General features: G+C 67.0%; 38 protein-coding genes. 23 read left to right on the top strand and 15 right to left on the bottom strand.

The annotated features are described in order from the left end of the window. Positions 1-2,562 (top strand): metallophosphoesterase family protein (locus tag HCX50_RS18435; RefSeq protein WP_337750187.1); only part of this gene is annotated, 2,562 nt, incomplete at its 5' end. An 87-nt stretch (positions 2,563-2,649) separates the two neighbouring features. On the opposite strand, the gene HCX50_RS18430 is transcribed toward HCX50_RS18435, so the two are convergent. Continuing rightward, positions 2,650-2,979, bottom strand: a complete 330-nt coding sequence (locus tag HCX50_RS18430) for a DHCW motif cupin fold protein (protein WP_091027940.1) — start codon at positions 2,977-2,979, stop codon at positions 2,650-2,652. Positions 2,980-3,100: 121 nt separating this feature from the next. Here HCX50_RS18430 and HCX50_RS18425 point away from each other — a divergent pair, with 121 nt between their 5' ends. The 9 genes from HCX50_RS18425 to HCX50_RS18385 all read left to right on the top strand — a co-directional run bounded on the left by HCX50_RS18425 (position 3,101) and on the right by HCX50_RS18385 (position 12,607). Next, the gene (locus HCX50_RS18425; protein WP_167635312.1) at positions 3,101-4,126 is read left to right on the top strand and encodes an Lrp/AsnC family transcriptional regulator; all 1,026 of its coding nucleotides are present in this window, start codon (positions 3,101-3,103) and stop codon (positions 4,124-4,126) included. A 115-nt stretch (positions 4,127-4,241) separates the two neighbouring features. Then, on the top strand, positions 4,242-5,732 hold the full coding sequence (locus HCX50_RS18420; RefSeq protein WP_091027946.1) for an aldehyde dehydrogenase family protein: 1,491 nt from the start codon (positions 4,242-4,244) through the stop codon (positions 5,730-5,732). Then, positions 5,729-6,487 (top strand): gamma-glutamyl-gamma-aminobutyrate hydrolase family protein, encoded by a 759-nt coding sequence (locus HCX50_RS18415; protein WP_036304401.1) that lies wholly within the window; start codon positions 5,729-5,731, stop codon positions 6,485-6,487. Before HCX50_RS18420 ends, HCX50_RS18415 begins: the two co-directional genes overlap by 4 nt. Then, complete coding sequence (locus HCX50_RS18410) at positions 6,484-6,954, top strand: DUF3830 family protein (RefSeq protein ID WP_017829890.1); 471 nt, start codon at positions 6,484-6,486, stop codon at positions 6,952-6,954. The genes HCX50_RS18415 and HCX50_RS18410 overlap by 4 nt, the downstream gene beginning before the upstream one ends. A gap of 41 nt (positions 6,955-6,995) precedes the next feature. Beyond that, on the top strand, positions 6,996-8,075 hold the full coding sequence (locus tag HCX50_RS18405; RefSeq protein WP_091027949.1) for an ABC transporter substrate-binding protein: 1,080 nt from the start codon (positions 6,996-6,998) through the stop codon (positions 8,073-8,075). Further along, complete coding sequence (locus tag HCX50_RS18400; protein WP_029264225.1) at positions 8,072-8,899, top strand: ABC transporter permease; 828 nt, start codon at positions 8,072-8,074, stop codon at positions 8,897-8,899. Before HCX50_RS18405 ends, HCX50_RS18400 begins: the two co-directional genes overlap by 4 nt. A 2-nt stretch (positions 8,900-8,901) precedes the next feature. After that, positions 8,902-9,702, top strand: coding sequence for an ABC transporter permease (locus HCX50_RS18395; RefSeq protein WP_205829381.1), 801 nt, complete (start codon positions 8,902-8,904; stop codon positions 9,700-9,702). Further along, complete coding sequence (locus HCX50_RS18390) at positions 9,702-10,745, top strand: ABC transporter ATP-binding protein (protein ID WP_167635311.1); 1,044 nt, start codon at positions 9,702-9,704, stop codon at positions 10,743-10,745. The genes HCX50_RS18395 and HCX50_RS18390 overlap by 1 nt, the downstream gene beginning before the upstream one ends. A 98-nt stretch (positions 10,746-10,843) precedes the next feature. After that, the gene (locus HCX50_RS18385; RefSeq protein WP_167635310.1) at positions 10,844-12,607 is read left to right on the top strand and encodes an alkaline phosphatase family protein; all 1,764 of its coding nucleotides are present in this window, start codon (positions 10,844-10,846) and stop codon (positions 12,605-12,607) included. Between the two features lie 76 nt (positions 12,608-12,683). Here the strand turns inward: HCX50_RS18385 and HCX50_RS18380 are convergent, their stop codons facing one another. From HCX50_RS18380 to HCX50_RS18370, 3 genes are all read right to left on the bottom strand, one after another. Further along, a complete protein-coding gene (locus HCX50_RS18380; protein WP_167635309.1) occupies positions 12,684-14,630 on the bottom strand; it encodes an MSCRAMM family protein in 1,947 nt (648 codons plus the stop codon). Positions 14,631-14,711: 81 nt separating this feature from the next. Beyond that, positions 14,712-15,767 carry an LLM class flavin-dependent oxidoreductase gene (locus HCX50_RS18375; protein ID WP_167635308.1) on the bottom strand — a complete coding sequence of 352 codons (1,056 nt, stop codon included), beginning with the start codon at positions 15,765-15,767 and terminating at the stop codon, positions 14,712-14,714. Positions 15,768-15,795: 28 nt separating this feature from the next. Next, positions 15,796-17,307 (bottom strand): DUF7059 domain-containing protein, encoded by a 1,512-nt coding sequence (locus HCX50_RS18370; protein WP_167635307.1) that lies wholly within the window; start codon positions 17,305-17,307, stop codon positions 15,796-15,798. A gap of 97 nt (positions 17,308-17,404) precedes the next feature. Between HCX50_RS18370 and HCX50_RS18365 the strand changes: the two genes are divergently transcribed. The 4 genes from HCX50_RS18365 (at position 17,405) to trxA (ending at position 22,675) form a co-directional block, all read left to right on the top strand. Then, a complete protein-coding gene (locus tag HCX50_RS18365; protein WP_167635306.1) occupies positions 17,405-19,582 on the top strand; it encodes a DUF6049 family protein in 2,178 nt (725 codons plus the stop codon). Continuing rightward, positions 19,575-21,191 (top strand): murein biosynthesis integral membrane protein MurJ, encoded by a 1,617-nt coding sequence (murJ, locus tag HCX50_RS18360; protein WP_167635305.1) that lies wholly within the window; start codon positions 19,575-19,577, stop codon positions 21,189-21,191. The genes HCX50_RS18365 and murJ overlap by 8 nt, the downstream gene beginning before the upstream one ends. A 119-nt stretch (positions 21,192-21,310) precedes the next feature. Then, positions 21,311-22,285 (top strand): thioredoxin-disulfide reductase, encoded by a 975-nt coding sequence (gene trxB, locus HCX50_RS18355; protein ID WP_091028028.1) that lies wholly within the window; start codon positions 21,311-21,313, stop codon positions 22,283-22,285. Between the two features lie 66 nt (positions 22,286-22,351). Beyond that, a complete protein-coding gene (trxA, locus tag HCX50_RS18350; protein WP_021201395.1) occupies positions 22,352-22,675 on the top strand; it encodes a thioredoxin in 324 nt (107 codons plus the stop codon). A 61-nt stretch (positions 22,676-22,736) separates the two neighbouring features. On the opposite strand, the gene HCX50_RS18345 is transcribed toward trxA, so the two are convergent. From HCX50_RS18345 to rpmH, 10 genes are all read right to left on the bottom strand, one after another. Continuing rightward, positions 22,737-23,072 carry a hypothetical protein gene (locus HCX50_RS18345; RefSeq protein ID WP_017829903.1) on the bottom strand — a complete coding sequence of 112 codons (336 nt, stop codon included), beginning with the start codon at positions 23,070-23,072 and terminating at the stop codon, positions 22,737-22,739. Positions 23,073-23,081: 9 nt separating this feature from the next. Further along, on the bottom strand, positions 23,082-24,530 hold the full coding sequence (locus tag HCX50_RS18340; protein WP_205829379.1) for a sugar porter family MFS transporter: 1,449 nt from the start codon (positions 24,528-24,530) through the stop codon (positions 23,082-23,084). Positions 24,531-24,593: 63 nt separating this feature from the next. Then, a complete protein-coding gene (locus tag HCX50_RS18335) occupies positions 24,594-25,565 on the bottom strand; it encodes a ParB/RepB/Spo0J family partition protein (RefSeq protein WP_205829378.1) in 972 nt (323 codons plus the stop codon). Beyond that, positions 25,565-26,440, bottom strand: coding sequence for a ParA family protein (locus HCX50_RS18330; RefSeq protein WP_237682582.1), 876 nt, complete (start codon positions 26,438-26,440; stop codon positions 25,565-25,567). The genes HCX50_RS18335 and HCX50_RS18330 overlap by 1 nt, the downstream gene beginning before the upstream one ends. A 1,238-nt stretch (positions 26,441-27,678) precedes the next feature. Beyond that, on the bottom strand, positions 27,679-28,299 hold the full coding sequence (rsmG, locus tag HCX50_RS18325) for a 16S rRNA (guanine(527)-N(7))-methyltransferase RsmG (protein WP_167635303.1): 621 nt from the start codon (positions 28,297-28,299) through the stop codon (positions 27,679-27,681). 36 nt (positions 28,300-28,335) lie between these two features. Next, positions 28,336-28,827, bottom strand: coding sequence for a Jag family protein (locus HCX50_RS18320; protein WP_091028043.1), 492 nt, complete (start codon positions 28,825-28,827; stop codon positions 28,336-28,338). Continuing rightward, positions 28,824-29,894 (bottom strand): membrane protein insertase YidC, encoded by a 1,071-nt coding sequence (yidC, locus tag HCX50_RS18315; RefSeq protein WP_091028046.1) that lies wholly within the window; start codon positions 29,892-29,894, stop codon positions 28,824-28,826. The genes HCX50_RS18320 and yidC overlap by 4 nt, the downstream gene beginning before the upstream one ends. Positions 29,895-29,897: 3 nt before the next feature. Then, on the bottom strand, positions 29,898-30,248 hold the full coding sequence (gene yidD / locus HCX50_RS18310) for a membrane protein insertion efficiency factor YidD (RefSeq protein WP_167635302.1): 351 nt from the start codon (positions 30,246-30,248) through the stop codon (positions 29,898-29,900). Further along, positions 30,245-30,601: a ribonuclease P protein component gene (gene rnpA, locus HCX50_RS18305; RefSeq protein ID WP_091028051.1), complete on the bottom strand. Its 357-nt coding sequence runs from the start codon at positions 30,599-30,601 to the stop codon at positions 30,245-30,247. Before rnpA ends, yidD begins: the two co-directional genes overlap by 4 nt. 6 nt (positions 30,602-30,607) lie before the next feature. Further along, complete coding sequence (rpmH, locus tag HCX50_RS18300; protein ID WP_013584598.1) at positions 30,608-30,745, bottom strand: 50S ribosomal protein L34; 138 nt, start codon at positions 30,743-30,745, stop codon at positions 30,608-30,610. 315 nt (positions 30,746-31,060) lie between these two features. Here rpmH and dnaA point away from each other — a divergent pair, with 315 nt between their 5' ends. The 7 genes from dnaA (at position 31,061) to HCX50_RS18265 (ending at position 41,200) form a co-directional block, all read left to right on the top strand. Continuing rightward, positions 31,061-32,452 carry a chromosomal replication initiator protein DnaA gene (gene dnaA / locus HCX50_RS18295; RefSeq protein WP_091028054.1) on the top strand — a complete coding sequence of 464 codons (1,392 nt, stop codon included), beginning with the start codon at positions 31,061-31,063 and terminating at the stop codon, positions 32,450-32,452. Positions 32,453-32,946: 494 nt separating this feature from the next. Beyond that, positions 32,947-34,089 (top strand): DNA polymerase III subunit beta, encoded by a 1,143-nt coding sequence (dnaN, locus tag HCX50_RS18290; RefSeq protein ID WP_091028059.1) that lies wholly within the window; start codon positions 32,947-32,949, stop codon positions 34,087-34,089. Positions 34,090-34,301: 212 nt separating this feature from the next. Further along, positions 34,302-35,495 carry a DNA replication/repair protein RecF gene (gene recF / locus HCX50_RS18285; RefSeq protein ID WP_167635301.1) on the top strand — a complete coding sequence of 398 codons (1,194 nt, stop codon included), beginning with the start codon at positions 34,302-34,304 and terminating at the stop codon, positions 35,493-35,495. Next, positions 35,488-35,991: a DUF721 domain-containing protein gene (locus HCX50_RS18280; protein ID WP_029264204.1), complete on the top strand. Its 504-nt coding sequence runs from the start codon at positions 35,488-35,490 to the stop codon at positions 35,989-35,991. The genes recF and HCX50_RS18280 overlap by 8 nt, the downstream gene beginning before the upstream one ends. A 118-nt stretch (positions 35,992-36,109) precedes the next feature. Continuing rightward, on the top strand, positions 36,110-38,200 hold the full coding sequence (gene gyrB, locus HCX50_RS18275; protein WP_205829377.1) for a DNA topoisomerase (ATP-hydrolyzing) subunit B: 2,091 nt from the start codon (positions 36,110-36,112) through the stop codon (positions 38,198-38,200). Positions 38,201-38,243: 43 nt separating this feature from the next. Further along, positions 38,244-40,799, top strand: coding sequence for a DNA gyrase subunit A (gene gyrA, locus HCX50_RS18270; protein WP_167635300.1), 2,556 nt, complete (start codon positions 38,244-38,246; stop codon positions 40,797-40,799). Beyond that, entirely contained in the window at positions 40,796-41,200 is a 405-nt protein-coding gene (locus HCX50_RS18265) for a DUF3566 domain-containing protein (protein WP_091028070.1), read from the top strand. The genes gyrA and HCX50_RS18265 overlap by 4 nt, the downstream gene beginning before the upstream one ends. A 79-nt stretch (positions 41,201-41,279) precedes the next feature. Here HCX50_RS18265 and HCX50_RS18260 read toward each other — a convergent pair whose 3' ends face one another. Next, entirely contained in the window at positions 41,280-41,990 is a 711-nt protein-coding gene (locus HCX50_RS18260) for a VIT1/CCC1 transporter family protein (RefSeq protein WP_167635299.1), read from the bottom strand. 127 nt (positions 41,991-42,117) lie between these two features. On the opposite strand from HCX50_RS18260, the gene HCX50_RS18255 reads away from it, so the two are divergent. Continuing rightward, the gene (locus HCX50_RS18255; protein ID WP_167635298.1) at positions 42,118-43,386 is read left to right on the top strand and encodes a sensor histidine kinase; all 1,269 of its coding nucleotides are present in this window, start codon (positions 42,118-42,120) and stop codon (positions 43,384-43,386) included. Further along, on the top strand, positions 43,374-44,063 hold the full coding sequence (locus tag HCX50_RS18250) for a LuxR C-terminal-related transcriptional regulator (protein WP_091028082.1): 690 nt from the start codon (positions 43,374-43,376) through the stop codon (positions 44,061-44,063). The genes HCX50_RS18255 and HCX50_RS18250 overlap by 13 nt, the downstream gene beginning before the upstream one ends. Positions 44,064-44,121 lie beyond the last annotated feature (58 nt).

The raw sequence follows: 44,121 nt of genomic DNA, 5'->3' as shown, positions 1-44,121 counted from the left end.
GACATGACCTCCCCCACCCCTGCGGTGCGCTGGCGGCGTCACGGACTGACGTCCGTCGCGCTCCTCGCCTTGCTCGGCGGCGCTGTCGTCGCCCCCGCGGCCCTCGCCGCCCCCGAGCCCGAGGTGCCGACCGGCTCGCTGGTCACCGGCGACACCGCCTGGCACTACCTCGACGACGGATCCGACCCGTCGCCCGCACCGGCCGCGCTCCGTGACTGGACGCTCCCGGCGTTCGACGACGGCAGCTGGAAGACCGCTCCCGGCTCGTTCGGCGCGAAGAACGGCAAGCTCGGATCGGTGGGCCCGCAGACGCCGAGGACGCTCCTGAACCACTACCTCGACGGGGCTGCGGCGCCGACCGTGCCGACGTACTTCTTCCGCACGACGTTCGAGCTCGAGGCCGGAGTCGCCGAGCAGGTCGCGGCGCTGCAGAGCACCATCACCTACGACGACGCCGTGATCGTGTGGATCAACGGCGAAGAGGTCGCCCGCTACGTCGACGGCCGCATCACCGACACGAAGAACGTCGAGTACGCCGGCGACTCCAACGGCGACCCGCTCACGACCACGTTCAGCGCCGAGGGCGACCTGCTGCACGACGGCACCAACACGATCGCCGTCTCGCTGTTCCAGGACCGCGAGACCAGCTCCGACATCTACTTCGACATGTCGTCGCTGACCCTGGTGAAGGCATCCGACCCCGGTACGCCTGTGATCGCCCCGCCGACCCGCGTCATCCTGACTCCGACCGAGCAGCCGGCCATCTCGCAGGCGTTCTCGTGGCTCGCGGGCGACGCGTCGCACACGGTCGGACAGGTCGAGATCGCACCGACTGCCGGTGGCGACGTCCGAACCGTCGACGCGTACGACGCCGGTGTGGTCAACGGCAACCCGAACAAGCATTTCTCGGCGACAGTCACCGGCCTCACCGCCGCGACCGAGTACCGCTACCGCGTCGGCCTGCCCGGCAGCTGGAGCGACTGGTACGAGTTCCGCACGGCTGACGGGAAAGCCACCGACTTCCAGTTCATCTACTACGGCGACGCGCAGATCGGACTCGACACCACGTGGCCGAGCGTCGTGAAGCAGGCCGAGGCCAACGCTCCGCGCTCCATCGGCTCCGTGCACGCGGGCGACCTGATCAACACGTCCAGCAACGAGAACGAGTGGGTCAACTGGTTCAAGGGCATGAAGGACTCGGCCGTGCGCACCAACGTGATGGCCGCTCCCGGCAACCACGAGTACTCGGGCGACAAGCTGCTCACCGCGTGGAAGGCCGCTTTCGAGTACCCGCACAACAACCCGTCGATGAGCTCCATCGGCGAACTGGCCGATCTCGCCAAGGGCGACTCGGCCGTCGCGCAGCAGTACCGCGCGTTCTTCGACCACTGGAGCTCCTTCGCCGCGGAGACCGCGTACTACACGGACTACCAGGGCGTGCGCTTCATCACGCTGAACGCGACGCGCGACACCACGTTCCTCACGCCGGCCGGGCTCCCGTCCTGCACGGGCGCGGAGTGCCCCTCCTCGCAGATCGGCCTCCTCTGGACCCGCTTCCAGGGCGCCTGGCTCGACCTGCTGCTGCAGAACAGCCCGTCGAAGTGGAACGTCGTCACCTTCCACCAGCCGGTCTTCTCGGCATCCGAGGGTCGCGACGAGCCGAAGCTCCGCGCCGACTGGGTCCCCGTGTTCCAGCGCAACGACATCGACCTGGTGCTCATGGGCCACGATCACACCTATGCTCGCGGCTACGTGAACACCGACGCGACCGAGACGCCCGGCATCACCACCGGCCCGGTCTACGTGGTGTCGAACTCCGGCGCGAAGCACTACGAGCTCGAGACGCCCGAGAAGAACGTCTGGACCAACAACGGCGCCACCCAGGTGCTGCGCGGCCAGGGCGTCACCACCTACCAGGTGATCGACGTCTCGAAGAATCAGCTCGTCTACCGCTCGTACCTGGCGGAGAAGCAGCCGGATGCCACCACCGACCTCCCCGTCGGCGCCGTGTACGACACGTTCACGGTGACGAAGTCGGATGCCGGCGAGAAGTGGGTCACCGAGAAGGGCGTCACGCCTCCGGTCACGCCGGAGCCCGAGGTTCCCGCCGAGATCGAGCTGGGCGCAGCATCCGTCACGGCCGGCGGCACCCTCGCGGTCTCGGGCAGTGGCTTCGCGGAAGGCGCCGAGCTGCGACTCGAGCTGCGCTCCGACCCGGTGCAGCTGGGCACGGCCACCGCCGGTGCGGACGGCTCGTTCCAGCGCACGGTGACGATCCCGGCCAACACTCCGGCCGGGGCGCACACGCTCGCCGCGATCCTGCCGGACGGCACCGAGGTCACGGCCTCCGTCACCGTCACCGCGGTGTCCGGCGGCGGAGCGGTCACTCCGGGCGACGGCTCGGGCGGTTCCGGTGGCCCGGACGGCGACCTCGCCACCACGGGTGCCGACAGCGTGCCGTACATCGTCGCGGCCGTCGTGCTCCTCGCGGCGGGCCTCGGCCTGTTCGCGATGCGCCGCCGTCGGCAGCACGCCACGGTCGAGGTGACCGAGGCCGAGTAGTCCGCAGCATCCACGGGCGCCGTCGGGGTTTCGACCTCGGCGGCGCCCGCCGTTCCCACATGGTCGGGATGGCGAGGACGCCGGACGTCAGTCGACGACGAACAGACGCGCGCCGGTCTCGGTGCTCGAGCGATGGGCTTCCATGTCCGTGCCGACCTGATAGCTCTCCCCGGCGTGCAGAGTGAAGGTCCGACCGTCTTCGAGCTCTGTCTCGAGGGTGCCCTCGACGACGAACAGCACGTGGCCGCGCGAGCACCAGTGGTCGGCGACGTAGCCCGGCGAGTATTCGACCATGCGGATGCGGGTGTCGCCGATCTGCTGTGATCGCCAGACCGCCTGCCCCGTGATTCCCGGGTGGATGGTGGGTTCGATCTCTGCCCAGGTGGTGGTGCTGAAGGCGTGTCCGGGAAGGTTCATCGGTTCAGTATGGGTCATCGGCGACGCTCCACCCTGCCGCGCCGAGGAGACCACCGGCGCCTCAGCGCGACCCCGGACTGGGATAACCTTCCACCGAGTCCGTCCCGCTGAAGGAGAGCCCGTGCCCGCGAACGATGTGATGGCCGACGAGACCGATCGGATCGTCGCCGCGGCCCTGCAGGTGAACGGCCGTGCGTCGTGGGGAGAGATCGCCCGCGTGGTCGACCTGCCCGAGCGCACCGTCGCCCGTCGCGGTCAGCGGCTGCTCGATCGCGGACTGGTCCGCGTCTCCACCTACGTCGACCCCGCCCGCGTGCTGCACGCCCGCGCGGTACTGTTCCGCATCACGACTGACCCGCACGCCCTGTGGCACGTCGCGCGCACCCTCGCCCGCCGCGCGGATGCCTCATCGGTCTCGGTGCTCGAGGGCAGCAGTGACATCGCCGGCATGCTGCTCCCCCACGACGACGCCTCGATCCGCGAGCTGCTGTTCACCGACTTCCCCGAGCTCGAGGGCATCGACTCGATCAACGTCACCACTGTCCTGAAGTTCTTCCGCTCGGGGCACGACTGGCGTGCGGGCGTGCTGACCGACGAACAGGCACGCATGCTCGACGAGTCGTCCGGCTCGGAGGTCGACCCCGCCGACTCCCTGAGCGACGATGAGGAGGCTCTGATCCGACTGCTCCTGAAGGACGGACGGATGCCGGTGGCCCAGCTCTCCCGCGCCCTGGGCCTCAACGTCACGACGACTCGGCGACGCATGGAGTCGCTGAGCCGCCGCGGACTGATGCATCCGCGCACCGAGGTCGTGCCGAGCCTGTTCGGTCTGGGACTGGAGGCGCTCGTATGGCTTCGCGTGCCGATGGCTCGGCTCGAGAAGGTGGGCGCGGCCCTCGCCGCCGCCCCCGAGGTGAAGTTCATCGCGGCCACCACCGGCACCTCGCAGCTGCTCGCCAATGTGCTCGTGAAGGACGCCGACGAGTTCTACCGCTTCCTCACCGGCCCGGCAGTCGCAGGGCATGAGGGTCTCGAGGTCGTGGAGTCGCTCGTGGTGATCACCCCGGTGCTGCGCGGCTCGCTGATCGTCGACGAAGCGCCCGAGGCGCTGGCGAACGACATGCCTACCGGCGCCATCCGCCTATAGGCCGATTCTGTTACTGGCATGTAACGAAATGGCGAGATAGTTCTTAACGGCTTGACCTAGTGGCGAAATAGGGCGAGTATCCTCTCCAGGGCCAACACCCCTGGAGAGGACGATCGTGTTCACGGCTACGGGAGACGACTGGGCGGATCGCGCTGCGACGCTGCCCCTGCACACGCGCATGTTCATCGACGGCGCGTGGGAGGCGGGCTCTGCCGAGCCGCTGACTCCCGTGAGCCCGCGAGATGGTCGTGCGCTCCCGCCGATCACGGCCGCCTCCGCCGCCGACGTCGACCGGGCCGTCCGCTCGGCCCGCGCCGCGTTCGACTCCGGCGTCTGGTCGCGCATCGCACCCCGCGAGCGCGGACAGCTGCTCATCGCCTTCGCGCAGAAGATCCACGACAACGCCGAGGAGCTCGCCCTCACGATCTCGCTCGAGATGGGCAAGCCCATCCGCGAGGCCCTGCAGACCGAGCTGCGCGCGGTCGTGAACTGCTTCCGCTGGTACGGCGAGGCCGCCGACAAGGTGCTCGACGAGATGCCGGTCACCGCGCCGAACAGCCTCGCCCTGGTCACCCGCGAGCCGGCCGGAGTGGTCGCCGCCGTCGTGCCGTGGAACTTCCCGCTGACGATGACCGCGTGGAAGCTCGCCCCCGCCCTCGCGGTCGGCAACAGCGTCGTGCTCAAGCCCGCCGAGCACACCACGTTCTCCGCGCTGCGCCTCGCCGAGCTCGCGGTCGAGGCCGGCATCCCCGCCGGCGTCCTCAACGTCACGCCCGGCACCGGCCAGGTCGCCGGCCGCGCACTCGGCGAACACCCCGACGTCGACGTGGTCACCTTCACCGGCTCGCCCGAGGTCGGCCGGAAGTTCCTCGGCTACTCGGCCGCGTCCAACGGCAAGCGCGTCTGGCCCGAGCTCGGCGGCAAGACCGCGAGCCTGGTGCTGCCGGATGCCGACCTGGAACGGGCCGTGCGCGCCACCGCCGACGGCTGCTTCTACAACCAGGGGCAGATGTGCACGGCATCCTCCCGCCTGCTGGTGCCGCGTTCTCAGCGCGACCGCGCGCTGGAGATCGCGGCCGAGGTCGCGCGCACGAGCCTCCCCGCCGACCCGTTCGACGTCGCCACCTCGATGGGCGCGATCGTCAGCGAGAGGCAGCTCGCGGGCATCGCCGGATTCGTCGAGCGCGCCCAGGCCGAGGGCGGCGAGCTCGCCGCCGGCAGTGCCGAGCGGTTCCGGGCCGTCGACGGCGGCAGCTACTTCGCCCCGGTCGTGCTCGGCGTCACCCCCGAACACGAGGTCGCCCAGCGCGAGGTCTTCGGTCCTGTGCTCTCCGTCATCGCGTACGACGACGTCGAAGACGCACTCGCGATCGCCAACGGCACCGAGTTCGGTCTGGCCGCCGCCCTCTGGAGCACCGACCTCAATGCCGTGCACACCCTGTCGCGACGCCTGCGCGCCGGAGTCGTCTGGGTCAACTGCTTCGAGGAGGGCGACATGACGATCCCCTTCGGCGGCGTCAAGGGATCGGGCTTCGGCCGCGACAAGAGCCTGCACGCCCTGGAGAAGTTCACCGACCTGAAGACCACCTGGATCGAGCTCTCGTGACCCGCCCGTTCATCGGCATCACCACCTGGCGTCGTTTCATCGACACCGACCTCGGAAGCGGTCGCCCGGCCCACAGCCTGGGCACGGAGTACGCGGCGCCCATCGAGGCCGCGGGCGGCGCCGTGGTGCTGCTGCCGCCGACCGCCGGTGTCGACGAGGTGCTCGATCGCCTCGACGGGCTGGTGCTCTCCGGCGGAGAAGACGTGCACCCCTCGCGCTACGGCGCCGCGCCGCAGGAGGGCAAGAACTACGACCCCTCGCGCGACGGCTACGAACTCGCGCTCGCCCGCGGAGCCCGTGAACGCGGTCTGCCGGTGCTGGCGATCTGCCGCGGCCTCCAGGTCAGCAACATCGCCTTCGGAGGATCGCTGATCGTCGACATCCCGACGACCGCCGACCACCAGCCCGTGCGCGGCGCCGACCAGCAGCTGGCGGCCCGGCATCCGATCACGCTCGCCGAAGGCAGCCGTCTCGCGGCGCTCTACGGCACGCGGAATCGCGTCGTGAACACCATCCACCACCAGTCGATCGACGTCCCCGCCCCTGGCCTCCATCCGGTCGCCTGGGCGCCGGACGGCATCGTCGAAGCCGTCGAGGCCGACGACGACTGGCCCTTCTGGGCGGTGCAGTGGCACCCCGAGAAGATGATCGCCCCCGATGAGGCCGCAGAGGAGATGCCGCTGTTCGCGGCGTTCGTCTCGGCCGCCCGTGAACGCGCAGCGGAACACCCCGCTGCAGAGAAAGGAACACGATGACCAAGCAGGTCTTCCTCGAGTACGAGAACGGCGTCCGCGCCGTCGCCACCCTGTTCGAGGACCTCGCCCCTCGCACCTGCGAGGCCATGTGGGGTGCGCTGGAGAAGCCGGTCACCATGCAGGCGATGCACGCGATGTACGCCGGACCCGAGGTCATGGTCGGCCTTCCCGAAGAGGCCCAGAACTTCGACCCCGAGAAGGTGCCGTTCGAGAACCAGCAGGTCGTGCCCGCACCGGGTGACCTGCAGTGGTACTGGCAGCGTCCGATGCAGATGGGCGGCCTGCCGTTCGAGTGGTACGAGATCGGAGTCTTCTACGATCGTGGTGCCCGTACTCTCGGCCCGCTCGGATGGACACCCGTCAACATCTGGGGCGGCATCACCGAAGGACTCGCGGAATTCGCCAAGGAGAGCGCCGCGATCCGCATCGACGGAGCTAAGCAGCTCACCATCGGACGCCTGGTCTAAGGCGTTCACTCAGTGCTGGACCCATCCCGAAGGAGCAGTGCATGAATACCCGAAGAATTCTCACCACCGGAGCGCTCGTCGCCACCGGCGCCCTCATCCTCGCCGGCTGCGCATCCGGTGACGACACCGCATCCTCCGGCGACAAGGAGTTCGCCGGCGAGACCATCGTCGTCACCTCTTTCGGCGGCGACTGGGAGAAGGCCTTCATCGAGGCCGTCGTCGATCCCTTCGAGGAGGAGACCGGCGCCAAGGTCGAGCTGATCACGCTGTACAGCGCCGACGCCCTCGCACAGGTCACGGCCCAGAAGGCCAGCCCGCAGATCGATGTCGTGCACTTCTCGGGCGGCCAGGAGTTCACGGCTGCTCAGGACGGGCTCATCGCCCCGATCGCGGCCGACGACCTGTCCGAGTCCGGTGACCTGATCGACCTCGCGACCGCGGGGCTCGAGCGGGGCGAAGGCCCCGTCATCCAGCTGGCACCGATCGGACTCGTCTACAACACCGAGGCGGATGCTCCGGCGCCCACCTCGTGGCTCGACCTGTTCGACGACGCGTACGCCGGTCACGTCGCCCTCACGGACTTCTCGAACACGTACGGCGTGCTCTCGATGCTCCGTGTCGCCGACGCTCTCGGCGGCGGAATCGACGACCCCTCGAAGGCCATCGCCGACCTCGGGGCACTCGCCTCGGCGGGCGACGCGATCGTGGTCCCGACGTCGCCCGACCTGCAGACCGCCTTCGCCCAGCGCGACACGTGGATCGCTCCGTACGCGATGGACTACGCCGGCACCCTGCAGGATGCGGGTCTTCCGGTCGAGTTCATCGTGCCCGAGGAGGGCGCCACCGCCTCCCTCATCACGGCGAACGTCGTCGAGGGCCGGGACAACCCCGACCTCGCGAAGCTCTTCATCGACTTCGAGCTGCGCCCCGAAGCGCAGGCCGTCTTCGCGGAGAACATGCGGTACTCGCCGGTCAACACCAAGGCGGAGCTCTCGGACGACGCGGCGGATGCGGTCCTCACGGGCGACGAGCTCGACACGGTCGTGGTCTACGCGCCCGGCGACATCGCCGCCGACCGTCAGTCCTGGACCGACGAGTGGAATGCGCTGATCACCAAATGAGCGTCCGAACCCGTAGGGAGCCCTGGCTCCTGCTCCTGCCGGCGATCGCACTGCTCGCGCTCGCCTTCGTCACGCCGGTGGCCGGCATGCTCCTCATGAGCGTGCAATCGTCGGCAGGCGGGTTCACCCTCGACAACTTCACCCGGTTGTTCACGAGTGAATATCACCTCCAGGCGGCGCTCCGTTCGCTCCGCCTGGGGGTGATCCAGACGGTGATCACGCTCGTGATCGCCATCCCCCTCTCCTACGTGATGGCGCGGGCCGGCTCGAAGGTGCGCTCCTTCCTCCTGATCGTCGTGATCCTCCCGCTCATGACGAGCGTCGTGGTCCGCACGTTCGGATGGGTCGTCCTGATGGGACCCTCCGGGCTGATGATGCAGATCCCCGGCGCGGAGTTCCTCGTCGGCGGCACCCAGGGCTTCCTCGGCACCGAGACCGGTGTCGTGATCGCCATGGTGCAGGTGCTCCTCCCCTTCGCGGTGCTCAGCATCCTCGGTGTCATCTCGGGCATCACCCCGCAGCTCGAAGAGGCGTCCCGCACCCTCGGCGCCGGATTCTGGCGCACGCTGCGGCACGTCGTCCTCCCCCTCGCGGTGCCCGGCATCGTCGCCGGCGCCTCGCTCGTCTTCGTCCTGTCGGTGAGCTCGTTCATCACCCCCCGCTTCATCGGCGGAGCCCAGATCCCGGTGTTCGCGCAGACCATCTACGTCGACGCGACCACCAACCTCGACTGGTCGTTCGCGGCCGCGCAGGCCGTGCTGCTGTTCGCCGGGGTCATGCTCGTGCTCGCAGCGACGTCCCGGCTCGGGAAGCAGAAGGTGTGACCATGGTCCGTTCCGTTCCGATCCTCGGCAGAATCCTCGCGATCGTCCTCGGCGTCATCGTGACGCTGTACATGCTCGTGCCGCTCATGGTCGTCGCCGGCGCCTCGGTCGGCGAGAACCGCTTCCTGACCTTTCCCGGGCAGGGCTTCACGCTCGACTGGTACGTCGAAGCGCTCACCTCCGACACGTACCTCGAGCCGTTCCGCCTGAGCCTGCTCGTGGGTATCACCGTCGCGATCCTCGCCGCCGCGATCGGCACCGCGGCCGCGCTCGCGCTCACCCGCTTCAAGGTTCCCGGCGGTGCGGCGATCCAGGCGCTGCTGATGTCGCCGCTGACGATCCCCACGATCATCCTCGCCATCGGCGCCCTCTCCATCGCGTCGCTCACGATCGGCTCGCCCAACGTGGGTGTGCTGATCGCGATCCACATCGTCATCGCGATCCCCTACGTGATGCGCACCGTGACCGGTGTGATGACCCGCGCCGACCACTTCACCGAGGAGGCGGCGCGCACTCTCGGTGCCAGCACCTGGAACCGCTATCGGCTGGTCGTGCTCCCGATCGCCCGCCCCGGCATCGCCGCCGGTGCCTTCTTCGCCTTCAACATCTCGTTCGACGATGCGGTCATCGCCCTCTTCCTGCGCACCCCGCAGCTCGAGACGCTCCCCATCGCCATCTACGGCCAGCTGGAGTTCAGCACGTCGCCCACCGTGGCGGCCGTCTCGACTCTCATGGTCCTGCTCACCGTCGTCCTCATGATCGTGCTCGAACGCATCATCGGCCTGGGAAGGTTGTTCGTCTGATGACAACACTCACCATCACCTCACTCACCAAGGACTTCAAGGGGACGAAGGTGCTCAAGGGCATCGACCTCTCGATGCGGTCCGGAGAGTTCGTCTCCCTCCTCGGCCCCTCGGGCTGCGGAAAGACGACCCTCCTGCGCTGCATCGCCGGCCTCGAATCCCCGAGCGGCGGCACGATCGAGATCGCGGGTCAGGATGTGACCAAGCTCCCGCCCGAGAAGCGGCACCTCGGCATGATGTTCCAGAGCTACGCGCTCTTCCCGCACATGAGCGTGGTCGAGAACGTGCGCTTCGGTCTGCGGATGTCGGGCGAGAAGTCGAAGGCCGAGCAGAAGGAGCTGGCTGTACGAGCTCTGGAGCGCGTGCAGATGGGACACCTCGCCGATCGGATGCCGGCGCAGCTGTCGGGCGGTCAGCAGCAGCGCGTCGCACTCGCCCGCGCCATCGCCTTCGAGCCCCGCGTGCTCCTGCTCGACGAGCCGCTGTCGAACCTCGACGCCCGGCTGCGTGAAGACATGCAGGTCGAGCTGAAGGAGCTGCACCGCACGCTCGGGCTCACCACCGTGTTCGTCACGCACGACCAGGAAGAGGCGATGAGCCTCTCCGACCGGATCGTTCTCATGAACGGCGGTGTGATCGAGCAGGAGGGTGCACCGGCCGAGCTCTACGGCGCACCGCGCACCCCGTTCGCCGCCGACTTCATCGGGGCGGCGAACCTCCTTCCGGCGACCCGCTCGGGCGCTGTCGCGACGCTCGACGGAACAGGGATCCAGATGCCGTTGACCGGTGCGGGCCCGGACGGCGGCGGAGAGGTGGTGCTCCGTCAGGAGGACCTGCACCTGTCCCCCACCGTCGGCGCGGATGCCCCGGTGCACGTTGACGTCATCGCCCACGTCTACCGCGGGGCCGACATCGTCTACATCGTCGAGCTCGCCGGCAAGCGGATGAGGGTCGTGCGTCCCCGGCACGAGGAGCCGATCCCCGAAGGCACCGCCGGTCTCGGCTGGCGCGCTGGCGCCCTGCTCTGGATCGCCGCCGCCTGAAGGCCCGGCCCCCCCGATCACCGACCCGACACATCTTCACCAGGGGTAGTTCCACGGCATCCCACGGCGATGAGACGCCGCGGCCATAGGATCGCGGCATGGCCGACGATGACGTGCAGTCCTCCCCCGCACCCGACACCTCCCGCCGAGGCTTCTTCAAGATCGGCGGGGCGGCCCTCGCGGGCGCGGTCGTCGGTGGCGCGGGCGGCGCTGCCATCGGAGCATCCGTCGCGGCGGGTGCGCGCGACGGCTTCGCCGACGATCCGGACCCGTACGCCGCGCTGACCCCGCGCAGTGAGCCGGGGTTCGACCACGTCGTGGTCGTGATGGGCGAGAACCGTTCGTTCGACAATCTCCTCGGGTATCTCTACTCGAAGGAGAACCTTCCAGCGGGTGAGAAGTTCGAGGGCTTGGCATTCGGCACGCACAGCAACAAGGCGTCCGACGGCACGGTGGTCGAGGCGCACGTCTACGAGGGCGAGACCGATCGGATCATGAGTCACCCCGATCCCGATCCGGGTGAGGAGTATCCGCACGTCAACACCCAGATCTTCGGAACGGTGGATCCGAAGTCGAATGCCGAGCTCTTCGTCGACCAGATGGAGGCGCCCTACAACGCCCCGACGAACGGCGAGAAGGCCTCGATGTCGGGGTTCCTCCAGGACTACATCATCAACTTCCGTCGGCTGCGCAAGGGCAAGGAGCCGAGCGTCGACGAGGCGAAGCACATCATGGGCTCCTTCTCCCCCGCGATGCTGCCGGTGCTGTCGACGCTCGCCGCCGAGTTCGCGGTGTTCGACCACTGGTACGCCGGCGTCCCGTCGCAGACGTTCTGCAATCGCTCCTTCTTCCACGCCTCGACGTCGCACGGCTTCGTGACGAACCAGGCCGGCGGCGGCTACGACAAGTGGATCGATGCGCCCGCAGCGCCGACGGTGTTCAACCGGCTCGAAGAGAAGAAGCTCGACTGGAAGATCTACATCGACAAGCTCCAGCTCGTCTCCTTCACCGGCATGCTGCACGCCCCGGTTCTGGAGAAGTACTGGCGCACGGATCACTTCGGCACGATGGAGGACTTCTACGCCGACGCGAAAGACGGCAAGCTCCCCGCGTACGCCTTCATCGAGCCGCGGATGGTCTACGACCACAACGACTTCCACCCGCCGTTCGGCTCACCGCGGGAGGGCTTCGTCGAGGGCGAAGAGGTCTTCGACAGCGCGATCTCCGACGTGCGCGCCGGTGACCTGCTGATCCACGACATCTACGAGGCGGTGCGCACGAGCGCGTCGCCGACGGGGTCGAACGCCGTCAACACCCTGCTGCTGATCACCTTCGACGAACACGGCGGATGCTACGACCACGTGCCGCCGCCCGCCGCAACGAAGCCCACGAAAGACACCGAAGCGGGTGAGATGGGATTCACCTTCGATCGACTCGGATGCCGTGTCCCGGCCATCGCCGTGTCGGCGTACACGAAGCGCGGCACGATCATCCACGACGAGATGCACCACGGTTCGGTCACGGCGACGCTCTCACGGCTGCACGGCCTGGAGCCCCTCAACGAGCGGGACGCCTCGGCCAACACCCTGTTCAACGTGGTGAACCTGGACCAACCCCGGCATCCGGCCGACTGGCCGACGACGAAGCCCTCCTACACACCGCCGAACCCGGAGGAAGCGGTGCCGCAACCCGACGTGAAGGAGCACCTCAAGCCGCTGACGCCCCCGGCGCGCGGACTTCTCGGACTGCTTCTGGCCCGCTATGGCAAGCCCGGCGAGAAGGAGCCGGAGACCTTCGCCGATGCGTACAAGCTCCTCCACGAGCACGGCGAGGAGCTTTTCGGCCCGGCGAAGGGCAGCTGACCGCGGTCGCAGTCTTTGCCCGCGGTCGCACGATTCTCGGGGAACCGTGCGACGCGGGTGCGAATCCCCGCCCGGACTACTTCCGGGCGGAGCGCCGGCGGCCGAGGATCAGGAGTGTCGCGCCGAGCACGAGAACGGCAGCACCGCCTGCGGCCCAGGCGAGCGTCTCGGGACCGAGTCCCGTCGCGGGAAGCGGATCGGTCCCGTTGCCTCCATCGGTCGGCGGCGTGCTCGGGTCCGTCGGGTCCGGCGGCACGACGACGGCATCGGCGGCGAGCGTGAAGTCCTGCTCGACGATCACGTCTCCGGCGGCGGTGATCACGACTGTGCGCGTCGCCGAGCCGACGACGCTCGTGCCCGTCGGGGGAACCACCGTGAGGGTGTAGGTGCCGGGCGGCAGGGCGCCGAGCCCGAACGTGCCGTCCGCGTCGGACGTGAGCTGTTGCGGCGCGCCCGGTCCGCTGAGTGTCACCACCACGCCCGCGACGGGGGCACCGTCGTCGTCGCGCACGGTGCCGTCGATCGCGCCGAGGCGCGCCAGCTCGAAGTCCACGTTCGCCACGTCGACCGCGGCCACCTGCTCGTTCCGCGTGACGGGAGACGTCGCGGTGAATCCTGCGGGGGTGGTCATCGTGATCGTGTAGTCACCGGCAGCGAGTCGGGGGAAGGTGTACGCCCCCGACGCGTCCGTCACGCGCGTGAGGGTCGCCCCGCCGGGAGCGATCGCGGTCACGGTCACGCCGGCCACGCCCGATCCGTTGGCGCGCACCGTGCCGCGAAGATCCGCGTTCTCGGCGATCACGAAGTCCACGTCCGTGATCGGGACTTCGCTGCCGTCCGGAACCGTCACGGGCGGCGGCTGAGTCGCGACCGTGTAGCCCGGCGGGGTCGTGATCGACACGGGATGCGTCCCGACGGCCACCTGGTCGAACAGGTAGTTCCCGTCAGCATCCGTCGTCGTGGTCTGGCCGTCGATCGTGACGGTCGCACCGGGGACCGTGGCGCCGGTCGTATCGGTCACGGTTCCGGAGACCGCGACGGGCACGATGTCGCGCAGCCCGAAGTCGGCGACCGCGTCGCCCGCACTGAGGTTCGCGACGACCGTGGTCGGTCCGGTCGAGATCTTGCCGGCAGGCGGGGTGACGCGCACCGTGTACCCGTCAGATGCGACGAACCCGAGGAAGGAGTAGGTTCCGTCCACCGCCGTGGTCGTCGTCCCCACGACCGTGCCGTTCGCGTCCGTCAGCGTGAGGGTGACGCCGGGCGTCGGCGCCCCCGTGTCGGTGACGGTGCCGGTGATGTCCTGGGCGATCGACGCGAACCACGTCTGGTAGACGGGAAGGCCCGAGCGGCGGGTGAATATCAGGCTGAGGGAGCTGATCGGGGTGCTCGGCTCGAACCAGGCCGCCGCGCCGCTGGTGTCCAGCGCCGCCGCGTTGCCGGTGAGGGTGAGGGTGGTGGCATCCCAGCTCGGCACGTCATCGGCAGCACCGGTGCACGAAGGCTTCCCCGCGATTCCGGGGGCGCAGTAGTTAAACCGGTCCCGCAGCCCGATCTCGGTCGCGTCGAGCACGTGTCCATCGGGGGCGACGGCCTGGATGCGCACCGAGTCCGCGTCGATGTCGCCCACTGCGAAGGCCCATCCCGAGGTCGGGGTCGGCGTCGCGAAGGAGTACGTCGTGGTCGAGGGGCTCGTGGCGTTGTCGGCCCGGGGGCGCAGGTTCAGGTACGGCTGGTCCCTGCTCGAGCCGTACTTCGCCCCGATCGCGGTGCCCTCCGAGAGCCAGGTCGAGGCACCGGTGATCACGCCGACCTGTCCGCCGCGCGAATCGCTGGTCACGGTCGCGGTGATGGCGGGCTTCGCCGCCACCTGCACCGACGTCGTGAATGCCCCGCCGACACCGACGAGCGGCTGCCAGGTCGCCCAGGAGGCGACGGTCGCAGCCGAGGCCGGGAGGGCGCCGACGAGCACCGCGATGAGGACGATGGTTCCGGCGATGGTCGCTCTGCGAGAGGCACGCATGCGGTCAGAGTACTGGTATACCGCTTCGGTCCGAAAGTGAATTCCTCGATACGGGCCGCCGATCGAGGGCGGCACCCGTCCTCAGACGGCGTCGCCCTGAACGGGTCCCTCCGTGTTGGGCTGCCAGCCGAGCGCCGGCGCGACGTGCGTCGCGAACGCCTCCAGCACGTGCAGGTTGTACTCCGGGCCCAACTGGTTCGGGATCGTCAGAAGAAGGGTGTCGGCGGCCATCACGGCCTCGTCCTGCTTCAGCTGCGCGATGAGCACGTCCGGCTCAGCGGCGTACGTCTTGCCGAACGTCGAGCGGAATCCGTCGATCACACCGATCTGGTCGGCGTTCTCTTCGCTGCGCAGGCCGAAGTACGCCCGGTCCATGTCGGAGACGAGCGGGAAGACGCTGCGGCTGACCGAGATCCGCGGGCGGCCGGTGTGTCCTGCCTCCTTGTATGCGGAGCGGAACAGCTCGATCTGCTCGCGCTGCAGTTCGTGGAACGGCTGACCCGTCGCCTCGGTCACGAGGGTGGAGCTCATCATGTTGAGCCCCTTGCGTCCGGTCTCCTCGGCCGTGGCACGCGAACCCGAGCCCCACCAGATGTGATCGCGCAGGGTCGGCGACTGCGGCTCGATCGCGAGGTACCGACCGGCACCCACCATCCGCGGGTCACCGGGAGCGAGGCCCTCTCCGTCGATCGCCCGCAGGAACAGGTCGAACTTCTCGCGCGCGAGCACACTGCCGCGCTCCGGGTCCTCTTCGTCGACGTAGCCGAACGTCTCATAGCCGCGCAGCGCCGTCTCGGGTGAACCACGGCTCACGCCGAGCGCGATCCTGCCGTCGGCGATGAAGTCGAGGGCGGCCGCCTCTTCGGCGAACTGGAACGGGTTCTCGTAGCGCATGTCGATCACGCCGGTACCGACTTCGATGCGCTTCGTGCGCGCGGCCATCGCCGACAGCAGCGGCATCGGAGACGCCGCCTGACGCGCCCAGTGGTGCACGCGCACCGAGGCGCCGTTCACACCGATCTCGTCGGCCCCTTCGGCGATCTCGATCGTCTGCTTCAACATGTCGCCCGCGGTACGGGTCGCCGAGCCGGGCACGTCGGCATAGTGACCGAAAGAGAGGAATCCGAAAGCCTTCATGATCTATTCCAACGCATGAATCAGAGGACTATTCCCCCGGCAGCAGGATGCCGTCGAGGATCAGGGAGCGGATGCGGGGCTCGAGCTCCGCCCACAGGTCCGCGAGCGGCACCTCGAAGAGGTCCGCCAGCGCGGCCGCGATCTGCACCACGGTGAGTTCGCCGTCGCAGGCACCGACGAAACCGGCGAGAGCCGGGTCGACCGAGATCGTGCGACCGAAGCCGCCGCCCTGACGCAGCTCGATCACGCTCGGGTCGTCATCTCCCGGCATCAGGTGCCGCGCCTCGGTGACGTCGGCAGCGACCACCAGGGTGGCCGGCAGCCCTTCGGCGAGCACATCCTGCGCCGCGAGGCCCGTCGCCAGGGCGGCCCCGACGTTCGCGATGTGCTGGACGATGCGCTCGGTGCGCCGCAGCGGTTCACCCGAAGTGCCCCGGCGCATCAGCACGTAGCCGAAGCCGATCGAAGTCACTCCGCGGGCGGCGAAGTCGTCGAGCCACGCGGTCAGCAGCGGCGTGAAGGCGGGGTCGCGCGGCGTGGTCCCGCCATCGCGGATCCACAGCTCCGCGTAGCCCAGAGGCGAGAGTTCCTCCCGCTCGATCACCCACAGGTCGAGCTCGGCCGGCACCCAGGCTTCGAGACGCGCGAGCCCGGTGACGGCGGTCTTCGACTCCCAGTTGCCGAGCAGCTGCGCGATGCCGTTCCGCGTCAGATGGGCAGGGGCGCTGCGGACGAACTGCTCGACCAGGGCATCACCCACGAGACCGCCGTCGCGGTACTCGTACGCCGGAACCCCCTCGACGCGCGGGGTGATCACGAACGGAGGGTTCGAGACGATCAGGTCGAACGCCTCCCCCGCGACCGGCTCGAACATGCTGCCGTGGCGGAAATCGATGTTCGTCACCCCGTTGAGGTGGGCGTTGAGTTCGGCGAACGCGAGGGCCCGGGTCGAGATGTCGGTCGCGACCACCGTCCCGGCCCGTCGTGCGACGAGGAGCGCCTGGATGCCGCATCCGGTCCCCAGGTCGAGCGCGCGCTCCACTTCGATCGGAACGATTGTCTCGGCGAGCGTGCGCGATGCCCCGCCGACGCCGAGCACGTGGTCTGCCGGCAGCGGGCCGTCGAGGGCGACCTCGTCGAGATCGCTCGCGATCCACCATTCCCCCACGCCCTCGGCATCGACGAACGACTGCGGTCGCAGCAGGGCCGTCGGCGTCACTGTCTCGGCATCCGCTTCGGCGAGACCGAGCGCGACGAGTCCGTCCACCCCGAGCCGCGGCAAGGCATCACTGACGTGAGCACGCGGTTGCGGCATCCCCAGCACGAGCAGACGGCCGAGCGTCGCGAGAGGCCCCGATTCGCCGTCGATCGCCCGCAGGATCGGCTCCCGCATCCCACGGGCGAGTGCGTCGTCCGCCTCCTCACCCCACAGGCGCCGCAGCGGCTCGGAGCGGAGGTCCGCAGCGTCGAGATCCGCGGCGAGCGCGGCCGTGCGGAGCGGGTCTGGGACCGGTGCGGGGGTGTCGGACACGGCCGTCACTCTACGCGTCTTCAGGGTTCTCTTTCGCAGAGCCTCCTAGAATCACTAGGTCAGTACTCACGAGCAGCCTCTTCCCGGGCGTTCGAGGAAGACCTTCATGACCGCGATCACCCCCGACATCGGCCTCCGTGCGCGCCTGCGACGGCTCGCAGGCGCGACCGCTGTTCTCGCGATCGCAGTGAGCGGCTGTGCGTTCGTCGCACCGAGCGCCGCGGTCGCCGCCGATCAGGCGCAATCCGACGACGAGAAGAGCGTCGAGCTGCATGTCTCGGCCGGTCTTCGCGGGCTCGTCGCACCGGGGTCGTCCACGTCGGCGATCGTCACCGTGGAGAACGCCACCGACTCGGCACTCACCACGGGTCAGGTCGAGGTCGAACTCAATCGCCTCCCGCTCACCGATGCTGCGGCCGTCTCCACCTGGCTCGACGACGGCGAGGCGACAGGTTCGTTCGCCTCCATCGGCGCCGAAGACACCGACCCGATCGATGGCGGTGCGTCGGCGACGACCACGATCTTCGTGTCCGAGGCGACCCTGGGTGACCTCGCGCCCGGCGTCTACCCGCTGCGCGCGGAACTCACCGCCTCGACCGGTGATGCCGCAGACGCCGAGGCCGTGGATGCGACCGCGACGAGTGTGCTGGTGATCCCCGCCCCCCAGACCGCGCAGGTCGGGGTGCTCGTTCCCGTCACGGCGACGCCGGAAGGCGGCGCACTGCTGACGGCCGCCGAGCTCTCGGAGCTCACCGCTCCCGAAGGAGCCCTGACCGCGCAGCTCGACGGCGTCGCCGGGACGACCGCCGTGCTGGCCATCGATCCGTCCATCCCCGCCGCGATCCGGGCGCTCGGCACCGCCGCCCCGGAGACCGCCCGCGACTGGCTGACACGGCTCGACAACCTCCCGAACGCGCGTTTCGCGCTGCAGTTCGGTGATGCGGATGCGACGGCGCAGGCGCAGGCGGGCCTGCCCGAGCTGCTGCAGCCCCGGGCTCTCACCCCATTGCTCGATCCCGCGAACTTCCCGGGAGTCCCGGCAACGGCCGCACCGACCGATGCGCCTGATGCGACACCCGGTCCGACCCCGAGCGCCACGGAGTCTCCGGCACTCCCCAGCGATGACGAGCTCACGGCGATCGACGGCGCTCTGCCGCACATCCTGTGGCCGCAGTCCCCCACCTCCGCCGACCTGACGGCCTTCGCCGGCTACGTGGGCGCCGACACCACGACGATCGTCTCCTCGACGGCGGTCGGCGGACAGAGCACGGCTCATGCGACAGCCGGCGGCAACGACCTCCTGGTCACGGATGCCGCGACCTCCGACGTGCTCTCGCGGGTGGCGGCGGCGCGGAATCCCGCCGACCGTCAGCGACTTCTCGCCGAGGCGGCCGCCCTCCTCCAGCTGGCACAGCGCGCGGCCCCCACCGCTCCCCTGCTCATCGGACTGGACCGGGACGAGAACCGCTCCTCCGACGCGCTGCGCGACGCGATCACCGCCGCCGACTCCGCCGGGTTCGAGCTCGCGACGACCCGGGCGACCCCGCCCGCCGCGGCGACCGTCACCGGGGAGCCGGATGCTGCGCGATCCGCCGCCGTGACGACACTCCTCGCCGATGAGTCCCGGCTCACCGCGTTCTCGTCGATCCTCGCCGACCCCCAGGTGCTGCTCAGCCCCGAACGCATCCGGATCCTGCGCACGCTGTCCGTCGGAACATCGGCCGCCGCTTTCGCCGAGGGTTTCGCGGATCATCAGGCACAGACGAGCGCCACGCTCGACGCGGTCAACATCCCCCCGTCCAGCACGATCCAGCTGCTCACGGCGAACGCCGATCTGCCGATCGCGGTGCGCAACGACCTGCCGTGGCCTGTGACAGTGCAGCTCTTCGTCTCGCCGACGGATCCGCGCCTCGAGGTCAGGTCCCCAGACGAGACGATCGTGCAGGCCCGGTCCACGACCCGCATCAAGGTGCCGGTGTCGGCTCGCGTGGGCAGCGGCGAGGTCGACCTCCGGCTCAGTCTCTACAGCCCCACGGGCGTGCAGATCCAGGGTGATCAGACGCTCAGGGTCGCGGTGCGTGCGGAGTGGGAGACGATCGGACTCGTCGTCCTCGGCGGCATCATCGTGCTGCTGATCGCGCTCGGTGTGATCCGCACCGTGCGCCGCAAGCGCCGTGAGGCAGTCGAGGAGTCGGCCGTCGAAGCGCAGATCGAAGCCCTGGAAGAAGAGGATGCCGTGGAAGCCCGCCCGGATGCCACCACGACAGAAGACCCGCGTGAGTAGCCTCGGCCGCGCGAGCGCCGTCATCGGCGCCGGCACCCTCGTCTCCCGTCTCACCGGCCTGCTGCGCAGTATCGTCCTCGTCGGCGTGATCGGGTCCTACAAGTCGGGTCCCGCCGATGCGTTCGCCGCCGCGAACACACTGCCCAACAGCGTCTTCTCGCTCATCTCGGTCGGCATCCTCACAGCCGTGATCGTGCCGCAGATCGTGAAGGCCGCCGCGGATGCCGACGGCGGCAACGCGTTCATCTCGAAGCTCTTCACGCTCGGGACGGTCGTGCTCGTCGCCGTCACCGCAGTCGCGACGATCGCCGCCCCTTGGCTGATCCAGCTCGTCGCGGGTGGTCTCCCGCCCACGACCCAGGCACTTGCGACAGCACTCGCATACTGGTGTCTTCCGCAGATCCTGTTCTACGGCCTCTATGCGCTCCTCGGAGAGGCGTTGAACGCCCGTCGCATCTTCGGCCCGTTCACCTGGGCCCCCGTCATCAACAACATCGTCTCGATCATCGGCTTCCTCCTGCTGGGATGGGTGTTCTCGCCCGTATCCCGAAGTGCTGGGGATTGGACACCGGACATGATCGCCGCGCTCGGTGGGACCGCGACCCTCGGCATCGCCGTGCAGGCCCTGGTCCTCCTGCTGTTCTGGCGGCGCACCGGTCTCTCGCTCCGCCCGGACTTCCACTGGCGCGGCGTCGGGTTGGGAGGTGTCGGAAGACTCGCTGGCTGGACCTTCCTGATGGCCTTCGCATCGCTCGCTGCAGGGATCCTTCAGGGGCGGATCGTCAGTGCCGCCTCCGAATCGGGTGCCTCGCTCGCCGTCACCGGCAATGCCTGGCTGATCTTCATGCTGCCGTACTCGGTGATCGTGCTCTCGATCGGGACGCCATACTTCACGCAGATCAGCGAGCATGCGGCAGCGGGTCGTCACGACGAGGTGCGCGGAGACATCTCCCGCAGCATCCGCACACTTCTGTTCTTCATCGTCGCCGCCGTCGCGGCAGTCGCCGCCGCCGCAATTCCCGCCTCACGCGTCTTCACCGAGAGCGCACCCGATGCACAGGGCGCCGCCCTGGTTCTGCTCTGCTACCTGATCAGCCTGATCCCGCTCACAATCCTGTTCATCGTCCAGCGCACGTTCTACGCCTATGACGACACCCGCACGCCGTTCTGGTTCACGATCTTCCAGTGCGTGCTCATCGTGGTCACCGCGCTGGCCGCCGCCGGGCTTCTCGCCGCAGACGTGATCCCGCTGACCCAGCTCGCCGCAGCCGTGGCGCTCGGCCAGTCCATCGCGAGCACCCTGCAGACGATCGTCGCCACCTGGCTGCTGCACCGGAAGATCGGCGGCCTCGGCGTGGCATCCTGGATGCTCGCCATCCTGCGCTTCGCCGTGGCGGGAATCCCCGCCGGCTTCGCCGGTTGGGGCGTCTACCTGCTTCTGGGCGGCCCCGCAGGGTGGGCGACGTCGGGTGTCATCCCGGCGACTCTCGGCACCGCGATCATCGGCCTCACGGTCGTGGTCGTCTACGTCGCGATTCTCGCCCTCATGCGCGCCCCGGAGCTCAAGGCGGCCGGCGGCCTCGTGCGTCGTTTCCTGCCCGGCCGCTGATCCGCGCACGGAGGCGTCTCCCAGCCCGGTGGCGCACACTGCTGAGGGAATGCCCCGCGGTTACCATGGGTTGAAGCAGTCGAAGGTCATTCGACCGCAGTTTCTAAGACGGAGAGCACATGCGTCAGGTCATCATCATCGGCTCCGGCCCCGCCGGATTCACGGCTGCCATCTACGCGGCCAGGGCGAACCTCAAGCCGCTGCTCATCGCGAGTTCGGTCGAGGTCGGCGGCGAGCTCATGAATACCACCGAGGTCGAGAACTACCCGGGCTTCCCCGAGGGCATCCAGGGTCCTGAGCTGATGGCGAAGTTCCAGGAGCAGGCCGAGAAGTTCGGTACCGAGGTCCTCTACGACGACGTCACCGAGCTCGACCTCGCCGGCCCCGTCAAGACGGTCACGCTCGGCTCCGGTGCGGTGCACGAGACCCAGTCGCTGATCTACGCGACCGGCTCGGCCTACCGCAAGCTCGACATCGCCGGCGAGGAGCGCCTCTCCGGCTACGGCGTCTCCTGGTGCGCCACCTGCGACGGTTTCTTCTTCCGCGAGAAGACGATCGCCGTCGTCGGCGGTGGCGACTCCGCGATGGAAGAGGCCACGTTCCTCACCCGTTTCGCCTCGAAGGTCTACGTGATCCACCGCAAGGACACCCTGCGGGCCTCGAAGATCATGCAGGAGCGCGCGTTCGCGAACGAGAAGATCGAGTTCGTGTGGAACAGCGAGGTCGCCGAGGTGCTCGGAGGCGACTCCGTCTCCGGTGTGCAGCTGCGCAACACGATCGACGGCACGCTCAGCGACCTTCCCATCGACGGACTCTTCATCGCGATCGGAAACGACCCGCGCACGCACCTCGTGCACGACAAGCTCGAGCTGACGCCCGAGGGCACCATCTGGGTCGACGGCCGCTCGTCGAAGACCTCGGTTCCCGGTGTGTTCGCCGCCGGCGACGTGATCGACCCGACCTACCGCCAGGCCATCACGGCTGCCGGCACCGGAACGATCGCGGCCCTGGATGCGGAGCACTTCCTCGCGGATCTCGAGGATGCCTCGGTCGAGGTTCCGGCCGCAGAGGCCGCCGAGATCATCGTCGCCTGAGGCGGCGGGAACACTTTTCGCTCGTCTGCTGTTGTAGCAGGCGAACCCCAATCAAGGAGAACTCTGATGAGTGCAAAGGCTACGAGCCAGGCGACCTGGGAGCAGGACGTTCTGCAGGCCGACGGTCCGGTGCTGGTGGACTTCTGGGCTGAGTGGTGTGGTCCGTGTCGCATGGTCGCGCCGGTTCTGGACGAGATCCAGGCCGACAACCCCGACAAGATCACCATCCTCAAGCTCAACGTCGACGAGAACCCCGAGCTGGCGATGAAGTATCAGATCACGTCGATCCCGGCGATGAAGGTCTTCCACGGTGGTGAGGTCAAGACGACCATCATCGGTGCGAAGCCGAAGTTCGCGCTCGAGAAGGACCTCGCCGCATTCATCGGCTGATCCTCTGACGTCGAAAGGCCGCCACCCCCCGGGGTGGCGGCCTTTTCGTGTCCTTAGGCGGTCAGGAGGCGTCGGCGACGCTGGGGTCCCAGCGTCGATGACGCTGCTTCTCGTCGAGAAGCCCCCAGACGGCCGAGGTGAGCTCGGGGTACTCCAGTGCGATCTGACGCAGCACACGGTAGTGCCGAGCGGCGTTGGGGCGCACTCCGTCGTTCGCGTTGATGTTGTCGGCCCGCAGAAGGTAGACGACCAACTCGTCGACGCTCGGCAACTCCTCCATGAACTCCCAGGGGTCTTCCCCGCCGAGGAGTCGCTCCTGGATGAGAACCGCAAGTTCGTCGGCGGCCTCCGCGCGCAGCACTTCCAGGCTGGCGCGGCGCTGAACGGACTCGGTCATGCAACAAGCCTACGTCTGCTGCGGGCGCCCGCGTCGCACGACCTTCATGTTCTCGGTCATCTCCTCGAGCTCTTTGCCCTTGGTCTCAGGAACCTTGAAGAACACGAAGAAGAACGACAGGAGCGCGAAGAACGCGTAGAAGCCGTACGCGAACGTGAGTCCGATCTCGGCGAAGGCCGGGAACGTGGTCGAGATGAAGAAGTTCGCGACCCACTGCGCTGCCGCAGCCACCGCGAGAGCGCCGGCGCGGATGGAGTTCGGGAAGATCTCGCCCAGCAGCACCCAGACCAGCGGCCCCCAGCTCGCGCCGAAGAACACCACGAAGCCGTTCGCGCAGACCAGTGCGACAGTCGCCCACGGGTCGGGGAGCGTCGCCGTGCCCTCGGCATTCAGCGTGCCGAACGAGAACGCGACGGCCATGAGTCCCAGCGTGACGGTCATGCCGACGGATCCCACGAGGAGCATGATCCGTCGCCCGATCTTGTCGACGAGCAGGATGGCGACGATCGTCACGACGATGTTCGTCACCGACGTGATGACGGAGGTGAGCAGGGCGCTCGACTCGTCGAACCCGACCGACTGCCACAGAGTCGTCGAGTAGTAGAAGATCACATTGATGCCGACGAACTGCTGGAACACCGAGAGCAGGATGCCGATCCAGACGATCGGCTTCAGCCCGAAGCGGTTGCCGCGAAGGTCTCGCAGGGACTCGGACCGCTCCGTGTTGATCGTCCCGGTGATCTCCTTGATCTTCGCGTCGGTGTCGACGGTCCCGGTGACGGTCTCCAGGACCTTGGCCGCGCGTTCCAACTCGCCCTTGCGCACCAGATACCGCGGTGATTCCGGCAGCCGCAGCGACATGAGCCCGTAGACGAGGGCGGGGATCGCGGCGACCATGAACATCCATCGCCAGGCCGTGAGCCCCCAGAGCGGCTGGTCGGCGGCCCCGGCGAGGTTGGCGAGCAGCGCATCGGAGAGGAGCGCCGCGAAGATACCGGTCACGATCGCCAGCTGCTGCAGAGATCCGAGGCGCCCGCGTACCGCGGCCGGCGAGACCTCCGCGATGTAGGCGGGGGCGATGACCGATGCCGCGCCGACTCCGAGGCCGCCGATCACGCGCCAGACGATCAGATCGATCACGCCGAACGCTAGTCCGGATCCGATCGCCGAGATGAAGAACATCGCCGCGGCGACCACCATCACAGGGATGCGCCCGTACTTGTTCGACACCGGTCCCGCGAACCAGGCACCCACGGCGCAACCGATGAGGGCCGACGAGACGGCGAAGCCCTTCAGTGCGGTTCCGAGGTCGAAGCCGGAGACGTCACCGGCGAGAGCGTCGACCGCTCCGTTGATCACGGCGGTGTCGAATCCGAAAAGGAAACCACCCAACGCCGCCGCGACGCTCACCGCGATCACACGGCGCTTGATGGCAGCTGGACCTGATGCTCTGGACATGACTGACTCCCCCTCGACGTCAAGATGACGCGAGTCTAGATGAAGGGCGGACGACGGTGGGTGTTACCTGGCGGAGCCGTAGCCGCTCTCGCCGAGTTCCTCGAGAATACGATTGAGGTCCTGGATCGAAGCGAAATCGATTGTGACCTGGCCTTTTCGTGCGCCGAGTGCGATCTTGACACGGGTGTTCAGCCGATCACCGAGCTTGCCGGCGACCTCGTCGAGGTACGCCCGTCGTGCTCCGGGAGTCGCTTTCGTCGTCTTGCCGGCCGAGGGCTGCGACTTGGCGGCCTCTTCCGTGGCGCGCACGGAGAGGTCTTCGTTCACGACCTTGTCGGCGAGACGCTGCATCGATTCGGGATTCTCGAGGCTGAGGATCGCGCGGGCGTGACCGGCGGTGAGCACGCCGGCGGCGACGCGCTGCTGCACGGGGACGGGCAGCTTCAGGAGCCGGATCGTGTTGCTGATCTGGGGACGCGAGCGGCCGATGCGCGTGGCCAGCTCCTCCTGAGTGATGCCGAAGTCCTCCAGAAGCTGCTGGTACGCAGAGGCTTCTTCCAGCGGGTTGAGCTCGGACCGGTGCAGGTTCTCGAGCAGGGCATCGCGAAGGAGATCCTCATCGGCCGTCTCGCGCACGATGGCGGGAATCGTCTCGAGTCCTGCCTCACGAGCGGCGCGGGTACGCCGCTCCCCCATGATCAGCTCGTACTCGCCCTCGGTGTTCTTGCGAACGACCACGGGCTGCAGCACTCCGAACTCGCGCACGCTGTGCACCAGCTCCGCCAGGTCTTCCGGGTTGAAGTGCGTCCGCGGCTGGCGGGGGTTCGGGACGATCGCATTTGGGTCCACCTGGACCAGATGGATCCCGGGCACCTCTTCCAGCGCGGGGGCCTCGGCATCCGGCCCGATGGTCGCCTCCGCGGCAGCCGGCCGCAGGCTCGCGCCGGGGAAGAAGACATCGACGGGACGCTCCGCCTGATCAGCCGTGGGGATCAGGGCTCCGATACCCCGACCCAGTCCAGTGCGCTTGGCCATCATTTCTCCTTGCTCTGCGTCGCGGTTCGCGATGCGATCTCGACGGCGGCTTCGCGGTAGGCGATGGCACCGGCGGATTGTCCGTCATAGGCGATCACGGTCTGTCCGAAGCTCGGCGCTTCAGACACCCGGACCGATCGCGGAATCACCGTCTCCAGCACCTGATCCGGGAAGTGCGTGCGCACCTCTTCCGCAACCTGCTGGGCGAGCCGGGTGCGGCCGTCGAACATGGTCAGCAGGATGGTGGAGAGATGCAGGTCGGGATTCAGGTGCTTCTGGATCATCTGGATGCTGCCGAGCAGCTGGCTCAGCCCTTCCAGCGCGTAGTACTCGCACTGGATCGGGATGAACACCTCGGATGCCGCTGTGAAGGCGTTGATCGTGAGCAGACCCAGTGACGGCGGGCAGTCGATGATGACGTAGTCCATCGGGTTGTCGGCGAGGTAGTCCACCAGTGCGCGACGCAGTCGGTGCTCACGGGCCACCTGCGCGACGAGTTCGATCTCCGCGCCCGCAAGGTGGATGGTGCTGGGTGCGCAGAACAGGTTCGGGTCTTCCGGACTGGGCTGCACGATGTCAGCGAGGGGCACCTCCTCGATGAGAACGTCGTAAACGCTGGGGATGTCGGCACTGTGCGGAACACCCAGCGCGGTCGAGGCATTGCCCTGCGGGTCGAGGTCGATGACGAGGACCTTCGCCCCCAGGCCCGCGAGGGCGGAGGCGACATTCACGGCCGTCGTGGTCTTACCGACGCCGCCCTTCTGGTTCGACACCGTCAGCACGCGCGTCTCACCCGTGAACTCGACCGACGCGGCTTCCAGCGCGCGCCTCCGAGCCGAAAGGTCGGCAATCTCCCGCGCGAGCGGCGTGTCCATCCCGAACGATTCGTTCGCCGATGTTTTCTCGGATTGTTTCACGTGAAACATCCACTCCTTTCGGGGCCGCGTTCCACTCTAATCGCTGCGGGCGACACCGGCTTACGTGAGCCCACTTGTGGGAAAGCCGCCCCACGAGGCCGGACTCCCACAATCAGCTTGTGGTGGAGACCATGTCGGGGCGGTGCGCAGGCCAGGACCCCACCGCGGAGTGGCCCAGACCAATGTTTCACGTGAAACAAGGACCGATTCACCGCCTTCAGCCGATCCCGAGCGGGAAAGGTCGGATGCCGGAAGGGCGACCCCTGTTGGCTGTTCGAAGGGCGGGGCCATGCCCGATCGCGGCCATGAATGCGGAGAGATCAACGGCGCCTTGGAGGCTCCCTGGCGCTTGTCGGCGCGCGAGAATCCTGCGCGTTCTCGAGCAGACACGTCCGTTTCACGTGAAACATCCGCTTGGCTAAGCACGACCTGCACGCATTCGCCGCGCATCCCTCCCCCTCCCCCCCTGTTTCCGGTGGTAAGGCTCGTCTCCACGCCATCAGACCCGCGATCAACACGGCACTAATGCTCGAGGAGCGCACTATCCGACCATCGGTGCTCCGGTTCAGAGGAGCCGTCCGACACAACCGATACCGAGGCCGACTCGAAGCACGCAGCCCGACAATCGCAATTGCCGGAGGCATTGCCTGCGCATCCCTCCCTCTGTCACGATCGGCACGGTGTCAATTACCTCCCCCGAAACCACGCTCACGATCGACATGCGGATACGACCCCACAGGACAGGGGTATCTATGAAGCAGGGACATCTCCCTACGCCGCACCGCGCCGTTTCACGTGAAACATCGTGGATCGCGTAGACGCCGAACGCGCGCGCGGGCACAGATGGCGCTCCGACACTTCGGAGCCGAGAGGATGGGCTGCCAGCCATCGACGTCCACACAAGACCAGCTCCGGCTGTCCCTCCGGATGGAATGCCTCAACCGAACGGGGACTGTCCACGCGCACTCCGCACCCGGGACCCCGACCTCTTCTTCAATCCTTCGAACGTCGGCCCCGTCACCACTGTGTGCTCACAGGGTGACTGCCTGTTGGTCACCTCATGAAGCGAGAGAAGAAGGCCGGCACGACATAGCTACCCCGATGTTCCACGTGAAACATCGGGTAGATAAGCGTGTCCAGAAAGGCCGAAGCGGGGTGTTTCACGTGAAACACCCCGCTGGCGTGATGCGAGAATCTCAGCGGACGCGAGCCCGAACGACACGGGTCGTCTCCGTGAGCACACCCTCGCCCAACACTTCGACTCGCACGTCGGAGAGGCGGAACCTCTTGATCTGCTTCTGAGCGGCTTCGATCTCGTTCGCTGCATTCATACCCTTGAGCAGAGTGAGTTCTCCCCCGTCACGCACCAGCGGTGCAGTGATCGGGATCAGAGTTCGCAGCGCGCTCACGGCGCGGGCAGTGACGATGTCGAAAGCTGCGGGGGGCACGTCTTCGGCACGCGCCCGCAGCACCGTTGTGTTGGTCAGTCCCAGTTCCGAAACCTGCTCGTTCAGCCAGGTGACGCGGCGTTCCATCGGCTCGACGAGAGTCCACTGCACATCAGGTCGAGCAATAGCGAGGACGATCCCCGGAAGACCTGCTCCCGATCCGATGTCCGCAACAGAACCGTGGAAGAGGGGTGCGGCGATCACGCTGTTGAGGATGTGCCGCGTCCACAGGCGAGGAAGCTCGAGAGGACCGATGAGTCCCCTCTCCTCACCTTCGCGCGCGAGGGCTTCCGTGAACGCGCGGGCGACATCGATACGATCTCCGAACAGTTCCGCGGAGATCTCCGGCTCCTGCTCGAGGTCACTCATGAGCGTCCGTGATGAATCGATGTTTCACGTGAAACATCAACGACGGCGGAGGACCGTGTGCCGGTCGGCGCCTTCGCCGTAAGACTCGGAGACAAGACCGCGCTCCGCGGCGATGTCGTGCACGAGCTTGCGCTCATAGCTCGACATGGAGGGCAGCGATGCCTGCGACGAACCCTCATCGAGCTTCGCGGCAGCCGCGTCGACGAGGGTCTCGAGCTGGCGGCGACGTGTGTCGCGCGAACCGGCGATGTCGAGGATGAGTCGCGAGAATGAACCGGTCTTGCTCTGCACCGCCAGGCGAGTCAGCTCCTGCAGCGCCTGCACGGTATCCGGAGCGGATAGCAGGGACAGCCCGTCGCCCTCGGCTTCGATCGAAACGTAGGCACGCCCCTGACGGACGTCGAGATTCAGGTCTCCGTCGATGTCGGCGATATCGAGGAGCTCCTCGAGGTAGTCGGCCGCGACATCGCCTTCGTTCTCGAGCTGAGCAACCGTCGGCTCCGTGTTCTCGGTCATGGTCTCGCTCATGAACCGCTCCCCTTCTTCTTCGCGCGCTTCTTGCCCACCGGCTGCTGACGCTTCGGTGCTTCCGCCTTGGCCTTCTCAGCCTCTTCGAGCAGACGCTGCTGCTCTGCCTCGTACGCGGCCATCGGGACGACCTTGCCCGAGGAGTCGAGCGCCTTGCCCTTGCGAGCGAGGCGCTCTTCACGGGCCTTGGCGGCTTCCGAGCCGGGAGTCGGCATTTCGCGGATGACGAGGAACTGCTGGCCCATGGTCCAGAGGTTCGAGATGAACCAGTAGACGACGACGCCGAGGGGGAAGAACACACCGGAGAAGATGAAGCCCAGCGGCAGAACGTAGAGCATGATCTTCTGCATCTGGTACGCCTGGCCGGTCTTGGCCTCGGGTGACAGGTTCTTCGAGATGATCTGCAGCTGCGTGAAGAACTGCGAAGCGATCATGAGCACGACGAGGGTGACCAGGATGACGATCGCCGTGGTGTTCTTCGCGTCGACCGCGTTGCCCAGGTTCTCGTGCAGCGAGGCGACACCGAACAGCTTGGCGTCGTAGAACTCCTTCGTCAGCTCGGGGCTCATCAAGCCCACGCCGCCGATGCCTGCCTCTGCATGCTTCTTGACGTCACTCAGAACACTGAAGAGGGAGAAGAAGATCGGCATCTGCACCAGAAGCGGCAGGCAACTCGACATCGGTGTCGTGCCGTGCTTCTTGTAGAGGCCCATGGTCTCGCGGCTCATGGCCTCGCGAGAGAGCTGATCCTTCTTGCCACGATACTTCTCCTGAACTTTTCGCAGTTCAGGAGCGATTTCCATCATCTTTCGCTGGCTCTTGATCTGCTTCACGAAGAGCGGGATCAGCGCAGCACGGACGACGATGACGAGTCCGACGATCGACAGCACCCAGGTGAGTCCGGATGCCGCAGGGAGACCGACGGACGTCAGGAGCCAGTGCCAGGCGACGAGGATCAGCTCGACCACCCACTTCAGCGGCCAGAGGATGGTGCCGAGCAGATCGAACCCACCTGCAGCGGGGGCGTCGCTGGGAGTGGAGCTGGCTAGCAGAAGGTCAAGACCCACCGATCAGTCCTTTCGGGAAGGGACGACGAAACCGTGTGCAGTCAGGTCGTAGCGGAAGTGTTCATGCGGACGGACGTCGTCGACGCCACCGCTGGTCCAGGGATTGCAGCGGAGGATGCGCCATGCCGAGAGCATCGCCCCCTTCACCGCGCCGTGCTGCTGCACCGCACCTACAGCGTAGGCGGAACAGCTGGGGTAGTACGCACAGACATCTCCATACATCGGGGAGATCACCTTGCGGTACGCGGTGAGGAACCCCAGCACCAGATTGCGGGGAACCAGAGGAACGCTGCGCAGCACATCCTGCGACTGCATGTGCGCCGTCCCGATGGACGAGGCCGGCAGAGCGGTCATGCCGACACCGCGGCCGGCACCGGCGCGAGTCTGCTCAGACAGCGATCGACATCGGCGCGCAGTTCCGCGAAGGAGGCGGTCGCCGACGCAGGAAGGGCACGGATGACGACATCCGTGCCCTCAGGAACGCGCGCGAGCGACTCCGCACAGACGGCTTTGAGTCGCCGACGCACGGTGTTGCGCACCACAGCGGTGCCTACCTGCTTACTGATGATGAATCCGAACCTCGCGGCCCTGCTCTCGCCCGTCGTCAGCACCGAGGTGATGACGCGCGCCCCGCCACAACGGGATCCGCGTCGAACGACCAGACGGTAGTCGCTCCCGCGGGTCAGCCGATACGGGCGGGCGAGCACAGTGGACTACGCGGAGAGCTCGGTGCGGCCCTTCGCACGGCGGGCAGCGAGGATGCCGCGGCCGGCACGCGTACGCATGCGGGCACGGAAGCCGTGCTTCTTGGCGCGACGACGGTTGTTGGGCTGGAAGGTGCGCTTGCTCATGGAATCACTCCGGGAATGCTGCCACCGGATTCACTTCGACCGGAGACATGGGGAACTGCCGAAAAAGGCATAAGTCAACCGACTTAGGGTACGTCTTACCGGCGCGCAGAGCAAATCTGCGCGCTTCCGTGATCGGACACCGGCACGAACCGCACAGCCATTATCCACAACCGAGGCGCGCCCGACGAGCACAACACGCGCGCGTATTTTCCAGGGCAGGTTGCCGTTCACAGCCGCGGTGACTACCGTGGCATCCTAAGTTATCCACAGGGGCACAGCACGTCGACCCCGCCTCGATTCCTCGTCCGGAGCGTCATGTCATCACCTGCCCAGCCCGACGTCCCCATCTGGACCACGGTGCAGGAGCTTCTGGTCGATGACGATCGCGTCACTCCCCAGCTACAAGGCTTTCTGAGTCTGGCCGTCCCGGCCGGGGTCATGTCCGCGACGCTCTACCTCGAGGTGCCGAACGACCTCACCGCCGCGCAGATCAACAAGCGCCTGCGGCTGCCCATCATGGAGGCGCTCTCGCACATCGGCGACGAGGTCACCTCCTATCGAGTCGTGGTCAACCACGAGCTCGCCGAGCAGCAGGCGGCTCCGATCGCGGTCGGCGACTTCGGGCGACACGAGCAGATCCGCGTGGAGTCGCCCATGGAGCAGCCGACACAGCTGCGCCATGAGTCGCGGCTCAACCCGAAGTACACCTTCGACAACTTCGTGATCGGCCAGTCCAACCGCTTCGCCCACGCGGCAGCCGTCGCTGTGGCCGAAGCCCCGGCGAAGGCCTACAACCCCCTGTTCATCTACGGCGACTCCGGCCTCGGCAAAACACACCTCCTCCACGCGATCGGCGACTACGCACAGTCCCTCTATGCGGGGGTCAAGGTTCGCTACGTCTCGAGTGAGGAGTTCACCAATGACTTCATCAACTCGATCGCGAACAACCGTGGCGCCGCGTTCCAGGCCAGATACCGCGATGTCGACATCCTCCTGATCGACGACATCCAGTTCCTGCAGGGGCGGGCGGAGACGCAGGAAGCCTTCTTCCACACCTTCAACACGCTTCACGATCACAACAAGCAGGTCGTGATCACCAGCGACGTCGCCCCGAAACACCTCACCGGCTTCGAAGACCGGATGCGCAGCCGCTTCGAATGGGGTCTGATCACCGACGTTCAGGCGCCGGACCTGGAGACACGCATCGCGATCCTTCGGAAGAAGGCGCAGAGCGAGGCACTGCACATCCCGGACGAGGTCCTCGAGTACATCGCCACCGTCGTCTCGTCGAACATCCGTGAGCTCGAGGGAGCCCTGATCCGGGTGTCGGCGTTCGCCAGCCTGAATCGATCGGCACTCGACATCTCGCTGGCTCAGACCGTACTCCGCGACATCATCGACACGGCCGAGGACAACATCATCTCGCCGACGGACATCATCACCGCCACGGCACAGTACTTCAAGCTCACGGTCGACGACCTCTACGGCTCGAGTCGGTCGCAGCAGATCGCCACCGCTCGGCAGATCGCCATGTACCTCTGTCGTGAGCGCACCAGTCTGTCCCTGCCGAAGATCGGTCAGCTGTTCGGCAACCGTGACCACACCACCGTCATGTACGCGTACAAGAAGATCAGTGAGCTCATGAAAGAGCGACGTTCGATCTACAACCAGGTCACCGAGATCACGACGCAGCTCGGGCGACGCTGACGCCGCGACACGCGGGCATGAGGGGGACTCGGCATCCGAAGGGGTGCTGAGTCCCCCTTTTCGCGTCCGGACAGGCATTCCCGGCCGCGGAAAGATGCCTCTATGCACATGTGGATAACTTGTGGATGACTGTCACTCAGGTCGGGACGAATGTGGGCCAATCGGTCAAACCTGTGGATAACTCTGGGGGAGCCTCCGCACCCCCAGTCGGCCGTAACCCCCGGATTCCTCAGGGATTCCACAACTGACAAGCGTGTAGTTCCTTACTCGCTCTTGCTATCCACCGAGTTATCCACAGTATCCACAGCTGTTAACACCGTTAAGGAGTTAAGTCTTTCAAGGCGCGATCCCATCACCAGACGGTGGGGAGAACCGTCGAACGAACGACAAGAACTCCGACGTAGGGAACAGACCGGACTGGGGGCTAGCATGGGAAGCCCTGCACCGGCAGGGCCGACGACAACGCGTCACAGTTCGACGACAAGGGAGCACCAGTGAGGTTTCAGGTCAACCGCGATGTCTTCAGCGAGGCTGTCTCGTTCGTCGTCAAGCTTCTGCCGCAGCGCAATCCGCAGCCGATCCTGGCCGGAGTGCTGATCGAGGCAGACGGTTCCGGACTCACACTCTCGGCCTTCGACTACGAGGCCTCCGCGCGTACGACCATCGAAGCCACCGTCGAGACTCCCGGCACGATCCTCGTGCACGGTCGACTTCTCTCCGACATCGCCAGCCGCCTTCCGAATGCTCCGATCGAGATCGCGGTCGAAGAAGACGGTGGCATCACCGTCACCTGCGGCTCCGCTCGATTCACCCTCGCCGCCATGCCGGTCGAGGAATACCCGTCGATCCCCGAGGTGAGCGGATCGTCCGGCGTCGTCCCTGCGGATGACTTCGGCACGGCGATCTCGCAGGTCGGTTTCGCGGCTTCCCGCGACGACGTGACCCCGGTGCTCACGGGTGTGCAGCTCGAGGTGTCGGGCCACAGCCTCAGCCTCGTCGCCACCGACCGCTACCGGGTCTCGCTCCGCGATGTGCCGTGGGACGGCGAATCCGTCGAGGCAACCGCACTGGTTCCGGCACGCACGCTGCTCGAGGTCGGAAAGACCTTCGGCCACGCCGGCACCATCCAGATCGCCTTCTCCGGAGCGGGCGACCGCGAGATCATCGCCTTCACCGCCGGCAACAAGACCGTCACATCACTGCTGATCAAGGGCAACTTCCCGCCCGTCCGCCGTCTCTTCCCCGAGCAGACCGACCACTACGCGGTCGTCAACACCGCCGATCTCGTCGAGGCCGTCCGGCGTGTGTCGCTCGTGCTCGACCGTGCCGCGCCGCTGCGATTCACGTTCTCGAGCGACAGCGTGACGATGGATGCTTCGGGTAGCGAGCACGCCAGGGCTTCCGAGTCGGTCGACGCGATCCTTTCCGGCGGCGACGAGGTCACGCTCGGCCTGAACCCGCAGTACCTGATCGAAGCGCTCGGTGCGGTGAAGAGCGAGTTCGTCCGCGTGACGTTCACGTCGAGCGACAACGCCAACAAGCTCAGCCCCGTGCTCATCACGAGCCAGACCTCGGTCGATCAGGCCGGTCTCGACTCGTTCAAGTACCTTCTTCAGCCGAACCTCCTCCTCCGCTGATCTCTTCTCCCTCCTACCCGAAACGTTCCCGGATCAGCCGTCAGCCGATCTACGAACCGTCGCGGGTGAGGATGCTCCCGGAGCGAGCATCGGGAGGGACCCACGAAGTGGGAGGGAACCCGCTCTGCGAGCGAAGGGTGCGTCCTCACCCACGACCCACGCGCGAACACCAGAGAAGAACAAGTGTCAGACCCCGAAGATAGGCTGACTCCGTGATTGTGGAGCACCTGAGTCTGGTCGATTTCCGTAATTACGCGACCGCCGAACTCGCCCTCCACCGCGGCCCGAACGTGCTGGTGGGTCGCAATGGGCAGGGCAAGACGAATCTGGCTGAGGCGGTGGTGTTCCTCGCCACTCTCGGTTCGCACCGGGTGTCGTCGGATGCGCCGATGGTGCGCGATGGGCAGGAGTTCGCGATCATCCGTGCGCGACTCTCGCATGGCGAACGGCGCGTTCTCGCCGAGGTGCAGGTGAACCGGCAGGGCTCGAACAAGGCCCGCATCAACGGCTCGCCGTCGAAGCCGAACGAGCTTCCGCGCTACGCGCATGTCGTGCTCTTCGCCCCGGAAGACCTTCAGATCGTGCGCGGCGATCCGTCTGCGCGTCGCCGATTCATGGATCAGCTCCTCATCCAGCGCATTCCTCGCATCTCGGCGGTCCTCTCGGATTACGACCGTGTGCTCAAGCAGCGCAATGCTCTGCTCAAGTCAGCGAGAGCTCGCGGCATCCGCGGAGAAGGGCTGAGCACCCTCGATGTCTGGGACGACAAGCTCGTCTCACTGGGATCCGAGATCATCACGGCGCGGCAGCGGTTGGCTGCCGATCTTCAGCAACCGGTGGCCGACGCCTACGAAGCCATCGCCGGGGCCGACCATCGTCCGCAGTTGGAGTGGGCGTTGTCGGTCGGCGGCGCTGATCCGGAGGAAGACGACGACGCAGCGACGGATGCGGAGGAGGCACCGGCCGTCGCCAAGCTCGGTGATCAGCAGCACATCGCCGAGTTGTTCCGCGCATCGCTGGCGGCGAAACGGTCGACCGAGATCGATCGAGGTCTCACGCTCACCGGTCCCCACCGTGACGATCTGGTGCTGCGTGTACGGGATCTTCCGGTGAAGGGCTACGCCTCGCATGGGGAGTCGTGGTCGGTGGCACTCGCTCTTCGACTGGCGTCGGCCGAGCTGCTGCGCAGCGAATCCCCCGCGGGTGATCCGGTCCTGATCCTCGACGATGTCTTCGCCGAACTCGATGCCGACCGGCGTCAGCGACTCGCGACCCTCACGGCCGGTTACGAGCAGGTGGTGGTGACCGCAGCGGTGGAGGAGGATATCCCCGAGGTGCTGCATGCCCACGTGGTGCGCATCAACGCCGGGACGATCAGCGATGAGCGGGAGGCAGCGGATGACTGACGCCGCATCGACCCCGCCTGTCGAGGTGCCCGAAACCGTGGGAACGTACCTGCGTCTGCGCGGTTTGCAGCCGAGTTCGAAGAGCTGGAAGCGCAAGCGCCGCATCGTCACCGACGACGACAACGCGCCGTTCACTCCGGGTCGGGATCCGGGTGCACTCGGCGCGGTGCTCGACAAGCTGAGTCGGGACTCCGGCTGGCAGATCACGCTCGCCCGCGAGGACCTGGTCCGGCAGTGGGCCGATCTGGCGGGCGCCGACACCGCGAAGCACTCCGAACCGGTCTCGCTCGAGCGCGGTTTGCTCACCGTGAAGTGCGATTCCACGGCGTGGGCGAAGAACCTCCAGTTCATGCGCGCGACGATTCTCACCGAGATCGGACGGCGGTATCCGGATGCGGGTGTCGAGAACCTCCGCTTCATCGGGCCGGACGTCCCCTCCTGGAAATGGGGTCCCAGAGTCGTTCCAGGACGGGGTCCGCGCGACACTTACGGGTAGGACACCACGAATGGGGTCCGCAACGCTCAGAGGGCCACACACGGCCGTTGAGCGGCATTTCCCGACGAAACCCCGCTAGAATGGGAGTTCGTGATATCGATGTGGAGAATGCCCTCTGATGACGCCTGAATCCCCTGCTGACGAGACGGAATCGAACACCGGGGGACCCTCCGACCCCATCGACGGCTCCGAGACCACGAGCAACACGATCTCCCCCAAGATCAAGCAGCCCGGCGAGTACGGTGCCGACTCGATCCAGATCCTCGAAGGCCTCGAGGCCGTGCGCAAGCGGCCCGGTATGTACATCGGATCCACGGGTCCGCGCGGTCTGCACCACCTGGTCTACGAGATCGTCGACAACTCGGTCGATGAAGCACTCGCTGGTTACGCCGACACGATCTTGGTGACGATGCTCGCCGACGGCGGCGTGCGCGTGGTCGACAACGGTCGTGGCATCCCGGTCGATCCGCACTCCTCCGACCCGAACAAGTCGACGGTCGAGGTCGTGCTGACGATCCTGCACGCCGGTGGAAAGTTCGGCGGCGGCGCCTACGCCGTCTCCGGTGGTCTGCACGGCGTCGGCTCCTCGGTCGTGAACGCGCTGTCGACCCGCTTCGACGTCGAGGTCAAGCAGAAGGGCTTCGTCTGGCGCCACTCGTTCGCCGACGGCGGCATCCCGCAGCAGAAGCTCGAGAAGGGAGAGGAGACCGACGAGACCGGAACCAGCATCACGTTCTGGCCCGACGAGTCCATCTTCACCGAATCGATCGACTTCGATTACGACACGCTGCGCACGCGCTTCCAGCAGATGGCGTTCCTCAACAAGGGGCTGCGCATCGAGCTGCGCGACGAGCGCGAGTCCTCCGCCTATGAGGTGGAGGAAGAAGGCTCGACGATCACGAAGCAGCCCGGTGACGTCTTCTTCTACGAGCGCGGACTCGTCGACTATGTGGAGTACCTCAACAAGGTGCGCCATGCCGAGGTCGTGAACGACGAGATCATCGCCTTCGAGTCCGAGGACACGCAGCGCAAGATCTCGCTCGAGGTCGCGATGCAGTGGACCACCTCGTACACCGAGAACGTCTTCACCTACGCGAACACGATCAATACCCATGAGGGTGGCACGCACGAAGAGGGATTCCGTGCTGCGTTGACGACCCTGGTGAACAAGTACGCCCGCGCGAACAACATCCTCAAGGAAAAGGACGACAACCTCTCGGGAGACGACGTCCGAGAGGGTCTCACGGCGGTGATCTCGATCAAGCTGGGTGAGCCGCAGTTCGAGGGCCAGACCAAGACCAAGCTCGGCAACACCGAGGCGAAGGCCTTCGTGCAGAAGGTCGTGGGCGATCAGCTCGGAGACTGGTTCGAACGCAACCCGGTCCAGGCGAAGAACATCATCCGCAAGGCTCTCGATGCGGCGACCGCTCGCCTCGCCGCCCGCAAGGCGCGCGAGACTGCTCGACGCAAGAGCGTCTTCGAGTCGGCGGCCATGCCCGACAAGCTCAAGGACTGCACGAGCAAGGACCCCTCGATCAGCGAGATCTTCCTCGTCGAGGGTGACTCGGCCGGTGGTTCCGCCGTGCAGGGTCGCGACCCGCACACGCAGGCGATCCTGGCCCTCCGCGGCAAGATCCTCAACGTCGAGCGCGCGCGTCTCGACAAGGCCCTGGGCAACAAAGAAGTCCAGGCGATGATCCAGGCCTTCGGCACGGGCATCGGCGAAGAGTTCGACATCGAGAAGGCGCGCTATCACAAGATCGTGCTGATGGCGGATGCCGACGTCGACGGTCAGCACATCACCACGCTGCTGCTCACGCTGCTGTTCCGCTACATGCGCGGACTCATCGAGGCCGGCTTCGTGTACCTCGCGATGCCGCCGCTGTACCGCCTGAAGTGGTCGAACTCCGCACACGAGTACGTGTTCAGCGACTCCGAGCGCGACGCCCTGCTCAAGCACGGTCTCGACAACGGCAAGCGGATCCCGAAGGATGCCGGCATCCAGCGCTACAAGGGTCTCGGTGAGATGAACCCGAAGGAGCTGTGGGAGACGACGATGGATCACACCACGCGCACCCTGCAGCAGATCACCATCGAAGACGCCGCCGCCGCCGACGAGATCTTCAGCGTGCTGATGGGTGAGGACGTCGAGTCCCGACGCAGCTTCATCCAGCGCAACGCCAAGGACGTCCGCTTCCTCGACATCTGACGCCCCCGGGCTCAGACCAGATGTGTGACAGAGAGATTGATTGATGACTGACGAAGAACGCACCGAGCCGGAACACGACCACGGCAAGATCGATCAGGTCGACCTGCAGTTCGAGATGCAGCGCAGCTACCTCGACTACGCCATGGCGGTCATCGTGGGGCGCGCGCTCCCCGACGTGCGCGACGGCCTCAAGCCGGTGCACCGTCGTGTGATCTACGGCATGTACGACGGCGGATTCCGTCCTGACAAGTCGTTCTCCAAGTGCGCCCGTGTGGTGGGCGAGGTCATGGGCCAGTACCACCCGCACGGCGACTCGGCGATCTACGACGCCCTCGTGCGTCTGGTGCAGCCGTGGTCGCTGCGGTATCCGCTGGCTCTCGGTCAGGGAAACTTCGGCTCGCCCGGAAACATGGGCGCCGCGGCTCCCCGATACACCGAGACCAAGATGGCCCCGCTCGCGCTCGAGATGGTGCGCGACATCGAAGAAGACACCGTCGACTTCACCGACAACTACGACGGTCAGACGCAGGAGCCGACGGTCCTCCCGGCCCGCTTCCCGAACCTGCTCGTCAACGGATCGGTCGGCATCGCGGTCGGCATGGCCACGAACATCCCGCCGCACAACCTGCGCGAGGTCTCGGCTGCGGCACTCTGGGCGCTCGACAACCCCGGCATCTCCCGCGAGGAGCTGCTCGACGGTCTGATCCAGCGCGTTCCCGGTCCGGACTTCCCGACCGGCGCGCAGATCCTCGGCACCAAGGGCATCCACGAGGCGTACCGCACCGGCCGCGGATCGATCACGATGCGCGCGGTCGTGAACGTCGAAGAGATCCAGGGTCGCACCTGCCTCGTCGTCACCGAGCTGCCGTACCAGGTCAACCCCGACAACGTCGCGGTGAAGATCGGCGACCTCGCCCGTGACGGCAAGATCACCGGCATCGCCGACATCCGCGACGAGTCGTCCGACCGTACGGGCCAGCGCCTGGTCGTCGTGCTCAAGCGCGACGCGGTCGCGAAGGTCGTGCTGAACAACCTGTACAAGCACACGCAGCTGCAGGAGAACTTCGGCGCGAACATGCTCGCGATCGTCGACGGAGTGCCGCGCACCCTCGCGATCGACGGCTTCATCACGCACTGGATCACGCACCAGATCGAGGTGATCGTCCGGCGCACGGAGTACCGTCTGCGCGAGGCCGAGAAGCGCATGCACATCCTGCGCGGATACCTGAAGGCGCTCGACGCGCTCGATGAGGTCATCGCCCTCATCCGTCGTTCGCAGACCACGGCCGATGCGAATGAGGGACTCCAGAAGCTCCTCGACATCGACGAGATCCAGGCCGACGCGATCCTGCAGATGCAGCTGCGCCGACTGGCTGCACTCGAGCGTCAGAAGATCATCGACCAGGCGAACGAGCTCGAAGCGCAGATCACCGACTACAAGTCGATCCTGGCCGACGAGGGTCGCCAGCGCACGATCATCCGCGAAGAGCTGACCGGAATCGTCGACCGCTTCGGCGACGAGCGCCGCACGCACATCCTGCATGGCTTCGACGGCGACGTCTCGATGGAAGACCTCATCGCCGAAGAGGAGATGGTCGTCACCGTCACGCGCGAGGGCTACATCAAGCGCACGCGCAGCGACAACTACCGCTCCCAGCACCGCGGCGGCAAGGGCGTCAAGGGCGCGCAGCTCCGTGCGAACGACATCGTCGAGCACTTCTTCGTGACGACGACGCACCACTGGCTGCTCTTCTTCACCGACAAGGGTCGCGTCTACCGCGCGAAGACCTATGAGGTGCCGGAGGCCGGGCGCGACGCCAAGGGCATGCACGTCGCGAACCTGCTGGCGCTGCAGCCGGACGAGAGCATCGCTCAGGTGCTCGACATCCGCGACTACCAGGTCGCCGATTACCTGGTGCTCGCCACGCGCGAGGGTCTGGTCAAGAAGACCCGCCTCGAGGCGTACGACACCAACCGTCAGGGCGGCGTCATCGCGATCCGCCTCAACGACGAGGACGAGCTCGTCAGTGCTCTCCTCGTGAACGCCGAGGACGACATCCTCCTCATCAGCCGTCGCGGCATGTCGGTGCGCTTCGAGGCGACCGATGAGGCGCTGCGTCCGATGGGTCGGGCGACGGCCGGTGTGCGCGGCATGAAGTTCAAGATCGACGCGGACTGCCTGCTGTCGGCATCCGTCGCCGCCCCCGGGAAGTTCGTGTTCATCGTCACTGACGGCGGCTACGCGAAGCGCACCGCTGTCGAGGAATACCGGGTCCAGGGACGCGGTGGAACGGGCATCAAGGTGGCCAAGTTGAACGACGATCGGGGCACTCTCGCGGGTGGTCTGATCGTCGCCGAGGACGACGAGGTCTTGGTGGTTCTCTCCAGCGGCAAGGTGGTACGCTCTGCCGTGGCCGAGGTCCCCGCCAAGGGTCGAGACACCATGGGAGTGGTGTTCGCCCGGACGACGGAGGCCGACCGCATCCTCGCCATCGCCCGTAATGGCGAGCGTGGCCTCGCCGATGACGAGGCGGATGCGGAGGATGCCGAGACACAGGCACCTGAGACGACAGAGACCCCCGAGGATACAGACGCATGAGTACAGTGGCCGACAAGCTGGCGAAGAAGTCGACACGAAAGACCAGTGGCAAGCAGGTTCGCCTGCGTCTCGTCTACGTCGACTTCTGGTCGGCCGTGAAGCTCTCGTTCCTCGGAGCGGTCGCTCTCGCCGTGGTCACGATGGTGGCCTTCTTCCTGATCTTCCTGGTGCTCCAGGCAACCAACGTCATGAACACCGCTGAGGGCTTCCTGCTCGGAATCACCGGCAACGAGTTCGTGCTGTCGGAGGTCGTCGGCCTGCCGCAGGTGATGGCCTTCGCTGCGGTTGTCGCGATCCTGAACCTGATCGTCGTCACGGTGCTCGGCGCCGTCGTCGCCGGCATCTACAACCTCGCCGTGAAGGTGACCGGAGGACTGCTCGTCGGGTTCATGTCGAACTGATCCTCGGTCTTCGAACCGGATTCACGAAGGGCGGATGCTGCGGCATCCGCCCTTCGTCGTCCCACGAGGTGCTCGGCGGTCAGACGACGCCGGTCGTGCCGAGGAGGGTACCGATCAGCCAGGTCGCGGCGAGAGCGAGCGCCCCGCCGATGACCAGTCGGATCGACGCTCGCAGGGGCGGGGAACCGCCGATCCGCGCCGACACCGCACCCGTGATCGCGAGGGCGATCATGACGGCGACGAAGGTGACCGGCACACGCCACTCCGGCGGCGGCAGCAGGATGGCGAGCAGGGGGAGCAGCGCTCCGAGCGTGAAGGACACGGCCGAAGAGATCGCCGCATGCCACGGATTGACGAGATCGTTCTGGTCGATGCCGAGCTCGACCTCCAAGTGGGCGGAGAGCGCATCGTGGGCGGTGAGCTCCTCGGCGACCTGACGTGCGGTCTCCTCGGAGAGACCGCGATCGCGATAGAGCTCGGTGAGTTCGGCCAGCTCCGCGGTCGGCATGGTCCGCAGCTCCTCGCTCTCCTTCGCGATCAGAGCGCGTTCGCTGTCGCGCTGGCTGCTCACCGAGACGTACTCGCCGAGCGCCATCGAGATCGCACCGCCGACCAGTCCGGCGATTCCCGCGGTGAGCAGTGCCGCGTTGTCGCTCGTCGCGCCCGCCACGCCTACGACGAGCGAGGCGACCGAGACGATGCCGTCGTTCGCGCCGAGCACTCCTGCGCGCAACCAGTTCAGTCGCTGGCCGAGACCTGCGCGATGGAGCTCGCCTTCGTGGGCTGTCATGCAGCCAGTGAAGCAGACCGTGCGCTCGATAGGGCGGAAATCACCCGCGACCGGTTACGGAAAACCCGAAGCGGAGTGTCCGGCTGACTCGGTGTCGTGCGTGTCGGCCCCGCCGTACCTTGGAACCATGACCACTCAGACTGCGACCGCGGCACCCGTCACGGCGGTGAAGCCGCCGTTGCGCATCTTCCTCACGATCCTGCATCTCGCAGGCGTCGGCGCGCTCGGCGGCGCCATCTTCGGCATGCTCGGCGGACTCCTCGGCACCGGCCTCGGGCTCCTATTCGTCGCCGGTGTCGGCGTCGTGCTCCTCGTCGGCCTCGTATACGCGCTGTACGGACTCGGCTGGTTCGAGGTCGCCCGTGTCGGTGCCCTCTACCGCACGCCGATCACCCCGCTGCGACTGCAGCAGCGTGACCGCCCCGGTTTCGTCGGCTGGCTGCGCTCCCTCGGGCGACAGGCGATCGACCCCCGCATGTGGCGTGCGGTCGCGAACTTCGCGATCTCGGCCGTGCTCGGCTTCATCGTGCTGCGGCTCGCCTGGAGCCTGGTGTGGTCGATCATCATCTCCTTCGCCCCGCTCACCGCGGCGGATGCGGTCATGGGACCGTTCGGCGGCGGAGGCATCCCCGTCGCCTGGGCGCCGCTGGTCGGCATCCTCGGCATCGCGGCCTCGGTGGTCGGGATGATCGGGCTGGCTCTGCTGCACCGCACGCTGTCACTGGCGATCGTGGTCCGCAGCAAAGAGACGGAGCTCACTGAACGGGTCCGCACCTCGACCGCCCAGCGGGAAGGAGCGGTCCGCGCCGCCGACCTGGAGCGCACTCGCATCGAGCGCGACCTGCATGACGGCGTGCAGCCGCGGCTCGTCTCGGTCGGCATGACCCTCGGGCTCGCCCAGCAGAAGATCGACAGCGATCCGGACACGGCCAAGGAACTCATCAACGAGGCACACACCTCCACCAAGGCGGCCATCACGGAGCTGCGACAGCTCGCCCGGGGCATCCACGCGTCCGTGCTCGACGACCGCGGCCTCGACGCCGCGCTGTCGGCTCTCGCCAGCCGGTCGCACATCCCCGTGCACCTCGATGTGCGCATGGACGGACGATGCAGCCGTGAGGCCGAGGCCGCCGTCTACTTCTCGATAGCGGAGTCCCTCACCAACGCCGCGAAGCACTCGCGGGCCAGTGAGGCCCGCGTCATCGTGCGACTCCGTGAGGGGAACACCCTCTGGGCGCGCGTCGAGGACAACGGCATCGGCGGCGCGCAGGTGCAGCCGGGTGGCGGCCTCGACGGCATCGCGAATCGCATCCTCGCCGCGGGCGGAACCTTCCGCCTCGACAGTCCGCAGGGCGGACCGACCAGCCTGGAGGTGAACGTACCGTGCGCATCCTGATCTGCGAGGACTCCGTCCTCCTCCGAGAAGGACTGGTCCGTCTGCTCGAGGACGCCGGCCACGAGGTGGTCGCCGCGCTCCCCGATATCCAGGGTCTCGACCATGCCGTCGCCACCACAGCGCCCGATCTGTGCATCCTGGACGTGCGACTCCCCCCGACGTTCACCGATGAGGGCATCCGGGCCGCGCTCGGACTGAGGTCCACGCATCCGTCGCTCGCCATCCTCGTGCTCTCGCAGTACGTCGAGGAGCGCTACGCCTCCGACCTGATCGCGGCGCAGGGTGGTCCGCTCGGATACCTGCTCAAGGATCGCGTCGCCGACGTGTCGGAGTTCCTCGCCTCGGTGCAGCGCATCTCCGAGGGTGCCACGGTGCTCGACCCCGAAGTAGTGGCGCAGCTCCTCACGCGGCGGAACCGCGACGACAGGATGATGCGTCTCACCGAACGGGAGCGCACCGTGCTCGCGTTGATCGCCGAGGGCAAGTCGAACCAGGCGATCGCCGGGATCCTGTTCCTCTCCGAGGCGAGTGTGGAGAAGCACATCACCGCCATCTTCCAGAAGCTGGGTTTCGAGCAGGACGAGTCGGGCAACCGCCGCGTTCTCGCCGCGCTCGCCCACATCGAGAACACCGGTGGCCCGACGCCGCCGACCGGCCAGACAGGAGTGGCACGATGACCACCGACAACAACGGCGCCCCGGGCGAGCACATCCCGCTCACCCCGCCGCCCGCTTC

Origin of the sequence: Microbacterium sp. B19(2022) (genome assembly GCF_012030385.1) — a bacterium.
Taxonomy (GTDB): domain Bacteria; phylum Actinomycetota; class Actinomycetes; order Actinomycetales; family Microbacteriaceae; genus Microbacterium; species Microbacterium oxydans_B.
The sequence above is the reverse complement of the archived record's forward strand: the minus strand, read 5'-3'. Positions and strand labels throughout refer to the sequence as shown.

Bases quoted from the DNA above. Each gene is read 5' to 3' on its own strand.
- HCX50_RS18430 (WP_091027940.1), bottom strand. From the start codon at position 2,979: ATGAACCTTCCCGGACACGCCTTCAGCACCACCACCTGGGCAGAGATC.
- HCX50_RS18410 (WP_017829890.1), top strand. From the start codon at position 6,484: ATGACCAAGCAGGTCTTCCTCGAGTACGAGAACGGCGTCCGCGCCGTC.
- HCX50_RS18405 (WP_091027949.1), top strand. From the start codon at position 6,996: ATGAATACCCGAAGAATTCTCACCACCGGAGCGCTCGTCGCCACCGGC.
- HCX50_RS18400 (WP_029264225.1), top strand. From the start codon at position 8,072: ATGAGCGTCCGAACCCGTAGGGAGCCCTGGCTCCTGCTCCTGCCGGCG.
- HCX50_RS18395 (WP_205829381.1), top strand. From the start codon at position 8,902: ATGGTCCGTTCCGTTCCGATCCTCGGCAGAATCCTCGCGATCGTCCTC.
- HCX50_RS18390 (WP_167635311.1), top strand. From the start codon at position 9,702: ATGACAACACTCACCATCACCTCACTCACCAAGGACTTCAAGGGGACG.
- HCX50_RS18385 (WP_167635310.1), top strand. From the start codon at position 10,844: ATGGCCGACGATGACGTGCAGTCCTCCCCCGCACCCGACACCTCCCGC.
- HCX50_RS18380 (WP_167635309.1), bottom strand. From the start codon at position 14,630: ATGCGTGCCTCTCGCAGAGCGACCATCGCCGGAACCATCGTCCTCATC.
- HCX50_RS18375 (WP_167635308.1), bottom strand. From the start codon at position 15,767: ATGAAGGCTTTCGGATTCCTCTCTTTCGGTCACTATGCCGACGTGCCC.
- HCX50_RS18365 (WP_167635306.1), top strand. From the start codon at position 17,405: ATGACCGCGATCACCCCCGACATCGGCCTCCGTGCGCGCCTGCGACGG.
- trxB (WP_091028028.1), top strand. From the start codon at position 21,311: ATGCGTCAGGTCATCATCATCGGCTCCGGCCCCGCCGGATTCACGGCT.
- trxA (WP_021201395.1), top strand. From the start codon at position 22,352: ATGAGTGCAAAGGCTACGAGCCAGGCGACCTGGGAGCAGGACGTTCTG.
- HCX50_RS18345 (WP_017829903.1), bottom strand. From the start codon at position 23,072: ATGACCGAGTCCGTTCAGCGCCGCGCCAGCCTGGAAGTGCTGCGCGCG.
- HCX50_RS18340 (WP_205829379.1), bottom strand. From the start codon at position 24,530: ATGTCCAGAGCATCAGGTCCAGCTGCCATCAAGCGCCGTGTGATCGCG.
- HCX50_RS18335 (WP_205829378.1), bottom strand. From the start codon at position 25,565: ATGGCCAAGCGCACTGGACTGGGTCGGGGTATCGGAGCCCTGATCCCC.
- HCX50_RS18330 (WP_237682582.1), bottom strand. From the start codon at position 26,440: ATGGACACGCCGCTCGCGCGGGAGATTGCCGACCTTTCGGCTCGGAGG.
- rsmG (WP_167635303.1), bottom strand. From the start codon at position 28,299: ATGAGTGACCTCGAGCAGGAGCCGGAGATCTCCGCGGAACTGTTCGGA.
- HCX50_RS18320 (WP_091028043.1), bottom strand. From the start codon at position 28,827: ATGAGCGAGACCATGACCGAGAACACGGAGCCGACGGTTGCTCAGCTC.
- yidD (WP_167635302.1), bottom strand. From the start codon at position 30,248: ATGACCGCTCTGCCGGCCTCGTCCATCGGGACGGCGCACATGCAGTCG.
- rpmH (WP_013584598.1), bottom strand. From the start codon at position 30,745: ATGAGCAAGCGCACCTTCCAGCCCAACAACCGTCGTCGCGCCAAGAAG.
- dnaA (WP_091028054.1), top strand. From the start codon at position 31,061: ATGTCATCACCTGCCCAGCCCGACGTCCCCATCTGGACCACGGTGCAG.
- HCX50_RS18280 (WP_029264204.1), top strand. From the start codon at position 35,488: ATGACTGACGCCGCATCGACCCCGCCTGTCGAGGTGCCCGAAACCGTG.
- gyrB (WP_205829377.1), top strand. From the start codon at position 36,110: ATGACGCCTGAATCCCCTGCTGACGAGACGGAATCGAACACCGGGGGA.
- gyrA (WP_167635300.1), top strand. From the start codon at position 38,244: ATGACTGACGAAGAACGCACCGAGCCGGAACACGACCACGGCAAGATC.
- HCX50_RS18265 (WP_091028070.1), top strand. From the start codon at position 40,796: ATGAGTACAGTGGCCGACAAGCTGGCGAAGAAGTCGACACGAAAGACC.
- HCX50_RS18260 (WP_167635299.1), bottom strand. From the start codon at position 41,990: ATGACAGCCCACGAAGGCGAGCTCCATCGCGCAGGTCTCGGCCAGCGA.
- HCX50_RS18255 (WP_167635298.1), top strand. From the start codon at position 42,118: ATGACCACTCAGACTGCGACCGCGGCACCCGTCACGGCGGTGAAGCCG.